Below are 57,671 nucleotides of genomic sequence, written 5' to 3' on the forward strand. Positions count from 1 at the left end.
AATCGCCTCCAAATGCGATATGCAGGTCTCCTGCTCGTGATACCTTGCAAGTACTTCTATTATGTTCATTATCATAAAGATACATATTTTAAATGTCTTTTCATAGGCTATTACTCTCCAAAGGAGAGGGTTTTGAAATGGAATTGCTGAGAGCGAAGCTCAAGTCCTCTCCTTTGGAGAGGATTTAGGTGAGGCGAAACGCAAGCCGTTAAGTAAAACAATGTAGATTTATTAGTCCAATTCTTATATCGAACTCACCTAACTTTTAATATCCCAGCGGAGATTTTAGCAGTAATACCATACCGATCAGGCATTTCAATAATCGATTTTGAAATGAATTCAGCAGAAATTTCTTTTGTAACCCCATTTTTACCACTTTTGAAAATATAGATCGGGCGTGCAATCAAATCTGAAATCTGATTTTAGCGCTTTAATATTCATGGGCAGCATTTTTCAAGAGATAAAAAAACTGGGTGAAATACCTTCGTATTCAAAGCATGACAGGTTAGTCCAGGGCATTATTAATGCCATCGACGGCAAGATAGTCACCCAGGAAGAAATGCTTCCTACCGTGAATACCATGATGAAAGAACTCGGGTTTTCGCGGGAAACCATCATCAGGGGCTATAAAGAGCTGATCGAACGGGGTATTGTGGTATCGAAAAACCGGCAAGGGTACTTTGTTGGCGCGGGTAGTACCGACAGGATCATGAACGTTGCTTTGCTGATGTACAATCTTGACACCTTTGAGGAGCAATTCTATCGAAACTTCCGGCATGAAATCGGCCCGAACATAAACCTGAATACTTATTTCCATCATGGCGACATAGAAATATTCGAAACCATTTTATCGCAAATAAAGGGCAAGTACGGCATGTATGTTATTGCGCCGATACCTCATTCAAAAACCAAAGAATTGTTGGAAACTATCCCGCGAAACAAACTGCTGGTTTTTGACCGCTATGAACCATTGGAGGGTGCTTTTAACCATATAACGCAAGAGTTTGCGAACTCATCCTACCAGATATTTTCAAAACTGGCTCCCAGGATACGACAATTTGATGAATTTATTTTTTATCATTCGCCGGTTTCATTAGACCCTAAAGAGATTGTAGAATCATTCAAAAAATTCGTCAAAGATTTTAATATTAAGGGCCGCATTGAAAAAGAATACATCCCTGGTACTGTTAAGAAAGGAAAAGTATATTTCACCCTGGATAACTTTGCCCTTTGGCAAATAATGCGGGATTGTATCAGCAAAAACCTTGAACCCGGAAAAGACCTTGGTGTGCTTTCTTCAAACGATGAACCGGCGAAAGAAATAACAGGCATCACCACCTTCTCCGCAGATTTTGCTGAAATGGGTGTGTTGGCCGGGCGTGCTGTTTTGAAGAAACAGGATATACAATTAACAGTACCAATGCTTCTGTTCACGAGAACTACGCTTTAAAAATACATGGACTGGATAGTTATATCGAGCTTTTTGTTTTTTACTTGCTCGGCGGCCTTCCTTTCGTGGTATAAAGCCCGGAGTAAAAAGCAAATTACTTTAAATAGTTTCTTTCTTGCCGACAGGAACCTCGGATTTTTACTGGTGGGATGCGGGTTGCTTTTTACCAACATCAATACATCGACCATCATAGGCGAGAACGAGCTGGTCTATACACATAACATGACGGTAATGGCGTGGGGGATAACCTCCGTGTTTGCTATGTTACTTGTATCTGAGTTCATTATGCCGATGTATATCCGGCTAGGCATTTCAACTACGCCAGATTTTCTTACAGCGCGATATGGCCACAACGTAGGCAAGATAGTATCCATAATTTTTTTGGCAGGCTACGTAATTAACCTGCTGCCGTCGGTATTATATAGCGGGGCGCTGGGCTTAAACGGGCTGTTCAATTTTTCAGGCGTACTTAAAACTGACTATGGCACCACCATCCTGATCCTGATTTGGGCAATAGGGACAGTGGGCTGTGTGTTTACTATCCTTGGCGGACTAAAAGCCACAACGATATGGGACACGTTCCTCGGCATGGGCCTTTTCGCGGTAGGCCTGGTATTGCCCGTTTTTGGCCTTAAATACCTTGGGCACGGCAGCATACAACATGGTTTAAGTGTTTTATTAACAAACCAAAAAGAACATTTCAACAGCATAGGCTCAGCAACCGACCCTATACCATTTGGCACCCTTTTTACCGGGATGTTACTGGTGAACCTTTATTACTGGGGGACAGAACAATATATTGTTCAACAGGCGCTCGCATCAAAAGATCTCAAAACCTGCCAGAAGGGGATTGCAGTAGCCTGTTTGGGAAAACTAATCTCGCCGATATTTTTGAATATACCGGGCCTTATCGCCGTACCCATCTTCCTCCATATGCATAACACGGCTGAGGTATTTCCAATGCTCGACCGTTTGGTATCCCCGCCAGTTATCTCCGGATTTATAGCCGCCATAATTTTCGGTGCCGCATTAACCACGTTTAACGCAGGGTTGAATAGTTCGAGCACACTATTTATACTGAACGTTTATAAACCATGGCTGGAGAAGCGCCTGCAACCTGCTACGGAAAAAAAACTGATCAGAACTGCTAAGCGCTTCGAGATAATGGTTTGCTTAATTGCCGTTATGGTGGCACCGCTTATTATTTTTGTTAAACATGGCTTTTACACTTATGTGCAAATAGTAAACGGTTTTTTTAATGTACCTATTTTTACCATTATGTTTATAGGGCTTGTGACCAAAAGAGTGCCTGCCCTGGCAGCAAAGGTAGGACTGACGTTTTTTATAGTTTCTTACGGATTAACGCAATTGGTGTTCGACCTCCATGTCCACTTCCTGCACATCCTGGCCATCCTGTTCGTGCTGACCTGCGCCATCATGTTCGTAATCGGCAAATTCTATCCCATGCCGATACCTTATAACCACAAAACAAACAATTTAGTGAGCCTTGAGCCGTGGAAGAATCGCCATTTGTATGCTGGTATACTCATCTTGCTGATGATATTAATGTTTGTCGTCTTTTCCCCATTGGTTCTTGCTAAATAAAATTTGCACATATAAAAGTATTTACCTACTATTGCAAAGTAGACCAGAATAGACCAAGAAAAATATTTACTTTTTGTACTATAAACTAATGCTGGCAATTGAGAAAAACTGTGTTTTGTAGTAACGCGTGACCGGGAACCAGGATCAAACTGCTTACCGGTGTCAAGATGCTTTTAGCCGTGAGATAGCTGGAGGTTAGCTAATTAGTTTCCCCCTGTGTGGTACAGGGGGACTTTTTCGTGGCAGGAGCGTCACAAACCAGGATATATAATAAAAACCGGGGATCAAAATTAGACAGGGGCGATACAAGTAATTCAATTCGTACACAATGAATTTACGTCGATACAAATTAGTTTTTTTTGCGCTGATATTTTATGGCTTTTCAGGTGCATGGGCACAAGTTAGCTTCACATCTTCGGACAAGGAACTTGAACGCGCTTTTACCTGGGCCAGGGAAATGGCGCTGCATTATAAAGGAGCAGAAACAGACCCGGTTGGGCCCTGGTATGAGGCGGCACTACCATCGCGGTATGCATTTTGCATGCGCGATGCCGCGCATCAAAGCATAGGTGCCGAAATACTGGGATTGAGCAGGGAAAACCGGAACATGTTTACATTGTTCGCCAAAAATATTTCTGCAGAAAAAAACTGGTGCTCGTACTGGGAAATCAACAAATGGGGAAAGCCTGCTCCTGCAGATTACAGGAATGATAAAGAATTCTGGTATAACTTACCTGCGAACTTTGACGTGCTTTTTGCAACATGGCGACTCTATCAGTGGACCGGTAACAAACACTATATCAATGATCCGGCATTTATGCGTTTCCAGCAAAAAACTGTCGGGGAATACATTGACACCTGGGTGCTGGCTGCCGATTCTCTGTTAAAAAGACCTGCGCACCTTCATACCCCGATCCCGTATAACGGGAAAGATGATTTTCAAAGCTGCCGGGGGCTGCCGTCGTACTCGGAAGGCATACCAGATATGAAAACCGGTGTCGATCTGGTGGCTGCGCTTTACCGTGGGTTGCAAACCTATGCAGACATACTTGCGTCAAAAGGACAGTACAGTGAAGCGAAAATATACGCCGCGAAAGCAGAGCAATACAGGCAAGCGCTGGAAGCTGATTGGTGGAACAACAAAGAAGCCCGTTATTTTGCTTATTATGGCAGCGACGGCAAGTTCAGTAATGATAATCCGGGACCGTTTCTGCTTTGGTTTGATGCGTTGAAAGACACAGCAAGGGTCAGGGCCAACCTGGCACAAATTGCCGCTACAAACATCAATGTAGAAACCACTTCCTATTTACCCTTTCTTTTTTATAACAACGGTGATTGGGGCACGGCCCGGAAATACATCCTTTACCTTTCGGACCCCGCCACAGCGAGGAGAGAATACCCCGAGGTTTCCTTCGGGGTGATTGAAGGCATTGTGCAAGGTTTAATGGGTATTACTCCTGATTCCCAAAACGGTACCATCAGTACTTTGTTTAAAACAACCAGCGGCGGCTCCGCTTCTGTAAATAATTTACCGGTATTGCAAACGACTGTTAACATCACCCACATTAATGACCATCAGTCGGCCATCACAAATTTAGGGCGTAGGTCTTTTAAATGGAAAGCTATCTTTACGGGGAATTATAAATATGCTGCCGTTAACAATTTATTATTGGCAACAAAGCGGGAAACCGACAAACAAGGTAAAGCTGTTAGTTGGGTACAGGTGGTTGTAAAGCCCGGTAGGCATGTGAAAATTGGTGTTAAACAATAATCAATTCTTAAACGATCAAGAAAAATTAATGAAAATCCTGAAGAAGAAAGCTTTCCTTGCGTTAATACTTTTAATTGTTAGGTTGACAGTATATAGTCAACAAACAACATTACCCGAACAAAAAGACCGTTGGGCTATACAGCCAGATGGGAGTATCACCTGGAATATAAATAACCGGCTGCCACATTCGGACCATATTGAAATGTCCGGCGAAAAAGTTTCTCTTTGGGTTGGTTATCGTGTTGACAGCGCCGGTATCTCCAGCATAACCCGTAAAGTAGTATTTCCGACGTTCCGGATGCTGCCTGATGATACCAGGAGCCATATTGCTTATAACTTCCAGGATAATGAATTGCCGCGGATATACATCGATAACAAACTGCTGAAATTTGAAATTTCACAGCGCGAACAAGGCGGCGATCTTGCATTTGTTGCTAAAAGTATTAACCATCATGGTGTTATGCGAATAATGGCCGAGGCCGGAAAATCAGCCCCGGTAAAAATTGAGCGCGCGTTGTTCCCTTCTGTAGATAAGCCAATGGCTATTGAAAAGTTTATTTTTACCAATACAGGGAGCAAACCGGTAACCGTATCGATGGAGAAATTGTATCGCGCAGTTACAACAGATACGCTCCGCAGTAAGTCATCGCCACATACTGTTGTGATGAAAACAGTGAATGATGGCAGCCGCGTTTTACAGCCCGGCCGGTCTGCTGTTTTTGCTGTGTGCTATTTCGCTACAGACCACCCCGAACAACCATTTCCGGTTGATCCGGGCGCGGAAGAGAATGAAAGGATTAAACGCATAGCCAAAATCCAGTCACCGTTACAATTGGAAACGCCGGACAGTATACTGAATACTGCCTTCGCTTTCGCCAAAATAAGGGCGACGGAAAGTATTTTTAAAACTAAACGGGGTTATCTCCACGGTCCTGGTGGGCTTGAGTATTATGCAGCCATATGGGCAAACGACCAGGCTGAGTACGTTAGCCCGTATTTTGCATTTTCGGGGGATAGCATCGGCACCATGTCAGCAATGAATTGTTACCGGTTATTTGCTAGTTATATGAACCCGGAATACAATGCTTTACCGAGTTCTGTTGTGGCAGAAGGAGATGCGATTTGGAAAGGGGCAGGGGACAGGGGCGACCAGGCTATGATAGCCTATGGTGCTTCGAGGTTTGCACTTACCTATGGTAAAGCCGACTCAGCAAAGGTACTATGGCCGCTCATCAGCTGGTGCCTGGAATATTGCCGCAGGCAAATTAATGATCAGGGTGTTGTCACATCACAAAGTGACGAACTGGAAGGCAGGTTCCCTTCCGGTAAAGCCAACCTGTCTACCAACTGTTTATATTACGATGCCCTGGTTTCTGCGACTATGTTGGCAGGCCAATTGCGGCTACCCAAAAAGCAGATTGAAGATTATAGGGCCAGTGCTTCTGCAATTAAGCTTAACATCGAAAAGTATTTCGGAGCTAATGTTGCGGGCTTCGATACTTACAAGTATTATGAAACTAACAATACGCTGCGCGCCTGGATCTGCGTGCCCCTTGCAATGGGAATTTACGACCGCAGCGAGGGAACCATAGCTGCCCTGTTTTCCCCCCAGCTTTGGACCGCCGACGGTTTGGCGACTGAGGCCGGCAAAGAAACTTTTTGGGACCGGTCCACTTTATATGCGCTTCGCGGTGTATTACAGGCCGGGGCTACCGACCAGGCGATGGACTTTCTTCATTACTACTCCCGCCGGAGGCTTTTGGGCGAACATGTCCCCTATGCTGTTGAGGCCTACCCGGAAGGCAGTCAAAGACATCTTTCAGCAGAAAGCGGCTTGTATTGCAGGATATTTATTGAAGGCCTTTTCGGCATAAGGCCAACAGGGTTCAATAGTTTTAACTGTACGCCCCGACTGCCCAAAAACTGGAAGCAGATGACATTGAGCAATATTCATGCATTCGGGACGGTATTCGATGTGGAAATTGCGAGAATGAACGGCGAAAAAGTAGCCGTTACAATAACAAAGGCGGGCATCGCACATACCGACATCATCAATGATGGTGAAACAGCTAAGATTAAATTATAATAAGGAGCGATCAGCAATATCGACTGACACAAACGATCTGCTTGCACGAAACCAATAAATAACCCAATTATTAACCTAATTATTAAAAACTATGATGAGAAAGATACGAGTATAAAGACAGCCATCGGGTAACCGCAAAGTAAAAAGCCGGAAAGTGTTCGTACCACTGCCCGGCAAGTACCTGGGTTACCATCAACCAATTGAGCAATTGACATAATTTTTTAACCCAAAGTTTTCAAAAATATGAATTTTAATTCGAAAGCTAAGCTTTTGCTATGGCTTTATTTACCTAAAATATTATCCCCCATACCCCTTACTGCGCTGATTATCATCACAGTTTTAACACAAGCAAACGCCGGGACGAATACCCGCCATCCCTTCAGCGGAGCGAAAAAAACACACGAGTCCGGCCCAACCTTCTTAGCAGAAGTTATAAAAATAGAGGGCAAGGTAACCGACGAAAAAGGCGCGACATTGCCGGGCGTTAGCGTGAAGATAAAAGGCTCCGCCAATGGCACCATAACCAACAGCGATGGTAAATACACCATTACCGTACCTAATGAGCAAACCATATTAGTGTTCAGTTATATTGGCTTTAACAGCCAGGAACAAAAAGTTGGCAATTCAACGGTAATCAATATTGTTTTAACGGGCAAAAGCTCCACTTTGAATGAGGTGGTGGTAGTTGCCTATGGCACCCAGAAAAAAGGAAGTGTTATAGGTGCGGTAAGCACCTTAAAAGGCGAAGAAGTACTTCAAAATGCATCGCCTTCTGTTTCTAACTCCTTAGCGGGGCATATACCGGGACTAATCATCAACAACCGCTCGGGCGAACCGGGTAATGATGGCGCAAGTCTTCTAATAAGAGGATTGAATTCCTTTGGCGGAGGCACCGGCCCGCTAATCGTGGTAGATGGGATACCTGACAGGGACCTGAACCGTATTAATCCAGACGATATTGAAAGTGTCACAGTTTTAAAGGACGCGTCAGCCGCTATTTATGGGGTGAGGTCGGCCAATGGCGCCATTTTAATTACAACCAAAAGAGGTAAATCAGGCAAGCCGGTTATCCATTACGACGGTTCATATGGTCTTCAGCAGATAACAAGGCTTACACAACGCGTTAATGCCTGGGAATATATGACCTATTTTAACGAGTTAAACCTTAACCAGGGAAACAGCGCCCCTTATCCGCAAAGCGACATTGATAAATACAAAGCGGGAAACGACCCCAACTACACCAGCACCGATTGGGTGAATGCCGTGTTCAGGAAAAATGCACCCCAAAACAATCATTCCCTTTCGGTACAAGGTGGCGGCGAACAGGTGAAATACTATTTCTCGGTACAATCGCTTGATCAGCAGAGTAATTTGAGAAACAGCGATGAGCGGTTTAAGGAATTCAATATCCGGTCGAACATTGACGCCACCATTTCACAAAACCTGAAAGTTAACCTGGATATTGCCGCCCGTAAGGAAGACAGAAATAGCCCGGTTATCTCCATGTCGCAGATATTGCACGAAGCAGTAAGTATGTACCCTTTCCTGCCGGTATACTGGCAAAACGGGTATGCTGATGCCGGCGTATCAAACGGACGAAACCCGGTAATAATGACCTCACCGGCCGCCGGTTACGATAAAACCAGCAATTACATTTTAAACCCCAAACTTGGTTTTGATTTAAAACTACCCTACATCACCCCTGGCCTGTCAGTAAATGGATACGCTGCATTCGATTATAACTACAGGGCGGAGAAAACCTTCAACCAGCCCTGGGATGCCTACACCTATGATATGACCACCAAAACCTACAACAACCAAAGGAGCGGTACGAGTATTTTGAGCCTTGCGCAGGACGGACGATTAACAAATGAGAACACATACTTCATCAAACTAGCTTATGACCAACAATTTGGCAAGCATACCATTAATGCATTTGCCGGTTTCGAGCAAAATACAACAAATTGGAATGACACTTATGCGTATCGCAGAGACCTGTTAAGTAACCAACTGGATCAGCTTTTCACCGGAAGTGCAGTAGGACAAAATGCGACAGGTTCTGCTTACCAGGATGGTCGTGAAAGCTATTTGGGCAGGGTTGCTTACAGTTATGCCAATAAATACTTAGCTGAAGCAACATTCCGCTACAATGGCTCATTTAACTTCCCTGCCGATAAGCGCTGGGGGTTGTTCCCTGCCGTTTCACTTGGATGGCGAATTTCGGAAGAAGATTTTTTCAAGAATAACTTTAAAGGTATCGATCAGTTAAAATTGCGCGCCTCGTGGGGATTGATGGGTAATGATGCCGTAGCCCAATATTTATATGTAACCCGGTACCAGTTGCAGCAAAGCCCCGAGTACTACAGCTATTTTGGCGACGGCTACACCGAGGCGAAGAACCTGTACCTATCTGCAACACCCAACCCCAATATTACCTGGGAAAAGCAGGATACAAGGAATATAGGCTTTGATGCGGCTTTCTTATCCAATAGGTTAACGGTTAGCTTTGATGCGTTCAGGTTTTTAAGAAAAGACATCCTGGCGCAGCGAAACGCTTCGGTGCCATTGTACACAGGCCTGTCACTTCCAGCTGAAAATATTGGCAAATCGCTAAATCGCGGTATTGATTTTTCTATCAACTACAACGAAACAAAAGGCACGGTCAAATACCACATCGGGGGCAATTTTACTTACGCCAAAAGCAAGATCATTTTCCGCGACGAATCACCTAATATCCCGGCGTGGCAAAAATCAACCGGCTACGCAATCGACTCATGGTTAGTATATCAAACCAAAGGCATCTACCACACACAGGCCGAGGTTGACAATTCTCCGCACATGCCGGGGGTAAAACCTGGCGACCTTTGGATAGTTGACAAAAGCGCCAACGGGCAGATCACCAGTGATGATATGGTGCGGATCCCGGAATCGGCCACGCCAAAGATCATGTACGGAGTTTTGATGGGAGCTGAATACAAAGGTATCGCGCTAAACCTGGTTTGGTCGGGACAGGCCATGGCCAAACAAATGATATTGCCACAACTAGAAGGTTCATTAGCAGCGCCGCCCGCTTGGTTGTATAATGGACGCTGGACTCCACAAAACCCCAATTCACAATATCCGCGGGCTTTTAACTATACGGATCCGCGAAATTCAGTGTATGCCGATTTCTGGTTACGCGATGCTTCATTTATGCGTTTGAAAACCGCAGAACTTTCATATACGCTGCCTGCAAATACGTTCGAAAAATACGGTATCGGTTCGGTAAAGGTGTTTTTTGGGGCCACCAACCTGTTTTCAATTGACGGGTTGAAGAAATACAATGTAGACCCCGAGACCAATAGCATAACAGGGGTTAACTACCCGCAATCGCGCATTTTCAGGTTAGGTTTAAATGTTAATTTATAAAATCGAGATAAATGAAAAATAAAATATTCATCTGTTGTTATATCCTATGTGTTATAATTACTTCCTGCAAAAAGGATGTCTTAAATAAAACGCCGCTTGATTCGTATACCGATCAGTCGGTGTGGAGCGATTTAAGTCTTGCAGAGGCCTTCGCAAACAACTTATACAATGTGCTACCCAATGCTGAACATAACTGGGATAACACAACCAACAGAACATGGGCCTTATCCTCAGCCACTGATGAAGCCTTCAACAAGTTTGATGATTATAATGCATCGGTAATGAACTCTGGTTCACTTACTCCGGACAACCTTGGCGTGTTTGACATTTGGGCGCCAACTTATAAAATCATCCAAAACTGCAACATTTTTTTATCGAAGATAGACAATGTCCCAGGCGACCAGGCACGCCGGAACGGCTTAAAAGGCGAGGTAACCTACCTGAGAGCCTATGCCTATTTCAAGCTGACCAGGGATTATGGTGGCGTTCCATTGATCACCAAACCATTTGACCTGAACAGCGATTTTAAGGCGGCACGTAATAGCTACGATGAATGTTCAAGCTTTATTGCAAGTGAGTTGGATAAGGCTGCCGCATTATTACCTGTACAGCAAGGTTCAGCCAGTTACGGCAGGGCAACGAAAGGGGCCGCGCTTGCATTAAAGTCGACATTGTTACTGTACGCTGCCAGCCCGCAGTGGAACCCAACAAATGATATGGCGAAATGGCAAAAGGCATCTGACGCGGCCAAAGCAGTAATAGATTTGAATGCATTTCAATTATTCAACGGTAATTATGCAGACCTGTTTACCACCAAAAATTCTGAATTGATAATGGTGAGGGAAACAAACAAACAGTACATGTGGAGTGCATTCCAGGGGGTAGAAATGTTTTTATCTCCAAGTGGTTTCCACGGATGGGCCTCATTCGCGCCAAGCCAGAACCTGGTTGATGCATTCGGAACAGCAGACGGAAAGGATGTGAATGACCCTACATCTGGCTATAATCCGCAACATCCATACGTAAACCGCGACCCCCGCTTTTACCAGGATATTGTTTTCGATGGAAGGCCATACGGGCAGCCGGCATTTTGTCAGGACAGGTATGGTGTTGGCAGCACCAATGTTGCCGAGTTTTATGAGGGTGGATTGGACTCGCCGCAGGGATGGGATAAATGGAATAATAGTGTTACGCGTTATACATTCAGAAAATACTGCGACACTACCTATAACTTTAACTCCGAAACCCAAACCAATAAATTCTGGATCATCAGCCGCTTAAGTGAAATTTATTTGAATTATGCAGAAGCCCAGTTTTATCTTGGGAATAACGCAACGGCAATCCAGTATTTGAACTTAATAAGGCAACGGGCGGGCATTAAAAATCCGTTGTCAAGCGCATTGTCAGGCGCGGCCCTTGAAAATAAGATACGGAATGAGAGACAGGTTGAGCTATGCCTGGAGGGACATCGTTACTACGACGTTCGGCGGTGGAAGATTGCTGACGTAACGGAGAATAAACCACTAATGGGTGTGGTAATCACCAAAAATGCCGATGGCAGTAAAACCTATAATTACACCCAGGTGCAAACCCGGACGTTTAAGCCACAACATTACTTGCTACCGATCCCGACAAGCGAAATTAACCGGACAAATCTTGTTCAGAACCCCGGCTATTAATAGCTAATTGAAAAGAATGGTTTGCTTTGCAGGCCATTCTTTTTCATTACAGGTTGGTTCGGGAACCTGCCTGTAATTTTATTTTAACCCAATATTATATAAGCGACTATGCGTAAGTTATTGTTTTTGACACTGTGTATCTTTTGTTGCTCAGTAAAAGCACAAAAGTTTGAAGGATTAGCAAAAAAACCGCCCATGGGGTGGAACAGCTGGAATAAATTTGAATGTAAGATAAATGAAACTATTATCAGGGAAATTGCTGATGCCCTGGTAAGAACCGGCATGAAGGATGCCGGATACGAGTATATCACTGTTGATGACTGCTGGCAGATTGGCCGCGATAGTTTAGGTAATATCCTTGCTGATCCCGAAAGGTTCCCATCGGGGATGAAAAGCCTTGTTGACTATGTTCACTCCAAAGGCTTAAAATTTGGCATTTACTCAGATGCCGGCACCCAAACCTGCCAGGGCAGGCCGGGCAGCCGCGGGTATGAATTCCAGGACGCCAGGACCTATGCCAAATGGGGAGTCGACCTTTTGAAATACGATTGGTGTAATCATGGCAAGCAAAATGCAGAGGCATCATATACCATAATGAGAGATGCCGTTTATAAGGCAGGGCGGCCCATGGTGTTGAGCATTTGTGAGTGGGGCACCAACAAACCATGGGAGTGGGGCGCTTCTATAGGCCACACATGGAGAACAACTGAAGACATCATCAACTGTTTTGACTGCAAGAATAATTGGGGTGGACTTGGCGTATTACAGATCATCGATCTCCAGGTTGAGATAGGAGGATATTCGGGACCCGGTCATTGGAATGATCCTGATATGCTTGAAATTGGTAATGGCGTTTTAACTGCAAATGAGGAGCGCTCGCACATAAGTATGTGGTCGATGTTTTCAGCTCCGCTGATTGCAGGTAACGATATCAGGAATATGTCGGCTCAGACCAATGAGATATTGACCAATAAGGAAGTGCTGGCTATCGACCAGGACAGCCTGGGCATTTCTGCAACAAGATGGATGAAGTATGGCGACCTCGAAATATGGTTCAAGCCCTTGAACGATCATAATTTTGTTTTTTGCTTTTTAAACAGGAGCAATCAACCCGTAACAATCAACCAGGACCTGAAAACAATAATCAAGAATTATAAAGTTGACGGTTCATACAACGTTAGGGACGTTTGGAAACATAAGGACAATGGAACTACGGAAGTTAACATCAAAGGCACTATTGCAGGTCATGATGTGCTTATGCTTAAATTAACAAGGAAGTATTACAGTCGACGATGATCATGGTAAGGCGAATCTTAATTCAAAAGCCGTAAACTTCAATTGTATAGCTGATGATACGAATGAAATTAGTTACGATAAGAATTTAAGGCCCTTTATTCAAGAAAGAAAGATTGATGGGATTGCAGTTGTTTACAAATCAAAATAAATTGAACTATTTTTATTAGCACATATCTATAATGCTATCAAGCTAATAAGTTTCGAACAAATGCATACGTCTCATTGATATTTTTGAAATAAAAAGAAAAGCACAGTAATATTGAGTACTACTGTGCTTTTTGTGACCTGGGAGAGGATCGAACTCTCGACCCACTGATTAAGAGTCAGTTGCTCTACCGGCTGAGCTACCAAGTCATTTATTTTTTCCGGGCTGCAAATATGATGAATTTTTTCGTAGTCCGAAAGTCCGGAAGTCGGAAAACTCCGAAAGTTAATAAAGTATTACTTTTACATTAATTTACTCCGCAATCGGCATTTCGCAATCCGCATTCAAACTACGCCATCGCGTAAAGCTCATCCCTTTGCTTCTGCACTGCATCGCTATTGATGTATTCATCATACGTCATCAGCTTATCAATAGTACCGCCAGGGGTTAACTCGATGATACGATTGGCAACGGTTTGTATCAATTCATGATCCCGTGAGGTAAACAGGATGGTTCCCCTAAAATCCTTCATACCGTTGTTCAACGCAGTGATCGATTCCAAATCAAGGTGATTGGTTGGCTCATCAAACATCAGCAGGTTGGCCGATTGCAGCATCATACGGCTAAACATACAGCGCATTTTTTCGCCACCCGATAGTACATTGCTTTTTTTCAATACTTCCTCGCCGCTGAACAGCATACGGCCCAAAAAGCCGCGGATAAACTGATCGTCTTTTTCACCCGGCGAATATTCGCGTAGCCAATCGATAAGATTATCGTCTTTGCCTTTAAAATATTCGGCGTTATCAATAGGTATATCAGCAGGATTTATGGTTACGCCCCATTTAAATTCGCCTTTATAATCCTTGTCACGGCCTGTTAATATGTTATAGAAAGCAGTGGTAGCAAGACTGTTTTGTGAAAGAACTGCTATTTTGTCGCCTTTATTTACCATCAGGCGGATATCATTAAATAACACCTCGCCGTTTAACGATTTGCTAAGGTGCTCAATCTGCAATATCTGGTCGCCGGCTTCGCGGCCCTGGTTGTTAAAAATAATACCCGGATATTTACGGTTCGACGGTTGAATTTCATCGATGTTTATTTTGTCCAATGCCTTTTTACGGCTGGTTGCCTGTTTTGATTTTGATGCGTTGGCGCTAAATCTGCGGATAAACTCCTGTAATTCCTTTACCCTGTCCTCGGTCTTCTTATTCTGGTCAGAGCGTTGTTTCAGAGCCAATTGGCTCGATTCGTACCAGAAGCTATAGTTGCCGGTATAAATGGTCATCTTGGCAAAGTCGATATCTACCACGTGGGTACAAACAGTATCCAGGAAGTGCCTGTCGTGCGATACTACCAGCACAATAGCCTCATATCCCGCCAGGAAATCTTCCAGCCAGCTTACGGTATGTATATCCAAATCGTTGGTAGGCTCATCCAGCAGCAATATATCAGGTTTACCAAAAAGCGCCTGGGCCAGTAACACACGAACTTTTTGTGTGTTATCAAGGTCTTTTACCAATTGGTAATGAAATTCTTCTTTAATGCCAAGGTTGCTCAATAGGGTAGCGGCGTTGCTTTCCGCGTTCCAGCCATCCATTTCGGCAAATTGGTTTTCCAACTCGCCTGCGCGTTCGCCATCGGCATCGGTAAAATCTTCTTTCAGGTAAATGGCGTCTTTCTCTTTCATCACGGCATACATTTCTTTATGCCCCATCATCACCGTTTCAATTACTGTAAACTCATCAAAAGCGTAGTGGTTTTGGCTCAATACGGCCATGCGTTCGCCAGGGGTAAAGCTTACTGAGCCGCTTGACGGATCAATCTCACCCGAAAGTATCTTTAAAAAAGTTGATTTACCGGCACCGTTAGCGCCAATAATGCCATAGCAATTGCCCTGGGTAAACTTCAGGTTAACGTCTTCAAATAGTGTGCGTTTGCCGTAGCGCAAAGATAAATTAGATACCGTAATCATTCTGCTCCTTTAATTTGCCGCAAAAGTACGGTAAATCTCGATACTTATTAACATCGTGTTATTTATTAGTTGATAAAAATGTTTTAGTCACTGTAACAAACTTATTGCGCCAAGCGTTATATAGTTATTTAGGCGCTAATTTCCACAATAACAAGACGTTAATAATGTGTTAATAAATTTAATAAATTATTATGCGAATATGTTTGGAATTAAGTTTTACCTAACTATATTGTACTAGTTTTTAATCCCTAATTAATAAACTGATATGGTAATTGTAGTAACGTTATTGTTTGTTATTAATGTACTTGCCGTAATTCTTCATTTAAACGCCAAACGGGAGTATTAATGCCCCGGCGCCACGAGTGGAGGAGAACGGTACGGACTTAACTGAACAGAAAAATTAAACTATTGGTTTCGTGTTCGGCAAGCTTTTTGAGTTGGCCGGACACGGCCATTTTCATCATGAAATTCAGCTCGGCTGCTATAGTAAATGTTACTTCGGTGCTGTTACCTGATGATGAAAGTACCCACTTAAGCTCTACATCAAACGGCGGTTTCTCTGCTGGCAATATTTTCACCTCTTTATTTTCCACCCTGCTATCAACTTTTAAACTTAATACAACCATACCGCGCAGGTTGAACCTTGCATCGTTATAGGTTGATTGCCAGTCACTAATATCCTCAGCAGGCATCAGTTGCCGGTGATTGTTCATATCAGCAAGGAAGTTGTAAATTTTATCAACAGGCTGTGGTATTGTTACTGTACTTTCGAAGGTAGTCATTGGTAGAGATTAATGATTAAAGACTGAAGATTAGTTTAACAAGGTTGGAACGAGTGCTGTAGAGTGGCGTCTGCCAACTGCCCACTCGTAACTGCCCACTTGCTATTTCCCCCATTCAGCTGGTTTTTCGCGCCATTTTTTTAATACTTCAACATCAGCTTCTGTAATATAATGGTTGTTGCCTGCATATTTTATAAGCGCGCTGTAATTTGATAAGGTGTAGAAGGGGCAATTTGCCAATTTGAAATTTTCGACTGCTACATCAAATCCATAGGTAAATATAGCAGCAAGGCCGGCCACGTCATAACCAGCGCTGCGCAAAGCTTCAACGGCCTGCAGGCTGCTTTTGCCGGTAGATATTAAATCCTCTATCACAACAACCCTTTTACCTGTTAACGAGGTATCGCCTTCAATCATGCTGCCGGTGCCATGTTCTTTGGGTTTTGAGCGTACATAGATAAATGGCAGCCCCAACTCTTGTGCAACCAGCGCTCCCTGGGGGATACCTGCAGTCGCCACGCCTGCAATGCAGCCAACCGGGCCAAACTCTTCCTGTATAAGGTGAGTTAGCTGTTGCCTTATATAAGTGCGTATGGTTGGGTGCGACAATGTAACCCGGTTATCACAATAAATTGGCGACTTCCAACCGCTGGCCCATGTAAAAGGATTATTAGGTTGTAATTTAATTGCTTTAATTTGCAGCAAGAATTCGGCAACTTGCCCTGCTATCTCAGTATTATCAAACATGGCCCAAAAATACAGAATTTATATTAACGAAAAAGTTATTCTGCTAACAGAGTCGCAACCCAAGAAAAGTAGCGGGTTCAGGCAAATTGACGCGGCTGCGTTTGATTTAAAAATACTTTACACCTGGATTTTAAGCCACCCCGGTGTTTTTTATTATGTGCTTTGCGATGATGCAAAGGTATTTTTGAAAGCCATAAAGAAAAGTGTTCCGTTGATAAAGGCAGCCGGCGGCCTCGTTAAAAACGAAGACGACGAGTTCCTGTTCATTTTCAGAAATAACAAGTGGGACCTCCCCAAAGGGAAAATTGAAAAACAGGAAGGCACCAAAGAGGCTGCCGTGCGCGAGGTAGAAGAGGAGTGTGGCATTAAGGTTAGCAAACTTGATGAACTGGTTTGCAAAACGTATCACTCCTATTTATATAAAGGCGAGGTAGTGCTCAAAAAAACCTGGTGGTTTAATATGCGGTGTCGTGGTCAAAAAAATCTTGTCCCACAAAAAGAGGAAGGCATAACCGATGTGCGCTGGTTTAAAAAAGAAGATATTGGCCCTATAGTTGAAAATACCTTTCCTTCAATTATGGATGTGTTGGTGAAGGAAAAACTGGTTGTGAAAGCTAAGAATTGACGGAAGAGAGAGGCAAGAGGTCAAGAGCCAGGAATCAAGATAAATCTACACGCGATCTTGATTCTTGTGTCCTGACTTCTTGATTCTATAAATATGCGAGTGCTTCTTTCGGAATAAATTGGCTCACATCGCCATTATAGCGCATAATTTCACGAACGATGCTTGAGCTGATGGAGGAATAGCCAGGCTTGCTCACTATAAAGATACTTTCAATTTCAGGGTCGAGCGAATGGTTCATTTGGGCAATTGCCTTTTCATATTCAAAATCGGAAACCGTACGTATACCGCGGATCATGTAGGCCGCATTTATACTTTTGCAAAAGTTAACTGTCAGGCCTTCGTAAGCTACGATATGTATCCGGTCATCAGCCCCAAAAACTGCCCGCAGCATTTGCTCTCTCTTGCCAACGCTAAGTAACCCAGCCTTTGTACTGTTAACACCTATTCCTATGTACACCTTATCGAACAGGCTTACGGAGCGTTTTACTATATCAACGTGTGCTTTTGTAACGGGATCGAACGAGCCGGGAAAAAGGGCGATTTTCATTGTGGCGATTGGTTATATCGCAAAGTTATAAATCATTATTTAATATTATTGATTAAATAGTCTGCCAGTTTAATTAACAATATTTAAGTAAATTGCTTTGCCTTGAATTATCACAATATGCAACTCTTAACTGCGCCAGTCCGTAATAGGCTTAACTTATAACAATGAGATATTATATCAAGCTACTGCGACCAAAAGACTGGGCAAAAAATCTTTTCCTTTTTGTACCCTCGTTTTTTGCCAAACATATTTTTACCAGTTCAAAAATTGTGTTGCTTATAGCGGGTTTTGCAGCATTTTGCTGTATAGCCAGCAGTATTTATATAATCAACGACTATCGGGATATTGAAAACGACCGTAAGCACCCCACGAAATCAAAACGACCGCTTGCCTCGGGCCATGTAAAGCCCTCGCATGCAATTTTGATTTGCATTTTACTGATTATAGTTGGATGCGGGTTCGGCTATATTGCGAATCCGAGTCTTGCGTTTTTGCTGGTGCTTGGGGTGTACTTTACTGTAAACATAGCCTACTCATTCGGCCTCAAAAATGTTGCTATTTTAGATATGCTTTTACTGGCATCCGGGTTTGTCTTCAGGGTAAAAGGCGGGGCCATTATAGCGCATGTTGATAGTTCGGAATGGCTTATTATAATGACCTTCCTGCTAGCGCTGTTTATGGCGATAGGCAAGAGGCGCGACGACGTGTTGCTAAAAGAAGCGTCCGGCACCGATATGCGAAAGTCGGTAAGCAGTTACAGCCTCGAGTACCTGAATGTAATGCTGGGACTATTTAGTGCCATAATAATTGTGGCCTATATCAGCTATACACAATCGCCTAAAACAATACATAGGCTTGGTACATACCGGCTTTACTACTCCAGCGTTTTTGTAATTGCGGGTATTATGCGTTACATGCAGGTTGTTTTTGTAAAGAAAAACTCCGGTTCGCCAACAGACATTTTGTATAAAGACCGCTTTATACAGATAACTATTCTTTTATGGATTTTAAGCGTTTATATAATTTTATATTTGCTACCAAGTACCCCTATTTTTAACTGATGATTAAACCGATAGCAAATTGGGGTAACTACCCGGTTATAGAAAGTAACGAGGAAAGCTTTGTTTTTGACGAGCAACTAGACGAGTTGGTATCAAAAGAACAGCCATTTATTGCCAGGGGAAATGGTCGCTGTTATGGCGACGCCTCGCTGGCGGATAGAACAATCTCGACACTTAAATTCAACAAAATACTTTCATTCGATGCTGCAGCCGGTATTTTTGAGTGCCAGAGTGGTATCACTTTAGATCAAATACTTACTGTTATTGTACCACAAGGCTGGTTTTTGCCCGTAACGCCTGGTACGAAATTTATTACTATAGGAGGGGCCTTAGCCAGCGATGTGCATGGCAAAAATCATCACGTCGACGGATCTATTTCAAACCATGTGCTTGATTTTGATTTGGTGCTGGCATCGGGCGATGTAATTACCTGCTCACGATCTGTAAATCACGATCTTTTTGAGGCTACCTGTGGCGGCATGGGTTTAACCGGTGTTATCAGCCGGGTAAAGTTCAGCCTGAAAAAAATCGAAACATCGTTTATTAAACAAAAACAAATTAAAGCAGCTAACCTGCAGGAGCTGATTGAACTTTTTGATACTTATAAAGACTATACCTATTCAGTAGCCTGGATTGATTGCCTGAAAAGAGGAGAACATTTTGGCCGGAGTATTTTAATGCTGGGCGAGCACGCTTCTGTTAACGAGCTTGGTGAAAACCAAAAATCAAACCCATTAAAACTTCCCGGCAATAAACAAATAACTTTTCCCATTAATATGCCGTCGTGGGTGCTTAACCAGTTTACGGTTAAGGCTTTCAACTTTTTATATTATGGCAAAAACTTCAAAAAGGAGATAAATAACGTGGTTTCGTACGAGCCATTTTTTTACCCGCTTGATAAAGTTTTACACTGGAACAGGCTATACGGTAAAAAAGGGTTTGTACAATACCAGTTTGTACTGCCGCTGGACGCCAAACAAGGGCTAATTGAAATATTAACCCGTATATCCGACGAAGGGCTGGGCTCCTTCCTGGCTGTTTTGAAGGTTTTTGGTAAACAGGAAAGCATGATTTCATTCCCTAAAGAAGGATATACACTGGCGCTTGACTTCCCGGTGCGTGGCAATTTGCTTGCATTTTTGGATGAACTGGACGAATTAGTGCTAAAATATAACGGGCGGCTTTACATGTCGAAAGATGCCCGGATGAAACCGAAAATGCTGGTAGCCGGTTACCCTGAACTGGAGAAGTTCAAAAGCATCGTAAAAAAATATAACCCGTACGGGAAAATAAGGTCGGCACAATCTGACCGTTTACTTTTAACTGATACTAAATAATTATACATGGAAACCGTACTTGTACTGGGTGCAACTTCAGATATTGGCATGGCGATAGCAAAAAAGTTTGCCGCCGCAGGCTATAATATACAACTGGCTGCCCGCAAACCGGAACTGCTTGGGCCGCTAAAGTCTGATATTGAAATACGTTATAAGGTGGCTTGTAGCACTTATGCCTTCGATGCACTCAAATACAACAGCCACGCAGCTTTTTTTGATGCTTTGAAACCGGATGTTACCATCACCATCTTCGGTACCATGTTCGAGGAAGAAGATGCTTTTAACGATTGGTCGCTGGCCGAAACAATGATCAATACCAATTATACGGGTGCTGTATCCATTCTTAACATTGCTGCTAAATACTACATTGCGCAGCAAAAAGGAGCGATTATCGGTATAAGCTCAGTAGCCGGCGACAGGGGCAGGGCCAGTAAACTAATTTATGGCAGCTCGAAGGCTGCTTTCACCGCTTACCTTGCCGGGTTGCGTAATAAATGTTTTAAGGACAATGTACATGTGATGACGGTTAAGCCGGGCTTTGTTTATACCCGCATGACCGAAAATATGCCCTTGCCCAAACCGCTTACATCAACGCCAGAAGAAGTTGCGGATATTGTTTACAACGGTTTTACCAAAAAGAAAAATACCATCTACGTAAAATGGTTTTGGCGGTATATTATGCTCATCATCAAAAATATACCCGAGTTTCAATTTAAAAAGATGAAGCTGTGAAAAAGATAGCTTTTTTTGATTTCGATGGTACCATCACAACCAAGGATACCCTGCTTGAGGTTATAAAGCATCAAAAGGGAAAGCCAAGCTATTATACGGGCTTTTTATTGAACTCGCCGGTGCTTGCGGGGCTTAAGCTGAAGCTGATATCAAACCAAGCAGCTAAGGAATGTATGTTAAAATACTTTTTTAAGGGGATGGATTTCAAATCATTTCAACAAGGTTGTGACAGCTTTATTGACGACATTTTGCCCGCTATCATCCGCCCGGCTGCTGTTGACGAAATCAAGAAGTTGAAAGCAGAAGGTTTTGAAACGGTAGTGGTATCAGCGTCGCCGGAAAATTGGATAAAAAAATGGGCTGATGCAAACGGCCTTGGTTTGATAGCTACCAAACTCCAAACAAAAGGTAATTTATTAACGGGCTATATTGAAGGCATTAACAATAATGGCGACGAAAAGGCAGTGCGGATAAAAGCCAAATTCGACCTTTCGAAGTATGGTGAAATTTATTGTTATGGTGATTCAAGCGGCGATAAGGCCATGCTTGCGTTGGGCACAAAAGCTTTTTATAAGCCGTTCCGGAACTAAGTTCAAAAGCCCTTACTCCCCATATTCCTTTTTAATCTCCTTTTGTATTTTTTGTCCTTGTTTAATCATTCCATCGTAGCCGGCTATTACCGCAGTTGCATAGCTAAGAGAAAACATAACCACCATTTTGCCATGTGGCGACACGATTTTTCGCAATACATCGGTCTCTTTAAAATCCGGCGTTTCAGATGCCGAAAGTAACACGTCTTCTAAACGTGCCTGGTTGGTGTTGAATGCGCTTTCGGAAAAGTCGATAAAAGGAATATCTTCCTGGTAGAGTTTTAAAATATCATTCCGTAACGAATCATTACCAATGGTTTGTATTTTACCGCTCGATTTAAACCCCTCATAGCTTCCGTTCAAGGGGCGGGTGTTTAATTTAGGGATGAAAAGACTTTCCCTAATATTGTTTTTTTCTATGCTATCGATATCTTTAGTCTTATAATGCTGCATCCGGGTATAGGCTTTTACCATATTATCAAGTTCGGCTTTAGCGCGCTTTACCTGGGCCAGTTCGTTTTTAAGATCGGTGCTGAGACCTATTAAAAACTCTTTAGCCTCACCGCGTTCTTTATATTGTTCCCGTGTCCGCTCAATAAAAGCAGCAAACGATACGGCAAAAATTATGATAACAACTTCAATAAGTATTTCTTTAAACTTCTCGCCGAAGCCTTTTTCTTTGTTGCCGGCAATTTTTAACGCCTTTTTGGTGTGCCCCATTATTTCGTGCTCCATACGCTGGTAATTTATTCCATAGTTACTTTCTTCAAATAAAAACCATCCGCATCAACAACCGGCATGGTTTTGCTATCCACATGTATGCCCTTTGCGTCAACAATCATGCGTTTTGTACCGGCATCGGTAGTTACATCAATCGGTAATGGGATAGAGATATTTTGTATTTGTATTAAATACTTTCCGCCGCGCTGCGTTTTAATGCTCACATCCAGCTTGTTAACCGTACGCAAGTACAAATCAAACAACGGCTTTAAATCTTTACCCGATTCCTTGCTGAAAAACTGCTCCACATCATCTGTAACAACTAAATTATCATAAGTGTATTTTGGCGAGGTCACAAACTTTTTAAGCGCCGGGAAGAAAGCACTATCGCCCATCACATAACAGATAGTATGCATGAAGAATGCACCCTTGCCATAAATATCGCCGTTATAGGCTGCCTCCTCATCAATATCCTTTCCCATTACGATAGGGATTTTATTGCCAAAACCAGGTGCCATACGCTGAAAGTGTCTGATATAAGCTGGTTTGCCCTCAAATTCAAGCACATACAGCGCATCGCCAAAAGTACATATCCCTTCGTGTATCCAATAGTCGGCCCAGTCTTTTGCGGTTACTTTATTGCCCCACCATTCATGCCCGAATTCGTGGTGCATAAGATCGTCGTAATCATCGCCTCCCACCTTCGTATAACGGAACTTATTGCCATATGCTACCATGCTCTGGTGCTCCATGCCCAGGTGCGGTGTTTCTACCATTCCTATTTTCTCTTTTGCCCAGGGGTATTCGCCGAAATATTTTTCCTGCTCGTGAATAGTTTTAACAAACATGTCCAGGAAGTGAGGCGCCTTATCTTTATGTTCATTCAGCAGATAAAACTGGATGGGTACATTATGCCCGTCGCAAGTAGTATATGGGCGGGTGGCAACCGTATAATCGCCAGCATTGAATAATATGCTGTAGTTATTGATACTGTAGTTTGTTTTCCAGTGAAACGTGGCAGTTTCACCATGTTTTTTTACACTTTGTAGTAATCCCGGGCCAGCAACAACCAAATCCTTTGGTACTGTTATCATCATATCAACACCTTCATTTGGTTCGTCAGATGGATGGTCTTTACAGGGAAAATACAACTTGCCGCCGGTGCCTTCGGCAGTAATGGCCATCCAGGGGTGACCGGTTGAGTCGCGTGTCCAAATAAAACCGTCATCCCATGGTGGTCTTTTGGCAACATGCGGTTTGCCGCCGTAAATTACTTTTACGCTGGCTTTACCGGCCGGCAGTTCATTGGCAAGACTAATCCTGATGAGGTTGTTTTTATATTCAAATGGGGCCGTTTTATTGTTCACCAATACCTGCGCTACTTTTAATGAATCCAAAAGGTCGAATAACAACACATGCGTTGGCTGCGCCATTATCACATCAATGGTAGTATAGCCGTCTATTGTTTTTTGCTTTACATCAACATTTAATGCAATGGTGTAATGCCTTACATCCATTATGGCTTGTTCGGGTTTTAGCTTGCCGCCGGAGGTGAGTTCCTGGGCGTATGTTTTACAGGTAATTAGTAAAATAATTATGAAAAATAATTTACGCATGCGGTAAAATGTTAATTTGGTTTAAATGTAATAAACCATGTTAAATAATTTTGGTGTTGATGAAAAATAAACCTGCGACCTAAAACGATAGAACTTTATTTACACATCAAATATGTCCAAATCTCTTTGAAGCCACATGATTTTTTTTTGATATCTTAGTCCAAAAGTGAATGTTATGAAAAGGACTTTAGGCGTTTTATTAATTTCGTTTGCATGCCTTTGGCTTCTCGGAATATTGGTGGCGTATAGCGACAGCCTTATGACGAATGGCCATACTAGTTTATACTCTGGCGTATGTTTCGCTATGATTGTGGCGGGGATATTCTTAATATCTTTTGATAGACGTAATAGAACGCGTTAAGTTTCCTATATACTTATAAAATATTGCCGCCTTGTAATTCAATTCTCCCTCACCAGCAACCCATCCGCAAAATTACGCAGGTATTGTTTATGTTCTTCGGGCAAATTAATGGCATCAAGCGCTTCGAAAGCTTTGTCGGCATACTGCTGCATTACATCTTCGGCATATTGCCTTATGTTTAATGCGTTGTAAATAGCCGTTACTGCTTCAACTTTTTCCGCCGCGTCGAATTGCTTTAAGGCGGTCCATCTATCCAGTTCGGCAACTTGTGGCGCGTTTGCCAGTTCGAGTGCTTTTATCTGTAGGTAAGTTTTTTTGTTCGAGATAATGTCACCGCCAACTTGTTTGCCGAATTTCTCAGGATCGCCGTAAACATCCAGGATGTCATCCTGTAACTGGAAGGCAAGACCAACGTTCTCGCCAAAGTGGCTCAACAGTTCGGCATCTTTTGCATCAGCACCACCAATCAATGCACCAATCTTTAACGCACCACCCAATACTACTGCGGTTTTCAGGCGTATCATATTCAAATACTCATCTATATTCACATGGTTCAATTCCTCAAACTCCATGTCCAGTTGCTGACCTTCGCAAACGCCAACAGCGGTAGTGTTAAATATATCAAGTATTGGGCGCAACAGGCGGTCTTCCACCTGCATCATCAGCTTGTAGCCTTCTACCAGCATCACATCGCCCGAAAGGATGGCTGCATTCTTATTCCAGCGCTCGTGCACGGTTGTATGGCCTCGGCGCAAGGGGGCGTTATCCATAATATCATCGTGCATCAGTGTGAAATTGTGAAAGACTTCTATGGCCAGGGCCGGTTTGATTGCTGCATCCACGTCGCCGCCAAATAAATCGCAAGCCATCAGCAGCAATGCAGGGCGCATCCGTTTGCCGCCGAGGGAGAGGATGTAAGTTAAAGGCTCATATAATTGTGCAGGGTATCCCGGGAAATTCAGCTCTTTTACTGCATCACTGATAATCTCCTGCAGCTCATTCAATTGTTTCATGTGTTTCTTATTCGCGGCAACGTCGTCAATATCATGGTACGCCTGTGGTACCCATTCGGGCCTAATTATTTTATCCGCTGCCATTTTTTGATTTGCATTTAATCCTGCACTAACGAAAAGTCAATCTGTTTCTTGGTCAAATCAACATTTTTCACCCTTATTTGCACCTCATCGCCAAGCTGGTAAACCTTCTTTTTGCGCTGGCCGATAATAGCATAATTTTTTTCGTCTAATGTATAAAAGTCGTCGGATATATCGCGCAGCCGTATCATGCCTTCGCACTTATTCTCGATAATCTCCACATACATGCCCCATTCGGTAACGCCTGATATTACGCCGCTAAACACGTTGCCCACCTGGTCGCGCAGGTATTCGGCCTGTTTGTATTTAACTGAAGCACGTTCCGCATCAGCTGCTTTCTTTTCCATCTGTGAGCTGTGCTGGCACAGCTTTTCGTAATGCTCCTCGTTAGCTGATTGCCCGCCATTTAAATAATGAAACAGCAACCGGTGAACCATCACATCCGGGTAGCGGCGGATAGGAGAGGTAAAGTGCGTATAATGGTCGAACGCCAGGCCGTAGTGGCTGGAGCTTTTGGTAGTATAAATAGCTTTCGCCATTGAGCGGATAGCCAGTTGCGTAAGTACGTTTTGCTCCTTTTTGCCTTCCACATCTTCCATTAAATAATTAAGGGATTTTGCAGTTTCTTTATCCGACTTGGTGTTTATCTTATACCCAAACTTTGCAGCAAACTGGGCAAAATTGGCCAACGCATCTGGTTTGGGTGTGTCGTGTACGCGGTAAACAAAAGTGTATTTATGCTTGCCTTTGCCCATTTTGCTTACGTGCTCGGCAACTTTGCGGTTTGCAAGCAGCATAAAGTCTTCTATCAGCTTGTGTGCATCCTTGCGTTCTTTAACATAAACGCCGGTTGGCTTTCCGGTTTCATCAAGCTTAAATTTTACTTCGGTAGTTTCAAAGCTGATGGCGCCGTTTTTAAATTTTCGCTCACGCAGCTTGTAGGCCAAGGCATTCAGCTTTAATATTTCCTGTTCAAAATCGCCGGTTTTGTTTTCAATAACCTCCTGTACTTCTTCGTACGTAAAGCGCCTGTTTGAGTGGATAACCGTTTTGCCAAACCATTGGTTGATCACATGCGCATCCTCGTCCATTTCAAACACCGCGGCAAAGCAAAGCTTGTCTTCTTTTGGGCGTAATGAACACAATCCGTTCGACAAACGTTCCGGGAGCATCGGTATAACCCTGTCGACCAGGTAAACCGATGTCGCGCGGTCAAGGGCTTCTTTATCCAAAGCTGAGTCGGGCATTATATAATGCGATACATCAGCAATGTGTACACCTACTTCATAATTACCGTTCTCCAGTACCCTGAATGATAGCGCGTCATCAAAATCCTTGGCATCAAATGGGTCGATGGTAAAAGTCGTAACATTTCTGAAATCGCGCCTTTTGGCAATTTCTTCAGGTGTGATAACATCTGATATTTCTTCCGACTCATGCTCAACCTCGGCAGGGAATGCCAATGGGAAACCATACTCTGCGAGTATGGCATTCATTTCCGTATTATTGTCGCCCTGTTTACCTAAAATATGTTTAATACGGCCAATCGGGTTCTTAGCATCAACCGGCCAGTCAGTAATTTCAGCAACTGCTTTTATTCCGTTTTTGGCGCCGTTCAGTTCGCTCATCGGGATAAAAATATCGTGCATCATTTTGCGGTCGTCGGGAATGAAGAACGCGAAACGTTCGGATAGCTTTACAATACCAGTAAACTCCATTTTGGCGCGCTGCAGTATTTCGATTACTTCGCCCTCTTTGTGTTTTCCTTTGCTTTTGGCGTAAACGTAAACCTTAACACGGTCGCCGTTTAAAGCGGTGCGCAGTTTACGCGGAGCAACGAAAATGTCACTTTCAAACTCATCATCGGTAATTATAAATGCCGAACCATCAGCTGTAAGGTCAACTTTACCTTCAATAAACGTTTTAAGCTCAAGTAATTGGAACTTGCCATGGGTGATTTCTTTTAAGACGCCTTTTTTAGTTTCGTCCTTCAGGACATTGAATATAATTTCGTTCGCTTCAGAATCGCGGATATTTAGTTTTGCTGCAACTTGCTTTGTATTTAATGGCGTATTGCCGTTTTGTTCAAATATATCAAGCACCAGTTGCGTGAATACTTTATTTATAGATGAACTGTTTTTCTTTTTAGACATAGATAGAATTAATGTATCACTGCAAAGATACGATTGTTTTCAATGCGGAATGCGGAGTGTCGATTGCGGAACGTTTTGAATGTGAGAAATTGAAATGCATGGTACTTTTTATCAATTCGAAGCATTTTCTTCATCAAACTTTTTTAGCTCTTTTGATGATTTACCTGATAACACATCAGGCAGCCAATTCAGAAGATCTGGGTCGTTGATAGTTTTGTTGTTTTGTGTATTGTTTATAAGTGCTATGACTTCGGGGTTGGTATAATTATCAATAATTATCCGTTTTTGTAAAAAATCAGGCGAGATGGCATGGTCTAATATGGTGACTGGTAACTTCCTGGCATTGTACAAATCAAGAACGGTGTTGCATAACTTAACATAGTCGTGCACATCGAGGTTTTGCATTGCACAGATAGATATTGCCACTTGACCTGTATTAAATTTTCCATCGTTTAAAAATGAAAGTACATCGTTAAAGTAAAACTTACTATGTTCAAGTACATTTACAAAAGGCTTGTCAGCTAAAAGCTCTTCATAAAAGTCAAGTGTGTCATTTCTATGTTTCCCGATAAAACTAATGAAATCGATTTTGTTAAAATTTGCTTCCTGTTGATGCTGTTGTATTGGCTTGCTATGATTAGCTTTTTCTGTGCAACCGAAAACAATACACGATAGAATTGGAAAAAGTGCGCTGATGTACGGGTTGGTTTTTATAATCATATCAAACTTTACCTTCCTGGAATAGAAGCAATCAACCTCTTCGTATATTCTTCCTTCGGATGATAGTAAATCTCATCCGGGTCGCCCATTTCCACAATTTCGCCCTTGTTCATCACCATCATCCTGTCCGAAATATGTTTAATCACCGCCAAATCGTGCGAGATAAAAATATAAGTCAAATTAAACTCCTGTTGTAACTCCCTTATCAAGTTAAGCACCTGCGCCTGTACCGATACATCCAGTGCCGAAACAGATTCATCGCAAATGATAAACTTAGGCTGCAACGCCAGTGCACGGGCAATTACTATCCTTTGCCGCTGCCCACCGGAAAATTCGTATGGGTAACGGTTAAAATGCTCGGGCAGCAGGTTTACGCGTTCCAACAGTTCAAGTACCTTCTTTTTGCGTTTACTGTCGTTCGTGTAAAACTGGTGGACTTGCAATGGCTCCATTAATGAGTCGCCAACAGTTAGGCGTGGGTTGAGGGATGAGTAGGGGTCCTGGAAAATGATTTGTATATCCTTCCGGACATCGCGCAGGTCGTCTTTCTGTAACGAGCGTAAATCGGTTCCGCTAAATTCTATACTACCGGATGTCGGCTCTATCAACCTCAAAATACTGCGGCCAAGCGTTGTTTTGCCGCAACCGGATTCGCCAACAAGCCCCAGTGTTTCGCCCGGATAAACATCAAAGCTTACTTCGTTAACAGCTTTAACAAACGATTTCGACCTAACGAACATGCCGCCACCCTGCGGAAACCATGTGCTGAGTTTGTTTATTTTCAGCAGCGGCTGCTGACTGTATAGTTTACTTTTCCGGTCGGCAATTTCCTGCGGTTGATAAGCGTAGCCTTCCCTTATTTTTTTTATGCTGTCGGCTTTTTTGTTTTCTGTATCTAAGAAATCCGCAATTACCGGCAGCTTCTTCAAATTTAAGGCAGGCACCGGCCGGCAGGCCAGCAAACCTTTTGTATATGGATGTTTTGGATGTTGAAATAGTTGTTTTACAGGTGCTTCTTCCACCACCTCGCCCTTGTACATCACCAGCACCCGGTCGGCAATTTCGCTGATAACACCAAGGTCGTGCGATATAAATATCAAGCTCATGTTACGCTCAGCCTTCAGCTTTAGCAATAATTCGATAATGGTTTTCTGCACAGTAACATCCAGTGCGGTAGTTGGCTCATCGGCAATTAATATTTCCGGGTTGCATGATAACGCCATGGCTATCATCACCCTTTGCTTTTGTCCGCCGGATATTTGATGTGGGTAACTGTCAAATATCGCTTCTGGTCGTGGCAACTGAACTTCATTAAAAAGAGCTATGGTTCTTTCTTTTGCCGCGGCTTTGCTTACTTTTAAGTGCAATTGAATTGCTTCGGTGATTTGGTACCCGCAAGTTAACACCGGGTTAAGCGACGTCATAGGTTCCTGGAAAATCATCGCCATTTGGTTGCCGCGGATGGTGCGCATTTCACTTTCAGGAATGCTGCATAAACTATTGTTATTCAGTAGAATATGTCCACTTATTTCAGCTTGTTTTTTATCCAGCAAACGCATCAACGCGAGTGATGTTACCGACTTGCCCGAACCTGATTCGCCGACTATGCCGATGGTTTCACCCTTCTGCAGTTTAAATGATATTCCTTTAACCGCTTCAAATAAGCCGTTTTGAGTTTTAAATCTTACCGAAAGGTCTTGTACCTGCAGCATTATGTACCAACTATGGTTATACACTCGTCAGTAATCAATTCCTCGCCGCGGTAGCGCCTCAGCAATTGGGCTGTTGCCACTACATCTTTTTGGCAATAGGTGCTGATACGGTCGAGTTCGTTATCAACCCAGTAAACTTTACCGACCATACTACCATCGATGTCATCTTTCGGAGTAGGTATATTGAAGATTGCCGTAAGCAGGCTAAGCGACGTGTAGTTTTTATAATCCCCGAACTTCCAGAGTTCCATAGTATCCAGGTGGTTTATTTCCCATGGTTTTTTGCCGGCAAGCTCCAGTTGACTGGGTATCCGTACACCATTTACCAGCATGCGGCGGCAGATGTAGGGGAAATCAAATTCTTTGCCGTTATGTGCACAAAGTATCAAACTTGCGGGCTGGCCATTTAGCAAAGCAGCGAACTTTTCCAGTAACTCTTTTTCATTGTGCGATGCGATAGATTTTACCCTTAAGCCAACATTGCGGCCATTGGTAAATATACCCATGGATATGCAGATTATCTTGCCGAATTCGGCCCAGATACCGGCCCGTTCGTAAAAAGATTCAGCGGTTTCTTCCTTGCGCTGGTGCAAGGTTTTAAGGTCCCACAATTTTTGAAAGTGCTCCGGAACTTCGTCGAAACTTTTGTATTGTGGCACAGTTTCAATATCAAGTACCATCAGGTTATGAAGGTCGTATTGTTCGAGCATTTAGTAGTGTTTGTATTTTTGAGGCAAGATAGTAAATCAGTTGACAGTTTGCAGTCGGCAGTGAGCAGTTTTTAATGATGACGGGCTAAAATTTACATTTAAACCATCCAGTTCCGGCCATTACTATTAACCATCATCTATGAACTAATCACTTAGCCAGTATTTCAAACCCTATGTGAACAGTATTACCATTCCCATCAACCAAGGTTAGCGTATGCTTTCCCGCTTGCGGGTTTAGCGCTATCTGATGAAAGTCTTTCGTTTTGCCTATATACTTATCGTCCAAATGCCAGAATATTTTTACACCTGCCACCCTGTGCGCTGCATTGAAAATAACCCTGCCGCGCGTGCCATCTGCTTCCAGCGGCACATAAATTTTAGCGCCGTCTTTTGGGTAGATAACTTCCATCGGCTGGGCGCTTTCGCCCTGCACACAATCAGGCCGGAAAGGCGGCAGCACCCGGTATTGATAATTTTTAGTTTTATAATAATACTCCATTGATGGCGGCAACACAAACCAGTTTTTGTTAACGATTTGATTTGGTGGTACACAATTGCCCGTAACCTGCCACTTGCCATCAGCGCTAAGATGAACCAATTGGTGATAGGGGCATACCTGTACTTTGAGTCCGCTTTTTGGCACCCACATATCGTCGGTATCATCACAATACTGCCCGGCACGGTAGCCGCTTTGGTGGCACACTTTTATTTTTACCATTTCGCCAACCGGCATTTCAAACCAGTCGCGCGTAACAGGCAGCAGCCTGAATATCTCGAAAAGGGCAGGGGCGGCGGTGTTTATTCCGGTAAGGTTTGGCCTGCCTTCGCCATCCGTATTACCCACCCAAACGCCCACAACATATTTCGGCGTTATACCAATCGCCCAGCCATCCCTGAAACCAAAACTTGTCCCGGTTTTCCAGGCAACCCGCTGGCTCGAGCTGAATTGCTGCCATAGCATTTCTTCGCCGGGCCGCATTACTTCCTCCATTGCCTGCAAAGTATAATAAATAGAACCCGCATCCAACAGCCCTGTTTTTTCAAATTCAGGCTTCGGTTTTTCACTTATATTATAAACGGGGTTATGGTAATCTGCCGGGTCGTATTTGCCATTGTATTTGTTGTAGTGGTTTAGTACTCGCGCCATATCGGCGTAAGCCCCGGTAAGTTCCCAAAGCGTGTTTTCGCCGCCGCCTAGAATAAGCGATAAGCCATAATGATCGGCAGGTTTGCTTAGGGTAGTAATACGCATTTTATGAAGCGCGTCATAAAACCTCTCGTACTTAAACTGTTGTAGCATTTTTACAGCCGGAACATTTAGCGAGCGCGACAAGGCCCTCGATGCCGGCACAGCCCCGTCATAACCCAAATCGAAATTCTCCGGGTGATAGCCGGCAATTTGTGTAGGGATATCCGGCATCAGGCTGTTCGGAAGTAGTAGCCCATCATGCAGCATATTGGCGTAAAGGATAGGTTTAAGCGTACTGCCCGGGCTACGCGGCGCATCAACCACATCCACATCGCTTTCCATCTCGGGGTCTTCGGGGTGTGCTATGTTACCTGCGTAGGCCAGTGCCGCCCCCGTTTCCACATCAAGCACCACCGCAGCTATATTATTTACCTGGTTCGACTTTAATACCTGGTGGTGCCGCTCCAATATTTCATTTACTTGTTGTTGCAAGGCTGAGCGTATGCTGGTTTTAAGCCGGGTATCGCCATGGGTGTTATTCTTATGGTCGGTTTTAAAACGCTGCAGCAGGTGCGGGGCAAGCTGAGGTAAGGGCACGGGTCTGTCGGGCACGGGTTCAAACTTTGCCAGCGCCGCTGTGGTTGAATCAATTATTTTCTGTTGATAAAGTTTGTCGAGCAGCAGGTTTCTTTTTTTCAAAAGAATTTGCCTGTTCCTGCCCGGATGCACCAGCGACGGCGAATTTGGCAGTACTGCCATTGCCGCCATCTCGCCCCAGGACAACTTATCCGGGCTGCGGCCAAAATACCGCCACGACGCTGCATCCAACCCAATAACATTGCTGCCAAAAGGAGCATTACTGGCATAAAGCGACAGTATTTCCCCCTTGCTATAACCAACCTCCAGCCGCACAGCCATAAATATTTCACTTATTTTGTTCCAGATGTTGCGTTTATGCTTGGTGGCCAGCCGAATAACCTGCATTGTAATGGTACTACCTCCACTGGTTACTTTTTTCGAACGGAAGTTTTGTTTAATAGCTCTACCCATCGCAAGCGCGTCAAAACCGGGATGGTGCATAAAGCGCTTGTCCTCAAAGGCAATAATACATTGCTTAAATTTTTCGGGCACATTAGCGTTTGGCGGGAAGCGCCATTGGCCATCAGTAGCGATGGAGGCGCCAAGCAACTGGCCATCGGCATCATCAATAACGTACGACGTTGGGCTGTTAAATAGTGGCTTGGGTAAAGAAAACCAGAACACGATAAACAAAGCCAATAAAAACGCGAGTATTATTATTACTTTTGGTTTTTTAAGAAAAGTTTTTAGTCGATTTAAACCCAGTCGCATTTATTGGAATGAAGATAGGAAAGTTATCAATTATTATCCCGGCTTACAACGAAGGTAATACGATACATTTAATTTTAGATAAAATTAAGGCCGTTAACCTGATTGAGGATATTCAAAAAGAGGTAATTATTGTAAACGATTTTTCATCCGACCATACCGAACAAGCAGTCCAAAGCTACCAACAAAATAATCCCGACCTGTCCATCAGCTACTACAAGCACGAACACAATAAAGGCAAGGGTGCCGCATTGCACACTGGCATATCCAAAGCAACAGGCGAATACCTTATTATACAGGATGCCGATTTGGAATATGACCCCGCTGAGTACAACGATCTGCTAAAACCCGTTTGTGCCGGCTTTGCCGATGTGGTTTATGGCTCGCGCTTTATGGGCAGTAACCCTCACCGTATCCTTTTTTTCTGGCACACCATTGGCAACCGCTGGTTAACCTTTGCATCAAACATGTTCAGCAACCTTAACCTTACGGATATGGAAACCTGTTACAAACTGTTTGATACCAAACTCATCCAATCCATAAAACTAATAGAGCAGCGCTTCGGCTTTGAGCCTGAAGTTACCCAGAAAATTGCCCGCGTACCGAAAATTCGTATTTACGAAGTTGGTATATCTTACTATGGCCGTACCTATGAAGACGGTAAAAAAATAGGCTGGAAAGATGGCGTGCGCGCTATTTATTGTATCCTGAAATACGGACTGTTTAAGGCTTAAAAAAATAGGCAGTTTATCTGCTGCAGGGCCCACGTTGCGTGGACCCCGCGTAAACGGACGAAACAGTTGATGCTACTAAATTATTTTACCTGCCTTCTGCCACATTACTGTGGTGGCCTTCCTCTGCGCAACCGGTTATCACCCCTATGCAGCCGCAATTAATATAGTTTAAGTGATTTCGCTTTCTGGAAGTACGCGGTATTCCCAAACCGGGTTATCAATGTATTTCCTAATAGCCAAAGTTGCGCCGGCCAAACGCAGGACAGTCGGCGCCGAAGAGGAGAAAAAGAAGATAAGAAGCTTATGCCTTTAGCTGCTGTTTTTGGCTGATTCTATTTGAGCATACCGTTAAACATTATATGAAATTTAAAAATCCCCCGGTTAGGGGGAAAATGGGCTTGCATGAAAGATTTATTTTTACATCGCCATATTATTTTACCTAAATAATAAGGTCAGTTAATAGTTAATCTAAAAAGTCATTGGCGCAAGGCTAATGACTTTTTCGTTTATTTACTAAAACTTAATATAAAAATAACGGATACTCGTTAATACACTCATATTCACTTGTCTTATTAGTTATAAATGTGAAAATAATTAAGCTGTTAGTTTAAAAAGCGCCAGTCCTTTGAATAAAATTTTTGTGTTTCCGTAAAAATATCTACTTTCGCGCCGCATTGTTATTTGAAAGAATAACCATACATCTATCCAAATATAAACCATGAGAAGAAAACAATACCTGAAAATATTTTTGTTTCTGGCATTCATAATTGGCGCTACTTCGTGTGCCGACCAGAAAAAATATATTTATTTTCAAAAAAATCCCGGTCAATCGGACACTATAGATGTAGCAAAAGCTTACATTCCGAAGATACAGCCCGGCGATCTGCTTTCCATATATAACACCTCGTTAAATCCTGCCGCAAGTAGTTTTTTTAACCCGCTTTCAGGCGCTAGCAGCGCAACTGATAATAGCGCTTCAACTAGTAACTCCGGTGCCTCACCTTCGCTGGCGCAGCCATCAGCGAACGGTCTCTTGGTAGATGCTGCGGGATCTGTCGAAATTCCGATTATCGGCTTGGTTAAAGTTGGCGGACTTACTACTTCCGAGGCCAGGGATACGATCAAAAATAGATTGAAATTTTACGTGAAAGAGCCAACTGTAAATGTCAGGTTCCTTAATTACAAAATTTCCGTTATGGGTGAAGTTAACCACCCATCTGTATATGTAATACCTAATGAAAAAGTTACACTGCCCGAAGCTATAAGCATGGCAGGCGACCTTACTATTTTTGGTAAACGCGAAAATGTTTTAGTTATCAGGGATAATAACGGGAAAAAAGAGTTTGGCAGGGTTAACCTTAATACCCGCGAAGTTTTTACATCTCCCTATTATTACTTACGCTCGGGTGATGTGGTGTATGTAGAGCAAGGTAATGGTAAAATTGCCCAAAGCGATAATACTTACAGAATACTTCCAATTGTCATCAGCGCGCTAACATTGGTTGCGTTATTTATCCTCCGACTTAAATAATCTTTCTTTTAACATAGAATATATTCGATATATGAATACAGACAACGATTTTAACGCTGTTATTGAAGAAGAACAGCAGGTAAATTTAAGAGAGATTTTATATAAATACTTACGTCATTGGAAATGGTTTATTTTATCATTTATAAGCTTTCTTGCCTTAGGTTATGTATATATAAAAACATCTACACCTGTATACCAGGTGGAAACAGATTTGCTGATAAAAGAAGATAAAAATAAAGCAGGCGGAGATGATATTTTAAAAAGCTTGGATCTGTTTTCGTCTGATAAAGTGATTGACAATGAGATACAAATTCTCAAGTCATATACACTAATGGAAAAGGTAGTCAAAGATTTAGACTTACAAGCCTCGTATTATTTAAATGGAACCGCTCGAAAAGTCCCGCTTTATGAGAATATACCTTTTAAGGCTGAGCTGTTAAAAGCAACCAATAAAAGTTACTCTGAGTATATAAAGATAACATTACTTAATGATAAAGAGGTCGAGGTTAAGGGCAAGAAGTTTCAGCTAAATATGCCGATCCAAACTGATGAGGGCCTGATACTTTTAACAGCAAAACAAGTTGATCCTAAGTATTTCAACACAGAAATTGAGGTACAATTTAATGACACCCCGAGCTTTTTTCAAGTTTACAGCAAAAGTTTAAATATCTCACCGGTAAGTAAAGAAGGAACAGTGCTTATTATTACCTACCAGGATGCCATTCCAAAAAGGGGCATAGATATACTTAATACCCTGGTACTTGAATATAATAATGCAGCTGTTGCCGATAAAAATAAGGTTACTTCAAATACGCTGGCATTTATTCAGGAACGGTTAAGAAAGCTGGCAGAGGAATTGGGGTCGGCTGAGAAAAACGTTGAAAATTATAAATCAACTAATAACATAACAGACATTAGCGCACAATCGCAACTGTTTATGCAAAGTGTGCAACAAAATGATGCTGACTTAAGTAAGGTAAACATCCAGTTAAGCGTGCTGAAAAATCTGGAAAACTATATACACACCACCAGAGATGACAAAGGGAAGTTGCCTTCGATGTTGGGAATTGATGACCCCACCATTCTAGGGCTAGTAAGTCAATTAAGTGACATGCAATTAAAAAGGGAGAGTCTGTTACAAACCATTCCCGAAACCAATCCTATTGTTCACTCAATCACTGATCAGATTAACTCACTTAAATCAGCTATCAGTCAATCAGTTCAGAATCTCAAATCCGGTCTTTCAGTCACACAGCAGCAATTGGAAAATAAAAATAACAAATTTGATGCTGTTATTAAACAAGTTCCGACAAAAGAAAGAGGCTTATTGGATGTGATGCGGGAACAGGATATTAAAAATACACTTTTTAATTTTCTATTACAAAAGCGCGAAGAACAAGAAATGTCGTTAGCATCTAATATAGCCGATAGCCGAACCATTGATGATGCAAGGAGCACTCCATCACCGGTTAAACCGGTTAAGCTTTTGGTTATGCTGATTTTTTTCGTAGCAAGCTTATTAGTTCCAATCAGTGTAATTTACCTGAGCGCTATTTTAAACAATAAGGTCACAAAACGTTCAGATATCGAAAAGTTGACTAAAGCGCCAATAGTAGCAGAAATCGCTCACTCCGATGAATCTATACCCCTTATCGTTGTTGAAAAACCACGGTCGATGGTTTCTGAACAGATACGGGCATTACGTACTAATCTTCAATTTATCAGTTCAGAGCAGGAACATAAGGTGTTATTATTTACCTCATGTACAAGCGGAGAGGGTAAATCGTTTGTATCCCTTAACCTTGGAGCCAGCTTGGCAATGTCAGGGAAAAAAGTTGTTATTTTGGAACTTGACCTCCGAAAACCCAAACTCCATTTAGCACTTAAAATGGAAAATGACAAAGGTTTATCCAATTATTTAATAACCCATTATGATTATTCGGAAGTTATAAAGGAGGTTCCGCAGCAAAGTAACTACTATATAATAACTAGTGGACCGATTCCTCCTAATCCAGCTGAACTATTAACCAATGGTAGAATAGATTCACTAATTCAAGATTTAAAAAGAGATTTTGACTTTGTAATTATCGATGCTCCACCCGTAGGATTGGTAACCGATGCACAAATTTTAGGTCGTTACGCAAATGCGACAATGTTTATAGCGCGGCACAATTATACTTTTAAAAATCAAATACTGCTAATTGATGACCTCTATAGGAATAAAAAATTCTTGAATTTAAACATTGTTTTTAACTCGATAGATTATTCTTCTTCCGGCTATGGTTATGGTTACGGTTACGGTTACGGTTACGGTTATGGCTACGGCTATGGCGGTGGATATTATCAGGAAGAGACCACAAAACCCGATTTAATAAAAAGAATTTTTAAAAGACGTAAAAAATAGTCACCGTTTCTAAATATTTATATAAGAATTTCTTTGTTACCAGAACCTATAAAAGATGAAGATTGATAATCAAGGACCATTTAAAATTGCAATAATCGGATTGGGCTATGTAGGACTTCCACTCGCGGTAGAATTTGCAAAAAAATACCCAGTAATTGGGTTTGATATTAACAAGGAGCGTGTTGAGGAGTTAAGCCATGGGAATGATCGTACTAAGGAAGCTAATATTGAAGAGCTGAATAGTGTAATTAGAATAGCGGACAACGAAAGTGAGAAGGGTTTGACTTTTTCTTCTGATGTAGAAAAACTTCGCAGTTATAATACCTTTATAGTAACGGTACCTACGCCTATTAACAAATTTAAATCGCCCGATCTTACCCCCTTGCTAAAGGCATCTGAAATGTTAGGATCAGTACTTAAAAAGGGAGATCTTGTTATTTATGAATCTACCGTTTACCCGGGGTGTACAGAAGAAGACTGCGTGCCGGTACTTGAGAAAGTTTCGGGGTTGAAATTTAATATTGATTTTTTTGCTGGATATTCTCCTGAACGTATTAACCCTGGCGACAAAGTTAATACGTTAACAAAAATAAAAAAGGTTACCAGCGGATCAACACCCGAAATTGCAGAGAAGGTTGACTTTTTGTACAGGTCAATTATTGAGGCAGGTACCCATAAAGCTCCGAGCTTAAAAGTAGCTGAGGCATCGAAAGCAATCGAAAACGCACAACGCGATGTAAATATTTCATTTGTAAATGAACTGGCACTAATTTTTGATAGGATGGGAATCGACACACACGATGTACTAGATGCCGCAGGTACAAAATGGAATTTTTTAAAATATAAACCAGGCCTGGTAGGTGGCCATTGTATAGGGGTCGACCCGTATTATCTGGCCCATAAGGCCGAGTCGCTGGGTTATCACCCTCAGGTTATTTTGTCGGGCCGAAGAGTAAACGACAACATGGGTATGTTCGTAGCCAATAAGGTTGTAAAGTTATTGATACAAAAAGGACACAAGGTTGACGGAGCCAAAGCACTTATTTTGGGAATAACCTTTAAAGAAAATTGTCCGGATATTCGTAACACTAAGGTAGTCGATATTTACCATGAACTGAAACAATTTGGTTTGAATGTCGAAATAAACGATCCATGGGCGAATGCCGGTGAAGTTAGGCACGAATATGGAATAAACATGCTATCTGAAATTGGATTCGGGTATGACGCGATTATACTGGCAGTAGCGCATGACGAGTATAATAAGCTTGATTTTAAAAAATTGACTAAAAACAGCAACTCCGTTATTTTTGATACTAAATCTTTTATTAAAAGAGAATTGGTTGACGCGAGACTGTAAAATTTACACCTATGAATTTAACAGGTAAAAAAATATTAATAACCGGTGCTGACGGATTTATTGGGAGCCATCTGGTTGAAAGATTGTTGGATGAAGGTTGTATTGTAAAGGCCTTTGTCTATTATAATTCTTTTAACAGTTGGGGATGGCTCGATACACTGGCAAAAGAAAAGCTTTCAAGACTCGAAATATTTGCAGGCGATATACGGGACCCTAACGGAGTACGAACTGCTATGAAAGATATAGAAGTGGTGTTTCATTTGGCAGCCCTGATAGCTATTCCTTTTAGTTATCATTCGCCTGATTCATACATTGATACAAATGTTAAAGGAACGCTGAATATAGTGCAGGCCGCCAAAGACCTAAATATTGAAAGGGTTTTGGTTACCTCGACGTCGGAAGTGTACGGAACAGCACAATATATTCCTATTGATGAAAATCACCCCAGACAGCCACAGTCTCCATATTCGGCGTCAAAAATTGGTGCCGATTGTATCGCTGATTCTTTTTACAGGAGTTTTAATCTACCGCTAACGATTGTGAGGCCTTTTAACACTTTCGGGCCGCGCCAATCGGCAAGGGCTGTTATCCCGACAATAATTACCCAATTACTAAATGGCAAAGAGGAAATTAAACTTGGAGACCTTACGCCGACCAGGGATTTACTTTTTGTAAAAGATACCGTAAATGGCTTTACTGAAATAGCAAAAGCAGACAAACTAATTGGACATGACTGTAATATTGCAACCCAATCGGAAATCTCGGTAGGGGATCTGGCGCAGGAATTAATAAACCAGATTAATCCGAAGGCCCGTATCATAACTGACGAGGTACGCATCAGGCCTGAAAAATCAGAGGTTTTCAGGCTGTACGGTTCAAACGAAAAGATCAAACAGTTTACTGGCTGGCAGCAGCAGTATGATTTAAAAGAGGGCTTAGCGGAGACCGTAGCCTGGTTTAAAAATGTTGAGAATCTGAAACAATACAAAGCTGATATATATAATATATGATCCCATTATCTGTACCAAATCTTGCCGGCAATGAATGGCAATATGTAAAAGAGTGCCTCGATACATCGTGGGTGTCTTCGGTGGGTAGCTTCGTAAACAGGATGGAAGAGATGTCGGCCAGCTTTAGCGGAGTTACCGGAGCCGTTGCAACGTCCAATGGCACTGCGGCACTGCACATCAGCCTTATTTTAGCCGGGGTACAAGCCGGGGATCTTGTGATATTACCTAATATTACCTTCGTAGCGCCAGCCAACGCAATTACTTACATGGGGGCGCGTCCATTATTAATGGATGTTTACGAAGATACGTGGGAATTAGATGTCGACTTGCTTGAACAGTTTTTAATAGAAGAATGTGCATGTAATAACGGAGTATGTTATCATAAATTAAGTGGTAAACGAATTCCTGTTATTATTCCCGTTCATGTATTGGGGAATATGGTTAATATGGAAAAACTTATGCCATTGGCGGCAAAGTATCATATTGCTGTAATTGAAGATGCGACAGAGTCGCTGGGGTCAACCTATAAAGATAAACCGGCTGGCTCATTCGGCCTTTTTGGTTGCCTTAGTTATAATGGCAATAAAATAATTACCACTGGTGGTGGTGGCATGATACTTACTGACAATGATAAGCTGGCAAAAGAGGCTAAACACCTCACAACGCAGGCAAAAGCCGATCCGTTAGAGTACTATCATGACAAAGTAGGCTATAACTACCGCATGGTTAATATTCTTGCAGCTATGGGGGTTGCCCAAATGGAGCAACTTCCGGGGTTTATCCAGCGAAAAAAGGAAATTGCGTCCCTATACAATTTGGGATTAAAAGATATTCCCGGGTTTAAGGGTCAAGAAACAACGGAGCATGTAACCTCTAATTGCTGGTTGTATACAGCAGTATTTGGTCAATCGAAACAGCTGATGGAGTATTTAGCTGCTAGAGATATACAAACCAGGCCATTTTGGGTGCCTATGAATAGATTACCGGCGTTTGATGCAGATATTTATTACAACAAAACTGATATCGCCGGAAATATATATTCTACTTGTCTCAGTTTACCTTGTTCAACAAATATAACAGATGATGAGGTGGCCGCGGTTATAGAAAATATACATCAATTTTATGCTTAAAAAAAAGCTAATATTGATTGGAGGAGGTGGGCATTGCAAGTCGTGCATAGATGTAATAAGGAGTCGTGACGACTTTGAAATAAATGGTATTTTAGACAATGGCCTTAAACTTAACGATAAAGTATTAGACTGTTCTGTTATTGGTAATGATATTTATTTGGATGAATTGATTAATATTGATACATATTTTTTAATAACAATAGGCCAAATAAAATCCGCTGTGTTGCGGCAAAAGATATTTAATATTTTAACGCAAAAAGGCGCCAATATAGCTACTGTAATATCATCCAGGGCATCTGTTTCGGGTTATTCAAAAATTGGAAAAGGAACAATTTTACACCATTTCTGTGCAGTGAATGCACAAGTGAATATTGGCGAAAATAATATTATTAATACAGGCGCTAATATTGAGCACGATGTTCAGATAGGCAATAATAACCATATCTCAACCGGAGTAGTTTTAAATGGGAATGTGAGTGTAGGCAACAATTGTTTTATCGGAAGCGGTTCAGTCATTGCCAATGGTGTAAAAATAGCTGATAACGTGGTAATAGGTGCCGGTAGTTTGGTAATTAAAAACATCGTTGAGGCAGGCATTTATGCTGGCTCTCCGATTAAAGCGATAAAAGATGAATAAAACATTAATAATTGCTGAGGCAGGCGTAAATCATAATGGATCTATTGAAAATGCGTTTAAATTAATTGACGCCGCCAAAGAAGCCGGCGCAGACTATGTGAAATTTCAAACCTTCAAAGCTGATAAACTAGTAAATAAATCTGCGCAAAAAGCTGACTACCAAAAAAAAAATCTGCCGGATGGCGATGAATCACAATACACCATGCTCAAAAAACTGGAACTAACCGAGGAGATGCATGATGAATTACTGAATTATTGTGAAAAAAAGAACATTAAATTTTTATCAACGCCGTTTGATCAAGATAGCATCATATTACTAAAATCATTAGGCGTTACTATTGGTAAAATTCCTTCGGGCGAGGTTACCAATTTACCTTACCTGCGACAAATGGCACACGCATTTCCGGAATTAATTGTTTCAACGGGAATGTGTACCATCGAGGAGGTCAAAGAAGCCGTTGACGCCTTGGTATCTGTCGGCAGAAAAAAGGAGAATATTACTGTTTTACATTGTAATACGGAATATCCTACCCCAATGCGAGATGTGAACTTAATGGCTATGCTAACGATCAAAGAGCAGTTGGGGGTAAGAATTGGCTATTCGGATCATACTATGGGTATTGAAGTACCAATCGCAGCGGTGGCGTTGGGGGCTACAATTATTGAAAAACATTTCACATTGGATCGCACCATGGATGGGCCTGATCATTTAGCATCCCTGGAACCTGGTGAGCTTAAAGAAATGGTGCGGTGCATAAGGAATATTGAAAATGCATTGGGTGAGGGTTCTAAGACACCCTCTGATTCTGAAAAAAAGAATATACAACTTGTAAGGAAAAGCATAGTTGCCAAAGTGAATATTGCCAGAGGTGAGACCTTTACTGAAGATAACTTGACCGTTAAAAGGCCTGGGACCGGAATTAGTCCAATGAATTGGGATAAAATAATTGGGCGGAAGGCGAACAGGGATTATAAAAATGACGAGATTATTTCATTATGACCAATAAAAGGAAAATTTGCGTTGTAACTGGGACAAGGGCTGACTACGGTCTACTTTATTGGACAATTAATGGACTGCATAACGATCCGGCTATTGAGTTGCAGATTTTGGTTACAGGAATGCATTTGTCTCCTGAGTTTGGCTTAACCTATAAACAAATAGAAGCAGATGGTTTTTTTATCAATCAAAAAATAGAAATTTTGCTTTCATCTGATAGTCCCGTTGGTATTTCAAAAAGTATAGGTTTGGGAGTTATCGGTTTGGCAGACGCTTACCAAATATTAACACCTGATATTGTGCTGTTACTTGGTGACAGATTTGAGATTTTTTCGGCTGCGATTGCTGCCACGATGGCTCGTATCCCCATAGCTCACTGCCATGGCGGAGAATCGACAGAAGGTGTGATTGATGAACCTATAAGACATTCTATTACTAAAATGTCGCACCTGCATTTTTCGTCTACTGATGAATATAGAAAACGAATCATCCAGTTAGGCGAGCAGCCTGATTTTGTATATAATGTTGGAGCACTTGGAATCGAAAACATTAACAGGTTAGACTTGTTGTCTCGTGAAGATTTCGAAAAAAGTATAGAATTCAGCTTACGTAAACGTAATGTCCTGGTTACATTTCATCCGGTAACATTAGAAAACGCTACAGCGGAGATTCAATTCAAAAAACTGCTGGAGGCTTTAGATGATTTACGAGACGTAGCAATCATCTTTACAAAGGCCAATGCTGATACGGATGGAAGGATTATTAACCAACTAATAGATGAATATACAACAAGGCATAGTGATAAGGCGGTAGCTTTTACATCGCTTGGACAACTTCGTTATTTATCAGCTATGCAATTTATGGATGCGGTGATTGGAAATTCATCCAGCGGCCTTATAGAGGCACCGTCTTTTAAAATAGCGACCATTAATATAGGAGACAGGCAGCATGGACGAATAAAAGCCCAGAGTGTAATAGACTGCGAACCCACTTTCACCGAAATCAAAAAAGCAATAGATAAAGCATTTAGCCAGGAATTTAGGGACAGTTTAAAGCTGGTAGAAAATCCATATGGCAGAAACAACTCGTCTGCGGATATTATATCCGTACTAAAAAGTACGGCATTGGATAACTTACTTAAAAAAGAGTTTTATAATCTAAAGTTTAACTGACGTATTGTTTGAAAGTCACTTTTTCAACAACGGAATAAAGTATGGTTATTCCCGAATAAACGAAAAATATTATGGAGTTTAACGTGTATATAAAATGATAAAATATCAGGAACATATAATTCAAAAATATAATCAGGCGCGGGTAGCGCTTAAAGCTTTGGATGAATTACCGTTATATGCAAGCCGTACTATATTTATTATCGATGAGAGTGATAAAATGGCTGGCACCGTCTCGGATGGGGATATACGAAGGGGGCTTTTAAATGGACTGGAAATTTCTCAGCCAATTGAGTTATTTATGAATACCCAGTTTAAGTTTTTGTATGAAGGTGGAGACAATGTCGACTTAATCAAAGCTTATCGTAAAGCCGATATTCATTTGATTCCTGTATTGGATCACAGCTTTCACCTTGTACAAATTTTGGATCTGAAAAAGACAAAAACCATTTTACCGATTGCCGCACTAATTGTAGCCGGAGGACGTGGTGAAAGATTGAAACCATTTACTGATCTGATACCCAAACCCATGCTAACGGTCGGGGATAAATCCATATTGGAGCACAATATTGATCGTTTGATTTCTTATGGAATATCTGAATTTTATATAAGTGTTAAATATCTAAAAGAACAGATAATGGACTATTTTGGCGACGGTTCAGCCAAATCTGTGCACATTCACTATATTGAAGAAGAAGAGCCTTTGGGGACCTTGGGCGCACTTTCGTTAATTGATAACGTTGGGCAGGAGGATATTCTGGTTATGAACTCTGATCTGTTGACTAATATTGATTTTGAAGATTTCTATAATTTTTATAAGAAAGAAGATGCGACAATGGCCCTGGCAAGTATTCCCTATATTGTAAACGTCCCTTACGCAGTCTTAGAAACAAAAGAACTGGAAGTAGTTTCTTTTGCTGAAAAACCAACTTATACTTATTATTCAAATGGAGGTATTTATTTATTAAAATTTGAGCTTAAAAGGTATATGCAAAAAGGAGTTTTTTATAACGCTACCGATTTGATGGATAAAATAATTCTGGAAGATAAATTTAACCTGATGCACTATCCTTTATTAGGCTACTGGTTGGATATTGGCAAGCACCAGGACTACATTAAAGCTCAAGAAGATATAAAACATATTAGATTTTAAAATGGCAATTTTAATTACTATTTGCGCCCGTGGAGGGTCAAAAGGAATACCGGGAAAAAATATAAAGAAATTGAACGGCATACCTTTAATTGCTTACACAATTTATGTTGCAAAGGCATTTGTTGCGTTACATGATGGAATAATTGCAATTTCTACAGATAGTGTCGAAATTAAAAAGGCCGCTGCAGAATTTGGTATCAACACAAATTATACCCGTCCTGCTCATCTGGCGACCGACGCGGCCGGCAAGGTTGATGCGATTAAAGATTTGGTTTTCCACGAGGAAAAAGTTAATCAAATTACATTTGAGTATGTTTTAGATCTTGACGTTACTTCGCCGTTGCGCACGATAGATGATTTAAACCTGGCGTTTGATGCACTGAAAGCAGATGGCGGGGCTAATAACCTGTTCTCTGTTAGCAATGCGGCACGTAATCCTTATTTTAATATGGTGGAAAAAAAACTCGATGGTTATTATGGTTTGTGCAAAAAATTAGACTCGGTAATTTTAAGTCGGCAGGCGGCACCCAAAGTTTACGATATAAATGGATCATTTTATTTCTACAACCGCAGTTTTTTTGATTCAGACTTTAACAGTGTTCTTACCGATAATACTTTAATCCATGTTATCGAACATATGTGTTTCGATTTGGACCATCCCATAGATTTTGAATTTATGGAATATTTATTGGCAAATAATAAACTTGATTTTGAAATGGAATCAGAGGTCTGATTGTCGGTTTGGGTTCATAATTTATGGTTGACGTTAAGTTTGCATCATTTATGAGCCATTATGATATGATAATTAAGGATTCATTGGCGACGCTTTAATTCAATTTAACAACGCATCTATTCTTTTAACCTACTTATGAATTTTTTTGTTTACAAAAATAAGAGCGCAACATTTTATATTAATATTTCTTACTTTTTCATTCATTAAAATGAGGTATTTAAGGAAATCATTAATATTTTCGGGATTACGGTATCTGGAGTATGGAATTATTGCATTATCGTACATTGTTATCGCTAAAAAAGTAGGACCGGCAGAGTATAGCAAAACTATCCCGGGCTTTATTTTTATTACCTATTCTCAATATTTGATGATGGGACTCAATGCCGCTCTTATAAAGGCTTACGTGGTTGACAGTAACTTCGAAATAAAGCAGACATACGTTAAAAATACACTTTATTTTGCTTTTTTTATCTCCTTCGTGGCGTTTATACTAGGCGTTATCAGTTTACCTAAACAGCTATTTGTTGTGTCATTAATATCCTCGATGGTTTATTTCCAAAACGTTTTTCAAACTTTATTGAGGCTTGAAGATAAAATATTGGGGATTAATTTTTCGAACCTTGTTTTTTCGATCATTTATTTCGTTCTGGTATTTTTTTATGCGCATAGCATACAAATGTTTTTTCTGTATTGGTTATTTTCTTTAATCATCTCAAATTTATTGAATGCGATACAAGCATATCCTATATTGAAGAAATTACAGTTGCGATTTCATAAGAAAGACATTTTGCAAGTTGTAAAAACAATAAAACCACAAATAAAACTTGGTACAAAAATGACCTTGATGGGAATTGTAAGTACTTACTTCTTGACTTTTGACCGTTTTTTGCTTAACAATTTCTCAACTAATAAAGCCTTAAAAGGTAACTATCAACTAGCCGACAATATTGCAAGCACCATTTATTTGTTTTTTGTTACAGTGTTGTTTTACTATACGCCTACAATTTTGAAAAAAGCGAGTTTAAGTTCTGCTTTTAGAGTTCAGATGTTAAAATATGGGATAATTTTCACTCTAATACTGTCAGTTTTGGCTATCGGTATAACCCCATTTATTGATAGGTTCATAATTCTAAAGTATTTTCCTGCCTATGCCGACCTAACCTACTTTTTAACCTATCAATTTATACTAAAAATTATTATTTTGAGTATTGGGATAGCGGGCAATATCTCAATTGCATTAAATTCAGAGGTTAGATTCTTAAAATGGTGGTTTCTATCAATTTTTATAGGTGGGACAATGTTGTTCGTATTTTATAAGTTCGCAGCTTTGAAAACAGAAGAAATAATAACGCTTGCGCTTATATTTCAGTTTACTGCCATAATAATTTCAAATGCATTTTACCTTTGGGCAAACAGGAGGGCTTTCTTTGCATTATCTGCAGATAAAGAACTTATCGATTGTCTGCCTGAGTAATTTATATCTACATGAAAACTAACTTAATAATAGGCGCCGGCCAAATAGGAAGCAGACATTTGCAAGGCTTGCTCAATCTTAACATGCCTCAGACGATATACGTGCTTGATCCTTCTGAGCAATCGTTAGAAATTTCAAAAAGGCGCGCGGAAGAGATTCCAAATGATCACATAATTCGCTTCATAACAGATTGGACCAGTCTGCCAATCGATCTTGATCTGGTGATCGTAGCCACTGGTGCAAATGTCAGAAAGTCGGTGTTAAATATTTTGCTCGATGGATTTAAGGTGAAGTACCTGTTGCTTGAAAAAATATTATTTCAGGACGTTGAATCCTACCCGGAAATTGCTGAACTAATCCAGCAAAAAGCAATACCTGTTTGGGTTAATCATCCACGACGGATATTTGACAGTTATGTGTCTATTAAACGTGAGATTCCGGTCGATGAGCCTGTTAAACTTCATGTTATCGGAAATAATTGGGGGTTGGGTTGTAATGGTTTGCATTTTATAGATCTATGCGCTTTCCTAAGCGGCTCCGAAGTTGACAGCATTAATGCTGATTGGATTGATGATGAGTTGCTTGAAAGTAAGCGCCCGGGCTATATTGAGTTCTCCGGCACGCTAAAAGGGATTATGAAAAATGGATCGTGTTTTTCAGTATCTTCCTTCAAGGGAGATTTGAATATGATCAGTGTGACCATATCCACCGTTTCAGAAAGCTGGGTAATAATAGAGGGGGCTATGTCTATCACTTATCATCAAAAAACAGGTGACGGAAGAACAGATTATAAACGGCAATCAGCGACAAAATTCCAAAGCCAATTAACAACCGTTATTGCCAGTGACCTTTTTTTGAACGGTACATGTGATCTTCCCACATATGAAGAAGCGCGCCAATCACACGTGCCGTTTATTAAGACTTTGTTGACAAAATATAATGATCTAACCGGAATAGACAATAGAATTTGCCCTATAACATAATGAAGCCTGATCTACTATTAATTGGTTGCGGACCAATGGCAGTTGCCTATGCAGAAGTTTTAATGCATATGATTATTCCATTTAAGGTTATAGGCAGGGGAGAAGCCACAGCAGCGGAATTTGAACGACAAACGGGAGTAAAGCCTGTTACCGGAGGGCTGGACTTATATCTCCAGCATAATAATCTTGCCAGTGGCACATATGTAATTGTATCTACCAACCTCGAAGGGCTAATGGAAAGTACGCTGAAAGTGCTTGAAAGCGGGGCTTATAAAATATTGGTTGAAAAGCCGGGAGCTCTTAGTATTGATGAGTTATTGGTTAATAAAAATGTATTGCTCACACATAGTAGAAAAGTGTTCGTTGCTTATAATCGAAGGTTTTATTCGGCGGTAACCGAGGCAAGCAGATTAATAGCTGAAGACGGCGGACTACAATCTATGTCGTTTGAATTTACGGAATGGGCACATGTTATTGAGCCGTTAAAAAAGGCACCTGGAATCAAAGAAAATTGGTTTTTCGCAAACTCTACGCATGTTGTGGACCTCGCATTTTACCTTGCTGGTGCCCCATCTGAGATGAGTTGCTATTCCAAATCCGGAAGTTTAACCTGGCATGATAAAACAAATTTTAGTGGCGCCGGAATAACCGATAGCGGGATATTGTTCTCGTACTTATCAAATTGGGAAAGCGCTGGCCGCTGGGCCATTGAATTGCTAACTAAAGAACGCCGCATCTATTTAAAACCGATGGAAAAGGTAAGTTTGCAGTTGAAAGGAAGTATAAAAATAGAAGAGCATTTATTTGACGATAGTTTGGATAAAGAATTTAAACCGGGCATTTACAAACAGGTTGAGGCATTTTTAAATGATGATCACACTAAACTGCTTAACATAGCCGACCACATAAAAAATGCGGGTATTTACAAGCAGATGCTGGCAAAATAATAGAAACCCGAGGGAGAATGAAATTGTTTATTTTATTTAGTGAGAATATCGAATTTGATTTGCCGGAGTCAAACTATATCATACTATCTAAGTTTAAATCTCATTCCTCACGATATGGACATGTGCATGAAAAACTTGAGGATGTACATGTCAACGATATTGACTTTCTAAAGCAGGAAGAGCTAATATACGATGAGTACACCCGTCAGCTTCCAAAATCTTTGGCGGATGTCTTCATTTCAAGCAAAACTTCATTGTATTTTGTTATGATGGCGCTTGAAAACTGGAAAATTACAGTCAAAAGGCTAATCGAGGAATATTCAATCGAAGAAATTGTGTTTACTGAGTTGCTCGACCAGAATTTCTACATGCCATTTTATGAAGCCGAGGGTGAAGTTACCAAGCCGCTGCAATATGAAGCCTATGATTTTATAAGTAAACTTTTATACGGTTTTATAAATCGAAATTATCCCCGTATAGAGGTCAATATTATCAAAAAGCACTCAGTTTTAACATTGAGAAAAAGGATATTGGCGAGACGATACGGACTTTTTATCTATAAGGTTTTACTCCAGGCGAAGCTTTATTTTAAATTAAAAATAAACTCCGCAGCGAAGATCAAAGATATCCTCTTTTTATCCAGGGGGCTTGCGCATTCGCAATACATCGTAGATTACGTAAGAGAGTTTAATGAACAATCGGATATTTATGCATCCGATGGACTGCGTACCCAAGGTAAAAACAAAGAATTTTTGCGAAATAGTGGCTTGGGCAAAGACGATTACATCGATAATATCGAAACGACTTCATTTCTTGGTTTTTTAGCCTCAGTTTGGTTTGTTCTGGCTCTTTTGCTGAAATATAAAATTGTTTATCAACACAAATTGAAGCGAACGGATAAGAAGTATGGATTTCCATATTCGAATGCGGTGACGGAAATGATCATACATTCCCTGGAAGCCCAAGTCTATACATCTGGTTTGGAAAGGTTGATTAAGAGACAAAAAAAAGAAGGTGCGAGAATCCCCAAGACACTGATAACCTGCGAAATTTACACGCAGTATGCATATTTTATCGCCGAGCTGGGGAAAAAGTACGATATAAAGACCATACAACTAATCTCCGTCGCAATGAGTACCGGATACTTGCCGCATTTCTTTTTTTGCGACCAGGTATTGTTCAATCAAAGAAAAGTCTTAGAGGCGTTTAAATCCAACAACCAATATCTCGCACACAAATGCGATTATTGGGGGAATTTAACCTTTAATGAGTGTGGGGATATTCATAGAAAAGACGCCGGCGATGGGGTATTGCGAGTAGTGCAATTTACCCAGCCCGTGCTGGATGAAGAAAACGACTTTGCTATTCTTGATACCTTGCTGGATATTAAAAACGATCGACAGATTGAAATTACGGTGAAGCCGCATCCTCGCGAAAGCCCCGAAAAATTTTCTAATTACGATAACGAAGTTCAAATTTGTTCGAGTACGATTTCGCTTCAGGCAGCTATTGAAAATGCGGATCTGGCGCTAGTCAAATTTTCGGCTGTTGAGCATTACTTACTAAATTATGGGATACCGACAATTTATTGTGCATTCAGCCAGATGGCAAAGAACGGAATTTCTGAAGTTATCAAAACCGGTTATAAAGGCATAGCGTTTTCAGCGGAAGAATTAAAAGAACTGGTGGTAGGCTTCCCCGGTATTGTGCCATTTTATAAAGATTTTAGGGAGAACGAAATGTTTAAGCGTTTTGAAAATAAGGGTATATACTATTTCAGGAATAGTTTATTAAAATATATTAATGAGTAATATAACGATAATAGGTGATTCACTGGCTTATAATCGCCCGGACGGGTTAGATAACAATCTGCGCTGGCCGGCGCTTTTAAAAGAAAAATTACCTGGTTATCAAATCAATAACCTCTCGTTGGGCTCGAGCACTAGTGATAGATTTAGAAAGGTCGGGGCATTGCTTTCCGATACAGATATTCTTATTGTTCAAATAGGTATAGTTGATTGCGCACCAAGGCTTTTTACGATGCTCGAAAACAAAATAATCGCCAGGCTACCATCATTTATTTCAAAGCGAATAATAGCGCAGGTAAAAAAAAAGAGAACACAAAGCACTAACCGCAGCTATGTAAAACCTGAGATTTTTGAGCGGAATCTATTGGAACTTTTCAATACATTTGCCCGCAAAGTAGTACTTTACGTAAAAATTCTACCCGCAGGTAAAAGGTTTGTTTCCTTAAACCCAACGATTCAGAGTGCAATAACTCAATATAACGCCATTATTGATAAGTGTGCAAAAGATTATAAACACGTACATTTAATTGATTTGAAATTAAACGACATTGACGATTATACATTGGAAGACGGCTACCATCTTAACGCCAAAGGGCATTTGTTGATTTCAGAATTAATCACGGCGGCAGTGTAGCGATAGTTGAACATGAATAAATTCATAAAATATTACTTACTTTTTTTACCACTATTTTCTTTGATAGGCATTCTGGCTTCCATTTCCAGAAGCGTTTACCAAGACTCATACGTGGAAGAGTTTCTTATAGTAAGTGCGGCTTTAGATCTGATTATTTATTTACTTGGCTTTAAATATACCCTCGATAGGAAAATCACGGCATTATGTGCTCTTTTACTTGCAAGTGCGCTGATCGGCCTTTCGAATAATGATATCTCAAGGCGGTTTATCACGGATTTTACGCTGCCGTTCTTCTTTTTTGTTAAAGTTCTTGTTTTTAAAAAATATTGGTCTACCGCTGATTTCGGTAAATATGTTAAGGTTTACGTCAATTTGGCTTTTTATGGCAGTATAATATTGCTTCCTATTACTTATTATTTGTTTACAAGCTCAAATCATAGCAGGTTGGCAATATTTCCGCCAATGGAATTACCGTTTGCAAATTTTATGTTGTCAAATACATTCTACGTAATCATATCTTTCTTCGTAATCCTGTTGTATGGCAAGCGGGCTCAACTGGTGTCGGCTATTGTAGTTTTCCTCTGTTATACATTTGTATTTAAGCGAAAACAGATTGTTAAATTTTTATTTATTTTTTTAGTGGCAGTAGTTGTCGCGTTCTACGTGTTCGAAAACTATTCAAAAAATCTTGCTGTAAGCAGACTTAAAAACACCTTCGATTTATTTAAAAGCGAGGAATCAACCAATTCCAACATCGATCAAATTTCGGCCGGCCGATTTAACGAATTCGAAACTATCCTCGCCCAGATGAGACCCGAAGATTATTTTCTGGGTAAAGGGATGGGTTTTGTTTACAATGTTGATACTGGCGGTGAATATATTAAAACATCCAACGCACATTTTTCGCCAATTGGTTTTCTATCAAAGTATGGTCTTATTTTTACCCTATTTGTTTATTATTTTTTATTCTCAATTTTTCTGAAAACCAATAAAGCCTTGTTACGCGATAGAAATTATGTTATTGCCTTGGGAGTTTCGGTATTTATTTTTCTCGAGTCATTTTTCTCTTACGCGCTGTTTGTAACGCCTATTTTACCTGTTGCTTTGGGTATGATGCTTTCATTACAGAAGAAGCAAAATATGCTGCGAACTGCACGGCGCAATGCAACACAGAGCATAAGCAAGTAATATTTTGATAAATGGACTTAAATGAGTTATTTTTGGAGCCAGTCATTATTCTTTCAAATAACATCTCAATACAAAACCGTTATGAAAAATTTGTTTTTATTTTTGGCGATTATTTGCCTTGGAAGTTCAAATTTAATATCAAAAGTTCCAGAGTTTCATCAAAATCCTCAAGTTGGTAATTACCAGGACGATACCGGAACTTTGCAGGCTTATTTTGATAAAGGAGATGTAATAAATCTTCCGGCAGGTAAAGTGTTTAATATCTCCGGTACAGTTTACATCCGAAAGAACAGCCAAATCGTTTACGGTAATATGGCTGTTATTAAATACTCAGGAAGCGATGCTGCTATAGGCTTTCAACGAGTTAACGATAAAAACTACCCTGTTAGAGTCACGATACAGGACCTTTCAATAAATGTTGAAGGCGCTGGCGCTGTAGGAATAAGATGGCAGGCATCTTATTCACAATTAAAAAATTGTGGTGTTTCCGTAGCTGGTAACAACGATACAGGCATTCAACTGTGTGGTGATGGTGCTAATGGAACAGGTAGTTACTACAACTTGTTTGAAAATTGCTTTGTACAGGGCGGAAAGCAAAAAGGCGCGACAGGGCAATATGGATGGAAATTCACCTACGACAAAAACGCCGCAAGCCGTTGTCCAAATTCAAATACATGGGTTGGCGGAAGAGTGGGTCAGTGCGATGTTGGCATGTATATTAACGGCGATGGTAATGTTATTAACCATATTGCCTCCGAGGGTTGCGGTATATCATTTTATTTCGATAATCCTGATAGCAAAGCGGGTTGTGTCTCTAATAAGGTTTTATATCCTTATATCGAAAGCTGCAAGACCGCTTTTAAATTTGGATCTAACGCAATCGGCTGCGTTGCATCTACGCCTTTTGTAACAAGCACGCCTTCATTAAAAGAAGATTTAGGAACCAGAAATATATTTAATCAATAAACTACCTGAATATTTATGTGTGGAATTGTCGGGTACATTGCCTCTAAAAAGTTAAGTTTAAACGAAAGTTTGTTGGCCATGGTTCATCGTGGCCCTGATGCTAAAGGAGAATACTACTATCAACACAATCAGTTAAACGTGGGTTTGGGGCATTTGCGATTGAGCATAATTGACCTCTCAGAAGCAGGAAATCAACCTTTTCATTCGGAAGATCGCCGCTATTCAATTATTTTTAATGGAGAAATATATAATTATGCAAGTCTAAAAACGCATTTGGTCGACAAAGGCTACTCCTTTCAAAGCGGCAGTGATACCGAGGTCTTGCTAAAAATGTTTATCGAATACGGTGCCGATATGTTAAACAAACTGAACGGTATATTTGCATTCTGTATCATCGATACCATTGCAAACAAAGTGTTTGTTGTCAGAGATCAACTCGGTATTAAGCCAATATATTTTTATTACGATAAAGAACTATTTGCTTTTGCATCTGAGATTAAAGGTTTAGAAAAGATTGCAGGTGTAAAAAAAACGTTGGATAAAGAGCAACTCACAGAGTTTTTAATGAGTGGCTTTTTATATGAGCCAGACACTGGCTTTAAAGAGATAAAGAAGATTAGACCCGGCACATATTCTATTATCAATCTCAACGACGATGCTGTGCATTACGAGGAGGTTGTTTATTGGGAACCGGGCAAAAAACGTGTTAGCCTCGTTGATGTCGAAACTGAAGTGCGAAAGTCAATTAACGAGCAGACCGTGAGCGACGTGCCAGTTGGCATTTTTTTTAGCGGCGGCGTTGATTCCAGCATTATTTTAAGTGAGCTGCGAAAAAAAACTCAGGCATTTGTTGTACAAGCTTCGGCCGACGAGTACAAACAATCCGGAATGACCAGCGATTTCGACTATGCGAACAAAATCGCCGGCCTGTTTGATGCAGAGCTAAAAACTATTAAGATCTCAGATGACAACGCCTTGAGTGGCGACGATTTTTTGAAATTTGTGGAACACCTTGCAAAAGCAACTGAAGAGCCTATTGCAGATTTCACCTTCATCTCTTCGCAGTTGCTATCACGGGAAACAAAGAAACTTGGTTATACAGTAATTTTGAGTGGGATGGGCGCCGACGAAATATTCGCCGGTTATCCGAGGTATCAAATGCTTAAATTTAGAAAAGCTTTCGCAGTCGCTCAAATATTTATCAATCTATTTTTTTCGCGGGTTAAGTTCTTCCGGAAAAAAAAGGAACGATTTAATAATTTCTTAAAGGAAACGGACTTTATTTATGGTTATTCGAATCTAATTGGTGTTTTTTCAAAAAACGAAATATCGGAAATGTTGGTTGATAAACCTTATTTCGAAAGATTTAAAAACAAGCTGGAAAATATTCTTAAGAACACAGACACCGATAGTGATCTAAAAAAAGCTATGAAACTTGATCTTTATGGTTTTTTAAGTCATAATTTCTCGGTCGCTGATAAATCAAGTATGCTCGAAAGCCAGGAAATGCGGGTACCACTGGCGACTAAGGAGCTTTTTGAACTTGGTTTTTCATTGGACGATGATGACTTGGTGAGTTTTAAAAAAACAAAAAAGCCTTTGAGAAATATCTTGCTGAAGGAGTTGCCGTCATCAATCGTCAACAGGCGTAAGGCGGGCTTTAATCCGCCCATGGACAATGCGGTAAAAGATTTGGGCTATCAAAAGGCTTTAAAATTTGCAGAAGACAATCGCCTATTCGAAATTATTAATCGACCTTATGTGGAAAATATTTTTGAAAGCCACTATAAAGGAAAGAACAATAATACTTACAAGATATTTCAACTATTGTATTTGTCTTCCTGGTACAGTGTAAATTCCTAAAATTAAGAGATTACTCTCGATAATATATAATTCTTATGCTCATTGATATTATAGCAGGGGCGCGCCCCAATTTCATGAAGATTGCGCCAATTATCCGCGCCATCGAAGGCATGCAGGCAGCTGGCAGCAAAATAAATTACAGACTAATTCATACCGGTCAGCATTACGATAAGAAAATGTCGGGTGATTTTTTCGAACAATTGGGCATACCGGAGCCGGATATTAACCTGGAAGCAGGGGGCGGTACTCAGGCAGAACAAACCGCCGCAATTATGGTGCGCTATGAAAAGGTGCTTATGGAAACACGGCCGAACCTTGTCTTAGTAGTGGGCGACGTTACATCCACCATGGCCTGCTCCATAACAGCAAAAAAACTCAATAACATAAAAGTCGCACACGTTGAAGCTGGGATAAGAAGCGGTGACCTGACTATGCCCGAAGAAATAAACCGGATGGTGACAGATGCCATTACCGATTATTTTTTTACTACATCCGATACTGCAAACAATAATCTTAAAAACGCGGGGATAGGAAAAGATAGAGTTTTTTTTGTAGGTAATACAATGATAGACACACTATTAACCCAGATGCCAAACTTTCAAAAACCATCAGTTTGGGATGAGATTGGATTACAGCCAAAGGAATATATTGTGATGACACTTCACCGCCCGGCAAATGTAGATGAAGAGGGAGGCTTACGTAAATTGATAACTGCTATAATTGATTCCTCGCGCGGCATCCCCTTAATTTTCCCTGTCCATCCGCGTACAGCGAAAATGCTGGAAAGTTTAGGTATTGCGGCTCCTAATCTGCATATGATAGAGCCTTTGGGATACCTTGAGTTTAACTACCTTGTGAGGAATGCAAAAGCAGTTATAACAGATTCCGGAGGGATAACTGAAGAAACTACCGTGATGAATGTGCCTTGCATGACGTTGAGGAATAATACTGAACGGCCCGAAACTTGCGAAATAGGCACCAACGAATTATTGGGTACCGATCCAATAGCTATTCCTCCCGCATTTGATACACTTTTTGCCGGGCAATGGAAAAAGGGAGAAATACCCGAGTTATGGGATGGTCATACTTCTGAAAGGATTCTTGATGTTATATTAAGTTTAAACTTATAGCGCAATTGTGGTAAAAAAAAGCTTATTACTTTTCAGGACCGTAAGGCATCTAAAATTAAAGCAAATAATTTACCAGTTTTACTACAGATTAAAACCGCGTAAAAACTTAGCGTCGTACAAACCCAACTCCGTAATTGGGTTGACCTTTAACGCACTACGTTTTACTACCGCCTATGAACTAACTGGTTTGGCTGGCGCAAATTGTAGTTTTACTTTTTTAAATCTTAAAAAAGATTTCGCCGGCACTATTAACTGGGACTACCAAGGTTATGGTAAACTATGGAATTACAACCTGCAATATTTTAATTACCTGCACCAAACCGACATAACAGTAGAGCTAAAACAACAGTGGCTACATGACA

Annotated in this window: 45 protein-coding genes and 1 tRNA gene (1 of these 46 running past the window's edge); 33 read left to right on the plus strand and 13 right to left on the minus strand. The window is 41.1% G+C overall.

Annotated elements, in window-relative coordinates:
* The first annotated feature begins 439 nt into the window (after positions 1–439).
* From NAF19_RS20490 to NAF19_RS20520, 7 genes are all read left to right on the plus strand, one after another.
* Positions 440–1,450 carry a winged helix-turn-helix domain-containing protein gene (locus NAF19_RS20490; RefSeq protein ID WP_252792207.1) on the plus strand — a complete coding sequence of 337 codons (1,011 nt, stop codon included), beginning with the start codon at positions 440–442 and terminating at the stop codon, positions 1,448–1,450.
* A 6-nt stretch (positions 1,451–1,456) separates the two neighbouring features.
* Positions 1,457–3,055: a solute:sodium symporter family transporter gene (locus NAF19_RS20495; protein WP_252792208.1), complete on the plus strand. Its 1,599-nt coding sequence runs from the start codon at positions 1,457–1,459 to the stop codon at positions 3,053–3,055.
* Positions 3,056–3,383: 328 nt separating this feature from the next.
* On the plus strand, positions 3,384–4,826 hold the full coding sequence (locus NAF19_RS20500) for a hypothetical protein (RefSeq protein WP_252792209.1): 1,443 nt from the start codon (positions 3,384–3,386) through the stop codon (positions 4,824–4,826).
* Positions 4,827–4,854: 28 nt separating this feature from the next.
* Positions 4,855–6,912 (plus strand): hypothetical protein, encoded by a 2,058-nt coding sequence (locus tag NAF19_RS20505; protein WP_252792210.1) that lies wholly within the window; start codon positions 4,855–4,857, stop codon positions 6,910–6,912.
* A gap of 243 nt (positions 6,913–7,155) precedes the next feature.
* On the plus strand, positions 7,156–10,320 hold the full coding sequence (locus NAF19_RS20510) for a SusC/RagA family TonB-linked outer membrane protein (protein ID WP_252792211.1): 3,165 nt from the start codon (positions 7,156–7,158) through the stop codon (positions 10,318–10,320).
* A gap of 11 nt (positions 10,321–10,331) precedes the next feature.
* Positions 10,332–11,999 (plus strand): RagB/SusD family nutrient uptake outer membrane protein, encoded by a 1,668-nt coding sequence (locus NAF19_RS20515; RefSeq protein WP_252792212.1) that lies wholly within the window; start codon positions 10,332–10,334, stop codon positions 11,997–11,999.
* A 195-nt stretch (positions 12,000–12,194) separates the two neighbouring features.
* Complete coding sequence (locus tag NAF19_RS20520) at positions 12,195–13,295, plus strand: glycoside hydrolase family 27 protein (RefSeq protein WP_252792213.1); 1,101 nt, start codon at positions 12,195–12,197, stop codon at positions 13,293–13,295.
* A gap of 281 nt (positions 13,296–13,576) precedes the next feature.
* On the opposite strand, the gene NAF19_RS20525 is transcribed toward NAF19_RS20520, so the two are convergent.
* The 4 genes from NAF19_RS20525 to pyrE all read right to left on the minus strand — a co-directional run bounded on the left by NAF19_RS20525 (position 13,577) and on the right by pyrE (position 16,947).
* A tRNA-Lys gene (locus NAF19_RS20525) sits at positions 13,577–13,649 on the minus strand.
* Between the two features lie 140 nt (positions 13,650–13,789).
* Positions 13,790–15,418 carry an ABC-F family ATP-binding cassette domain-containing protein gene (locus NAF19_RS20530; RefSeq protein ID WP_252792214.1) on the minus strand — a complete coding sequence of 543 codons (1,629 nt, stop codon included), beginning with the start codon at positions 15,416–15,418 and terminating at the stop codon, positions 13,790–13,792.
* Between the two features lie 383 nt (positions 15,419–15,801).
* Positions 15,802–16,200 (minus strand): SRPBCC family protein, encoded by a 399-nt coding sequence (locus NAF19_RS20535; RefSeq protein WP_252792215.1) that lies wholly within the window; start codon positions 16,198–16,200, stop codon positions 15,802–15,804.
* A 102-nt stretch (positions 16,201–16,302) separates the two neighbouring features.
* Positions 16,303–16,947: an orotate phosphoribosyltransferase gene (pyrE, locus tag NAF19_RS20540; RefSeq protein WP_256484402.1), complete on the minus strand. Its 645-nt coding sequence runs from the start codon at positions 16,945–16,947 to the stop codon at positions 16,303–16,305.
* On the opposite strand from pyrE, the gene NAF19_RS20545 reads away from it, so the two are divergent.
* Positions 16,946–17,572: an NUDIX hydrolase gene (locus NAF19_RS20545; RefSeq protein WP_252792216.1), complete on the plus strand. Its 627-nt coding sequence runs from the start codon at positions 16,946–16,948 to the stop codon at positions 17,570–17,572. The two genes, pyrE and NAF19_RS20545, sit on opposite strands and share 2 nt — an antisense overlap.
* An 85-nt stretch (positions 17,573–17,657) precedes the next feature.
* Here the strand turns inward: NAF19_RS20545 and coaD are convergent, their stop codons facing one another.
* Entirely contained in the window at positions 17,658–18,119 is a 462-nt protein-coding gene (coaD, locus tag NAF19_RS20550; protein ID WP_252792217.1) for a pantetheine-phosphate adenylyltransferase, read from the minus strand.
* Between the two features lie 164 nt (positions 18,120–18,283).
* Between coaD and NAF19_RS20555 the strand changes: the two genes are divergently transcribed.
* Genes NAF19_RS20555 through NAF19_RS20570 form a run of 4 tightly spaced genes read left to right on the plus strand, consistent with a single transcriptional unit; the run spans position 18,284 to position 21,839 of the window.
* Positions 18,284–19,180 (plus strand): decaprenyl-phosphate phosphoribosyltransferase, encoded by an 897-nt coding sequence (locus NAF19_RS20555; RefSeq protein ID WP_252792218.1) that lies wholly within the window; start codon positions 18,284–18,286, stop codon positions 19,178–19,180.
* Positions 19,180–20,517 carry an FAD-binding oxidoreductase gene (locus NAF19_RS20560; protein ID WP_252792219.1) on the plus strand — a complete coding sequence of 446 codons (1,338 nt, stop codon included), beginning with the start codon at positions 19,180–19,182 and terminating at the stop codon, positions 20,515–20,517. Before NAF19_RS20555 ends, NAF19_RS20560 begins: the two co-directional genes overlap by 1 nt.
* A gap of 6 nt (positions 20,518–20,523) precedes the next feature.
* Positions 20,524–21,249, plus strand: coding sequence for an SDR family oxidoreductase (locus NAF19_RS20565; RefSeq protein ID WP_252792220.1), 726 nt, complete (start codon positions 20,524–20,526; stop codon positions 21,247–21,249).
* A complete protein-coding gene (locus NAF19_RS20570; RefSeq protein ID WP_252792221.1) occupies positions 21,246–21,839 on the plus strand; it encodes an HAD family hydrolase in 594 nt (197 codons plus the stop codon). The genes NAF19_RS20565 and NAF19_RS20570 overlap by 4 nt, the downstream gene beginning before the upstream one ends.
* Before the next feature lie 12 nt (positions 21,840–21,851).
* Here NAF19_RS20570 and NAF19_RS20575 read toward each other — a convergent pair whose 3' ends face one another.
* From NAF19_RS20575 to pbpC, 8 genes are all read right to left on the minus strand, one after another.
* Positions 21,852–22,574, minus strand: coding sequence for a DUF6090 family protein (locus NAF19_RS20575; RefSeq protein ID WP_252792222.1), 723 nt, complete (start codon positions 22,572–22,574; stop codon positions 21,852–21,854).
* An 11-nt stretch (positions 22,575–22,585) separates the two neighbouring features.
* Complete coding sequence (locus NAF19_RS20580) at positions 22,586–24,175, minus strand: M1 family metallopeptidase (protein WP_252792223.1); 1,590 nt, start codon at positions 24,173–24,175, stop codon at positions 22,586–22,588.
* Between the two features lie 399 nt (positions 24,176–24,574).
* Positions 24,575–25,633, minus strand: coding sequence for a polyprenyl synthetase family protein (locus NAF19_RS20585; RefSeq protein WP_370362898.1), 1,059 nt, complete (start codon positions 25,631–25,633; stop codon positions 24,575–24,577).
* Between the two features lie 14 nt (positions 25,634–25,647).
* Entirely contained in the window at positions 25,648–27,783 is a 2,136-nt protein-coding gene (rnr, locus tag NAF19_RS20590; protein WP_252792224.1) for a ribonuclease R, read from the minus strand.
* Positions 27,784–27,894: 111 nt separating this feature from the next.
* Positions 27,895–28,503, minus strand: coding sequence for a hypothetical protein (locus tag NAF19_RS20595; protein WP_252792225.1), 609 nt, complete (start codon positions 28,501–28,503; stop codon positions 27,895–27,897).
* An 8-nt stretch (positions 28,504–28,511) separates the two neighbouring features.
* Entirely contained in the window at positions 28,512–30,215 is a 1,704-nt protein-coding gene (locus NAF19_RS20600) for an ABC transporter ATP-binding protein (RefSeq protein ID WP_252792226.1), read from the minus strand.
* Positions 30,215–30,925 carry a 3'-5' exonuclease gene (locus NAF19_RS20605; protein ID WP_252792227.1) on the minus strand — a complete coding sequence of 237 codons (711 nt, stop codon included), beginning with the start codon at positions 30,923–30,925 and terminating at the stop codon, positions 30,215–30,217. The genes NAF19_RS20600 and NAF19_RS20605 overlap by 1 nt, the downstream gene beginning before the upstream one ends.
* A gap of 148 nt (positions 30,926–31,073) precedes the next feature.
* Complete coding sequence (pbpC, locus tag NAF19_RS20610; RefSeq protein ID WP_252792228.1) at positions 31,074–33,377, minus strand: penicillin-binding protein 1C; 2,304 nt, start codon at positions 33,375–33,377, stop codon at positions 31,074–31,076.
* A 95-nt stretch (positions 33,378–33,472) separates the two neighbouring features.
* On the opposite strand from pbpC, the gene NAF19_RS20615 reads away from it, so the two are divergent.
* The 21 genes from NAF19_RS20615 to NAF19_RS20715 all read left to right on the plus strand — a co-directional run.
* Positions 33,473–34,195, plus strand: coding sequence for a glycosyltransferase family 2 protein (locus NAF19_RS20615; protein WP_252792229.1), 723 nt, complete (start codon positions 33,473–33,475; stop codon positions 34,193–34,195).
* Positions 34,196–34,913: 718 nt separating this feature from the next.
* A complete protein-coding gene (locus NAF19_RS20620) occupies positions 34,914–35,726 on the plus strand; it encodes a polysaccharide biosynthesis/export family protein (RefSeq protein WP_252792230.1) in 813 nt (270 codons plus the stop codon).
* Positions 35,727–35,757: 31 nt separating this feature from the next.
* Complete coding sequence (locus tag NAF19_RS20625) at positions 35,758–38,130, plus strand: GumC family protein (RefSeq protein WP_252792231.1); 2,373 nt, start codon at positions 35,758–35,760, stop codon at positions 38,128–38,130.
* 55 nt (positions 38,131–38,185) lie between these two features.
* On the plus strand, positions 38,186–39,487 hold the full coding sequence (locus NAF19_RS20630) for a nucleotide sugar dehydrogenase (protein WP_252792232.1): 1,302 nt from the start codon (positions 38,186–38,188) through the stop codon (positions 39,485–39,487).
* 11 nt (positions 39,488–39,498) lie between these two features.
* The gene (locus NAF19_RS20635; protein WP_252792233.1) at positions 39,499–40,497 is read left to right on the plus strand and encodes an NAD-dependent 4,6-dehydratase LegB; all 999 of its coding nucleotides are present in this window, start codon (positions 39,499–39,501) and stop codon (positions 40,495–40,497) included.
* Positions 40,494–41,627, plus strand: a complete 1,134-nt coding sequence (locus NAF19_RS20640) for a LegC family aminotransferase (RefSeq protein ID WP_252792234.1) — start codon at positions 40,494–40,496, stop codon at positions 41,625–41,627. Before NAF19_RS20635 ends, NAF19_RS20640 begins: the two co-directional genes overlap by 4 nt.
* On the plus strand, positions 41,620–42,264 hold the full coding sequence (locus NAF19_RS20645) for an acetyltransferase (protein WP_252792235.1): 645 nt from the start codon (positions 41,620–41,622) through the stop codon (positions 42,262–42,264). Before NAF19_RS20640 ends, NAF19_RS20645 begins: the two co-directional genes overlap by 8 nt.
* On the plus strand, positions 42,257–43,264 hold the full coding sequence (gene neuB, locus NAF19_RS20650; protein WP_252792236.1) for an N-acetylneuraminate synthase: 1,008 nt from the start codon (positions 42,257–42,259) through the stop codon (positions 43,262–43,264). Before NAF19_RS20645 ends, neuB begins: the two co-directional genes overlap by 8 nt.
* Positions 43,261–44,433 carry a UDP-N-acetylglucosamine 2-epimerase gene (gene neuC / locus NAF19_RS20655; RefSeq protein ID WP_252792237.1) on the plus strand — a complete coding sequence of 391 codons (1,173 nt, stop codon included), beginning with the start codon at positions 43,261–43,263 and terminating at the stop codon, positions 44,431–44,433. The genes neuB and neuC overlap by 4 nt, the downstream gene beginning before the upstream one ends.
* Positions 44,434–44,527: 94 nt before the next feature.
* Positions 44,528–45,583: a nucleotidyltransferase family protein gene (locus NAF19_RS20660; protein ID WP_252792238.1), complete on the plus strand. Its 1,056-nt coding sequence runs from the start codon at positions 44,528–44,530 to the stop codon at positions 45,581–45,583.
* 1 nt (position 45,584) lies between these two features.
* Positions 45,585–46,316 carry an acylneuraminate cytidylyltransferase family protein gene (locus NAF19_RS20665; protein ID WP_252792239.1) on the plus strand — a complete coding sequence of 244 codons (732 nt, stop codon included), beginning with the start codon at positions 45,585–45,587 and terminating at the stop codon, positions 46,314–46,316.
* 208 nt (positions 46,317–46,524) lie between these two features.
* Complete coding sequence (locus NAF19_RS20670; protein ID WP_252792240.1) at positions 46,525–47,790, plus strand: polysaccharide biosynthesis protein; 1,266 nt, start codon at positions 46,525–46,527, stop codon at positions 47,788–47,790.
* 11 nt (positions 47,791–47,801) lie between these two features.
* A complete protein-coding gene (locus NAF19_RS20675; RefSeq protein ID WP_252792241.1) occupies positions 47,802–48,773 on the plus strand; it encodes a Gfo/Idh/MocA family oxidoreductase in 972 nt (323 codons plus the stop codon).
* A complete protein-coding gene (locus NAF19_RS20680; protein WP_252792242.1) occupies positions 48,773–49,720 on the plus strand; it encodes a Gfo/Idh/MocA family oxidoreductase in 948 nt (315 codons plus the stop codon). The genes NAF19_RS20675 and NAF19_RS20680 overlap by 1 nt, the downstream gene beginning before the upstream one ends.
* Positions 49,721–49,737: 17 nt before the next feature.
* Positions 49,738–51,531, plus strand: a complete 1,794-nt coding sequence (locus NAF19_RS20685; RefSeq protein WP_252792243.1) for a hypothetical protein — start codon at positions 49,738–49,740, stop codon at positions 51,529–51,531.
* A complete protein-coding gene (locus NAF19_RS20690; protein WP_252792244.1) occupies positions 51,524–52,162 on the plus strand; it encodes an SGNH/GDSL hydrolase family protein in 639 nt (212 codons plus the stop codon). Before NAF19_RS20685 ends, NAF19_RS20690 begins: the two co-directional genes overlap by 8 nt.
* 111 nt (positions 52,163–52,273) lie before the next feature.
* Positions 52,274–53,350, plus strand: coding sequence for an O-antigen ligase family protein (locus NAF19_RS20695; protein ID WP_252792245.1), 1,077 nt, complete (start codon positions 52,274–52,276; stop codon positions 53,348–53,350).
* 81 nt (positions 53,351–53,431) lie between these two features.
* The gene (locus NAF19_RS20700; protein WP_252792246.1) at positions 53,432–54,316 is read left to right on the plus strand and encodes a hypothetical protein; all 885 of its coding nucleotides are present in this window, start codon (positions 53,432–53,434) and stop codon (positions 54,314–54,316) included.
* Positions 54,317–54,331: 15 nt separating this feature from the next.
* Positions 54,332–56,179, plus strand: coding sequence for an asparagine synthase (glutamine-hydrolyzing) (gene asnB, locus NAF19_RS20705; protein ID WP_252792247.1), 1,848 nt, complete (start codon positions 54,332–54,334; stop codon positions 56,177–56,179).
* Between the two features lie 35 nt (positions 56,180–56,214).
* Entirely contained in the window at positions 56,215–57,309 is a 1,095-nt protein-coding gene (gene wecB / locus NAF19_RS20710; protein ID WP_252792248.1) for a non-hydrolyzing UDP-N-acetylglucosamine 2-epimerase, read from the plus strand.
* Positions 57,310–57,316: 7 nt separating this feature from the next.
* Positions 57,317–57,671 carry the beginning of a heparinase II/III domain-containing protein gene (locus tag NAF19_RS20715; protein WP_252792249.1) on the plus strand. It continues 1,235 nt past the right edge of the window, so only the first 355 of its 1,590 coding nucleotides appear in the window; the start codon lies at positions 57,317–57,319; its stop codon lies off the right edge, out of view.

Source organism: Mucilaginibacter flavidus (assembly GCF_024055575.1).
Taxonomy (GTDB): domain Bacteria; phylum Bacteroidota; class Bacteroidia; order Sphingobacteriales; family Sphingobacteriaceae; genus Mucilaginibacter; species Mucilaginibacter flavidus.

Excerpts from the sequence above, each read along its gene's own strand:
- NAF19_RS20605 (WP_252792227.1), bottom strand. The coding sequence starts at position 30,925 with ATGCTCGAACAATACGACCTTCATAACCTGATGGTACTTGATATTGAA.
- NAF19_RS20665 (WP_252792239.1), top strand. The coding sequence starts at position 45,585 with ATGGCAATTTTAATTACTATTTGCGCCCGTGGAGGGTCAAAAGGAATA.
- NAF19_RS20495 (WP_252792208.1), top strand. The coding sequence starts at position 1,457 with ATGGACTGGATAGTTATATCGAGCTTTTTGTTTTTTACTTGCTCGGCG.
- NAF19_RS20640 (WP_252792234.1), top strand. The coding sequence starts at position 40,494 with ATGATCCCATTATCTGTACCAAATCTTGCCGGCAATGAATGGCAATAT.
- NAF19_RS20510 (WP_252792211.1), top strand. The coding sequence starts at position 7,156 with ATGAATTTTAATTCGAAAGCTAAGCTTTTGCTATGGCTTTATTTACCT.
- NAF19_RS20630 (WP_252792232.1), top strand. The coding sequence starts at position 38,186 with ATGAAGATTGATAATCAAGGACCATTTAAAATTGCAATAATCGGATTG.
- NAF19_RS20685 (WP_252792243.1), top strand. The coding sequence starts at position 49,738 with ATGAAATTGTTTATTTTATTTAGTGAGAATATCGAATTTGATTTGCCG.
- rnr (WP_252792224.1), bottom strand. The coding sequence starts at position 27,783 with ATGTCTAAAAAGAAAAACAGTTCATCTATAAATAAAGTATTCACGCAA.
- NAF19_RS20560 (WP_252792219.1), top strand. The coding sequence starts at position 19,180 with ATGATTAAACCGATAGCAAATTGGGGTAACTACCCGGTTATAGAAAGT.
- NAF19_RS20660 (WP_252792238.1), top strand. The coding sequence starts at position 44,528 with ATGATAAAATATCAGGAACATATAATTCAAAAATATAATCAGGCGCGG.
- NAF19_RS20585 (WP_370362898.1), bottom strand. The coding sequence starts at position 25,633 with ATGGCAGCGGATAAAATAATTAGGCCCGAATGGGTACCACAGGCGTAC.
- coaD (WP_252792217.1), bottom strand. The coding sequence starts at position 18,119 with ATGAAAATCGCCCTTTTTCCCGGCTCGTTCGATCCCGTTACAAAAGCA.
- NAF19_RS20645 (WP_252792235.1), top strand. The coding sequence starts at position 41,620 with ATGCTTAAAAAAAAGCTAATATTGATTGGAGGAGGTGGGCATTGCAAG.
- NAF19_RS20600 (WP_252792226.1), bottom strand. The coding sequence starts at position 30,215 with ATGCTGCAGGTACAAGACCTTTCGGTAAGATTTAAAACTCAAAACGGC.
- NAF19_RS20620 (WP_252792230.1), top strand. The coding sequence starts at position 34,914 with ATGAGAAGAAAACAATACCTGAAAATATTTTTGTTTCTGGCATTCATA.
- neuC (WP_252792237.1), top strand. The coding sequence starts at position 43,261 with ATGACCAATAAAAGGAAAATTTGCGTTGTAACTGGGACAAGGGCTGAC.
- NAF19_RS20515 (WP_252792212.1), top strand. The coding sequence starts at position 10,332 with ATGAAAAATAAAATATTCATCTGTTGTTATATCCTATGTGTTATAATT.
- NAF19_RS20580 (WP_252792223.1), bottom strand. The coding sequence starts at position 24,175 with ATGCGTAAATTATTTTTCATAATTATTTTACTAATTACCTGTAAAACA.
- NAF19_RS20555 (WP_252792218.1), top strand. The coding sequence starts at position 18,284 with ATGAGATATTATATCAAGCTACTGCGACCAAAAGACTGGGCAAAAAAT.
- NAF19_RS20670 (WP_252792240.1), top strand. The coding sequence starts at position 46,525 with ATGAGGTATTTAAGGAAATCATTAATATTTTCGGGATTACGGTATCTG.
- pyrE (WP_256484402.1), bottom strand. The coding sequence starts at position 16,947 with ATGTTTGATAATACTGAGATAGCAGGGCAAGTTGCCGAATTCTTGCTG.
- asnB (WP_252792247.1), top strand. The coding sequence starts at position 54,332 with ATGTGTGGAATTGTCGGGTACATTGCCTCTAAAAAGTTAAGTTTAAAC.
- neuB (WP_252792236.1), top strand. The coding sequence starts at position 42,257 with ATGAATAAAACATTAATAATTGCTGAGGCAGGCGTAAATCATAATGGA.
- NAF19_RS20575 (WP_252792222.1), bottom strand. The coding sequence starts at position 22,574 with ATGGAGCACGAAATAATGGGGCACACCAAAAAGGCGTTAAAAATTGCC.
- NAF19_RS20500 (WP_252792209.1), top strand. The coding sequence starts at position 3,384 with ATGAATTTACGTCGATACAAATTAGTTTTTTTTGCGCTGATATTTTAT.
- NAF19_RS20490 (WP_252792207.1), top strand. The coding sequence starts at position 440 with ATGGGCAGCATTTTTCAAGAGATAAAAAAACTGGGTGAAATACCTTCG.
- NAF19_RS20520 (WP_252792213.1), top strand. The coding sequence starts at position 12,195 with ATGGGGTGGAACAGCTGGAATAAATTTGAATGTAAGATAAATGAAACT.
- NAF19_RS20700 (WP_252792246.1), top strand. The coding sequence starts at position 53,432 with ATGAAAAATTTGTTTTTATTTTTGGCGATTATTTGCCTTGGAAGTTCA.
- wecB (WP_252792248.1), top strand. The coding sequence starts at position 56,215 with ATGCTCATTGATATTATAGCAGGGGCGCGCCCCAATTTCATGAAGATT.
- NAF19_RS20615 (WP_252792229.1), top strand. The coding sequence starts at position 33,473 with ATGAAGATAGGAAAGTTATCAATTATTATCCCGGCTTACAACGAAGGT.
- NAF19_RS20530 (WP_252792214.1), bottom strand. The coding sequence starts at position 15,418 with ATGATTACGGTATCTAATTTATCTTTGCGCTACGGCAAACGCACACTA.
- NAF19_RS20545 (WP_252792216.1), top strand. The coding sequence starts at position 16,946 with ATGGCCCAAAAATACAGAATTTATATTAACGAAAAAGTTATTCTGCTA.
- NAF19_RS20675 (WP_252792241.1), top strand. The coding sequence starts at position 47,802 with ATGAAAACTAACTTAATAATAGGCGCCGGCCAAATAGGAAGCAGACAT.
- NAF19_RS20680 (WP_252792242.1), top strand. The coding sequence starts at position 48,773 with ATGAAGCCTGATCTACTATTAATTGGTTGCGGACCAATGGCAGTTGCC.
- NAF19_RS20565 (WP_252792220.1), top strand. The coding sequence starts at position 20,524 with ATGGAAACCGTACTTGTACTGGGTGCAACTTCAGATATTGGCATGGCG.
- NAF19_RS20625 (WP_252792231.1), top strand. The coding sequence starts at position 35,758 with ATGAATACAGACAACGATTTTAACGCTGTTATTGAAGAAGAACAGCAG.
- NAF19_RS20505 (WP_252792210.1), top strand. The coding sequence starts at position 4,855 with ATGAAAATCCTGAAGAAGAAAGCTTTCCTTGCGTTAATACTTTTAATT.
- NAF19_RS20535 (WP_252792215.1), bottom strand. The coding sequence starts at position 16,200 with ATGACTACCTTCGAAAGTACAGTAACAATACCACAGCCTGTTGATAAA.
- NAF19_RS20595 (WP_252792225.1), bottom strand. The coding sequence starts at position 28,503 with ATGATTATAAAAACCAACCCGTACATCAGCGCACTTTTTCCAATTCTA.
- NAF19_RS20690 (WP_252792244.1), top strand. The coding sequence starts at position 51,524 with ATGAGTAATATAACGATAATAGGTGATTCACTGGCTTATAATCGCCCG.
- NAF19_RS20635 (WP_252792233.1), top strand. The coding sequence starts at position 39,499 with ATGAATTTAACAGGTAAAAAAATATTAATAACCGGTGCTGACGGATTT.